The 41,530-nt window shown below is 73.7% G+C and carries 29 protein-coding genes; 19 read left to right on the top strand and 10 right to left on the bottom strand.

Annotated elements, in window-relative coordinates; translation table 11 throughout:
* Positions 1–262: 262 nt before the first annotated feature.
* Together ACZ52R_RS40330 and ACZ52R_RS40325 are read left to right on the top strand one after the other, a co-directional pair.
* The gene (locus ACZ52R_RS40330; RefSeq protein WP_360496693.1) at positions 263–670 is read left to right on the top strand and encodes a YciI family protein; all 408 of its coding nucleotides are present in this window, start codon (positions 263–265) and stop codon (positions 668–670) included.
* A 7-nt stretch (positions 671–677) separates the two neighbouring features.
* Positions 678–1,829 (top strand): RNA polymerase sigma factor, encoded by a 1,152-nt coding sequence (locus ACZ52R_RS40325; RefSeq protein WP_465663543.1) that lies wholly within the window; start codon positions 678–680, stop codon positions 1,827–1,829.
* 29 nt (positions 1,830–1,858) lie between these two features.
* On the opposite strand, the gene ACZ52R_RS40320 is transcribed toward ACZ52R_RS40325, so the two are convergent.
* The 5 genes from ACZ52R_RS40320 to ACZ52R_RS40300 form a co-directional block, all read right to left on the bottom strand.
* Positions 1,859–3,169 carry a DUF58 domain-containing protein gene (locus ACZ52R_RS40320; RefSeq protein WP_465620303.1) on the bottom strand — a complete coding sequence of 437 codons (1,311 nt, stop codon included), beginning with the start codon at positions 3,167–3,169 and terminating at the stop codon, positions 1,859–1,861.
* Positions 3,170–3,283: 114 nt separating this feature from the next.
* Positions 3,284–4,297 (bottom strand): AAA family ATPase, encoded by a 1,014-nt coding sequence (locus ACZ52R_RS40315; protein ID WP_465620305.1) that lies wholly within the window; start codon positions 4,295–4,297, stop codon positions 3,284–3,286.
* Positions 4,294–5,514 carry a DUF4350 domain-containing protein gene (locus ACZ52R_RS40310; protein ID WP_465755274.1) on the bottom strand — a complete coding sequence of 407 codons (1,221 nt, stop codon included), beginning with the start codon at positions 5,512–5,514 and terminating at the stop codon, positions 4,294–4,296. Before ACZ52R_RS40310 ends, ACZ52R_RS40315 begins: the two co-directional genes overlap by 4 nt.
* The gene (locus ACZ52R_RS40305; RefSeq protein WP_465663540.1) at positions 5,511–6,257 is read right to left on the bottom strand and encodes a DUF4129 domain-containing protein; all 747 of its coding nucleotides are present in this window, start codon (positions 6,255–6,257) and stop codon (positions 5,511–5,513) included. The genes ACZ52R_RS40310 and ACZ52R_RS40305 overlap by 4 nt, the downstream gene beginning before the upstream one ends.
* Before the next feature lie 5 nt (positions 6,258–6,262).
* The gene (locus tag ACZ52R_RS40300; RefSeq protein ID WP_465755273.1) at positions 6,263–7,459 is read right to left on the bottom strand and encodes a DUF7847 domain-containing protein; all 1,197 of its coding nucleotides are present in this window, start codon (positions 7,457–7,459) and stop codon (positions 6,263–6,265) included.
* Between the two features lie 288 nt (positions 7,460–7,747).
* Between ACZ52R_RS40300 and mtrA the strand changes: the two genes are divergently transcribed.
* From mtrA to ACZ52R_RS40285, 3 genes are all read left to right on the top strand, one after another.
* Positions 7,748–8,425, top strand: coding sequence for an MtrAB system response regulator MtrA (gene mtrA / locus ACZ52R_RS40295; RefSeq protein WP_030061806.1), 678 nt, complete (start codon positions 7,748–7,750; stop codon positions 8,423–8,425).
* A gap of 112 nt (positions 8,426–8,537) precedes the next feature.
* Positions 8,538–10,538, top strand: coding sequence for an MtrAB system histidine kinase MtrB (mtrB, locus tag ACZ52R_RS40290; RefSeq protein ID WP_360497224.1), 2,001 nt, complete (start codon positions 8,538–8,540; stop codon positions 10,536–10,538).
* The gene (locus ACZ52R_RS40285) at positions 10,513–12,411 is read left to right on the top strand and encodes an LpqB family beta-propeller domain-containing protein (protein WP_465620312.1); all 1,899 of its coding nucleotides are present in this window, start codon (positions 10,513–10,515) and stop codon (positions 12,409–12,411) included. The genes mtrB and ACZ52R_RS40285 overlap by 26 nt, the downstream gene beginning before the upstream one ends.
* Before the next feature lie 83 nt (positions 12,412–12,494).
* Here the strand turns inward: ACZ52R_RS40285 and ACZ52R_RS40280 are convergent, their stop codons facing one another.
* Positions 12,495–13,247 carry a ComF family protein gene (locus tag ACZ52R_RS40280; protein ID WP_465755272.1) on the bottom strand — a complete coding sequence of 251 codons (753 nt, stop codon included), beginning with the start codon at positions 13,245–13,247 and terminating at the stop codon, positions 12,495–12,497.
* A gap of 379 nt (positions 13,248–13,626) precedes the next feature.
* On the opposite strand from ACZ52R_RS40280, the gene hpf reads away from it, so the two are divergent.
* Positions 13,627–14,319: a ribosome hibernation-promoting factor, HPF/YfiA family gene (hpf, locus tag ACZ52R_RS40275; RefSeq protein ID WP_465620316.1), complete on the top strand. Its 693-nt coding sequence runs from the start codon at positions 13,627–13,629 to the stop codon at positions 14,317–14,319.
* Positions 14,320–14,522: 203 nt separating this feature from the next.
* Positions 14,523–15,275 carry a response regulator transcription factor gene (locus tag ACZ52R_RS40270; RefSeq protein ID WP_360496717.1) on the top strand — a complete coding sequence of 251 codons (753 nt, stop codon included), beginning with the start codon at positions 14,523–14,525 and terminating at the stop codon, positions 15,273–15,275.
* 85 nt (positions 15,276–15,360) lie between these two features.
* Here ACZ52R_RS40270 and ACZ52R_RS40265 read toward each other — a convergent pair whose 3' ends face one another.
* The gene (locus tag ACZ52R_RS40265; RefSeq protein ID WP_465620318.1) at positions 15,361–16,572 is read right to left on the bottom strand and encodes a winged helix-turn-helix domain-containing protein; all 1,212 of its coding nucleotides are present in this window, start codon (positions 16,570–16,572) and stop codon (positions 15,361–15,363) included.
* Between the two features lie 110 nt (positions 16,573–16,682).
* Positions 16,683–17,240 carry a GNAT family N-acetyltransferase gene (locus tag ACZ52R_RS40260; protein WP_360496723.1) on the bottom strand — a complete coding sequence of 186 codons (558 nt, stop codon included), beginning with the start codon at positions 17,238–17,240 and terminating at the stop codon, positions 16,683–16,685.
* A 242-nt stretch (positions 17,241–17,482) separates the two neighbouring features.
* Here ACZ52R_RS40260 and secA point away from each other — a divergent pair, with 242 nt between their 5' ends.
* Positions 17,483–20,245, top strand: a complete 2,763-nt coding sequence (gene secA / locus ACZ52R_RS40255) for a preprotein translocase subunit SecA (RefSeq protein ID WP_465620319.1) — start codon at positions 17,483–17,485, stop codon at positions 20,243–20,245.
* A 122-nt stretch (positions 20,246–20,367) separates the two neighbouring features.
* On the opposite strand, the gene ACZ52R_RS40250 is transcribed toward secA, so the two are convergent.
* Positions 20,368–20,832 (bottom strand): Rv3235 family protein, encoded by a 465-nt coding sequence (locus ACZ52R_RS40250; RefSeq protein ID WP_360496729.1) that lies wholly within the window; start codon positions 20,830–20,832, stop codon positions 20,368–20,370.
* A gap of 341 nt (positions 20,833–21,173) precedes the next feature.
* Between ACZ52R_RS40250 and ACZ52R_RS40245 the strand changes: the two genes are divergently transcribed.
* From ACZ52R_RS40245 to ACZ52R_RS40210, 8 genes are all read left to right on the top strand, one after another.
* Positions 21,174–22,412, top strand: a complete 1,239-nt coding sequence (locus ACZ52R_RS40245) for a patatin-like phospholipase family protein (protein WP_465755271.1) — start codon at positions 21,174–21,176, stop codon at positions 22,410–22,412.
* Between the two features lie 117 nt (positions 22,413–22,529).
* Positions 22,530–23,039, top strand: coding sequence for a DUF6912 family protein (locus tag ACZ52R_RS40240; RefSeq protein ID WP_360496735.1), 510 nt, complete (start codon positions 22,530–22,532; stop codon positions 23,037–23,039).
* A gap of 47 nt (positions 23,040–23,086) precedes the next feature.
* On the top strand, positions 23,087–23,743 hold the full coding sequence (locus ACZ52R_RS40235; protein WP_465620324.1) for an HAD family hydrolase: 657 nt from the start codon (positions 23,087–23,089) through the stop codon (positions 23,741–23,743).
* Positions 23,744–23,872: 129 nt separating this feature from the next.
* Positions 23,873–25,504: an L-glutamate gamma-semialdehyde dehydrogenase gene (pruA, locus tag ACZ52R_RS40230; RefSeq protein ID WP_360497230.1), complete on the top strand. Its 1,632-nt coding sequence runs from the start codon at positions 23,873–23,875 to the stop codon at positions 25,502–25,504.
* Positions 25,505–25,785: 281 nt separating this feature from the next.
* Positions 25,786–30,732: an NAD-glutamate dehydrogenase gene (locus ACZ52R_RS40225; protein ID WP_465755270.1), complete on the top strand. Its 4,947-nt coding sequence runs from the start codon at positions 25,786–25,788 to the stop codon at positions 30,730–30,732.
* A gap of 183 nt (positions 30,733–30,915) precedes the next feature.
* On the top strand, positions 30,916–31,761 hold the full coding sequence (locus tag ACZ52R_RS40220; RefSeq protein WP_465663538.1) for a hypothetical protein: 846 nt from the start codon (positions 30,916–30,918) through the stop codon (positions 31,759–31,761).
* 103 nt (positions 31,762–31,864) lie between these two features.
* Positions 31,865–32,494: an RNA polymerase sigma factor gene (locus ACZ52R_RS40215; protein WP_465620330.1), complete on the top strand. Its 630-nt coding sequence runs from the start codon at positions 31,865–31,867 to the stop codon at positions 32,492–32,494.
* Complete coding sequence (locus tag ACZ52R_RS40210) at positions 32,491–33,510, top strand: CU044_5270 family protein (RefSeq protein ID WP_465663537.1); 1,020 nt, start codon at positions 32,491–32,493, stop codon at positions 33,508–33,510. The genes ACZ52R_RS40215 and ACZ52R_RS40210 overlap by 4 nt, the downstream gene beginning before the upstream one ends.
* A gap of 81 nt (positions 33,511–33,591) precedes the next feature.
* On the opposite strand, the gene ACZ52R_RS40205 is transcribed toward ACZ52R_RS40210, so the two are convergent.
* Positions 33,592–36,447, bottom strand: coding sequence for an FtsK/SpoIIIE domain-containing protein (locus ACZ52R_RS40205; protein WP_465620334.1), 2,856 nt, complete (start codon positions 36,445–36,447; stop codon positions 33,592–33,594).
* Between the two features lie 411 nt (positions 36,448–36,858).
* Here ACZ52R_RS40205 and ACZ52R_RS40200 point away from each other — a divergent pair, with 411 nt between their 5' ends.
* The 3 genes from ACZ52R_RS40200 (at position 36,859) to prfB (ending at position 41,388) form a co-directional block, all read left to right on the top strand.
* Positions 36,859–38,727 carry a serine/threonine-protein kinase gene (locus ACZ52R_RS40200; RefSeq protein WP_465755269.1) on the top strand — a complete coding sequence of 623 codons (1,869 nt, stop codon included), beginning with the start codon at positions 36,859–36,861 and terminating at the stop codon, positions 38,725–38,727.
* Positions 38,728–38,963: 236 nt separating this feature from the next.
* Complete coding sequence (locus tag ACZ52R_RS40195) at positions 38,964–40,217, top strand: serine/threonine-protein kinase (protein WP_465755268.1); 1,254 nt, start codon at positions 38,964–38,966, stop codon at positions 40,215–40,217.
* 58 nt (positions 40,218–40,275) lie between these two features.
* The gene (gene prfB, locus ACZ52R_RS40190) at positions 40,276–41,388 is read left to right on the top strand and encodes a peptide chain release factor 2 (RefSeq protein WP_360496762.1); all 1,113 of its coding nucleotides are present in this window, start codon (positions 40,276–40,278) and stop codon (positions 41,386–41,388) included.
* Positions 41,389–41,530 lie beyond the last annotated feature (142 nt).

Genomic DNA, 41,530 nt, shown 5'->3' with positions numbered 1-41,530 from the left:
CGATGGTACTGCAGGGGGGACCCTGTGGGAGAGTAGGACGCCGCCGAACAATCTTTCAGAAGAACCCCCATCCGGATCCCGGATGGGGGTTCTTCTCATTTCCGGGCCCATCCACGAGAGTCACGAGGGGCACAAGAGCCACGAGGGTCCGGAGGGATGGGCCAAAAAATCTTGGCCGGCGGTGTCGAGAACCCGTGGCGGGCTCCGTCCCCGGGGTGAACGCGACCACAATGGGTCGCAACAGCACCGAGGGAGAAGCACGATGGCCAAGTACCTGCTGCTCAAGCACTACCGAGGCGCCCCGGCTGCGGTGAACTGCACGCCGATGGACCAGTGGACGCAGGAGGAGATCTCCGCGCACATCCGGTACATGCAGGACTTCGCGGCCCGGCTGGAGAAGACCGGCGAGTTCGTCGACGGCCAGGCGGTCGCGGCCGAGGGGACGTGGGTCCGGTACGACGGCGAGGGTCGCCCGCCGGTCACCGACGGCCCGTTCGCGGAGACCAAGGACCTCATCGCCGGCTGGATGGTGATCGACGTCGACAGCTACGAGCGCGCCGTCGAGCTGGCCGGGGAGCTGTCGGCCGCGCCCGGGGCGGGCGGGAAGCCGATCCACGAGTGGCTGGAGCTGCGTCCGTTCCTGGCCGCGCCGCCGACCATCACGGAGTGACCTCCCGATGAACGAGGCCCTGCTTCGGAGCCTCACGCCGAGCGTGCTCGGGATCCTCGTCCGCCGCGGAGCAGACTTCGCGGCGGCCGAGGACGCCGTGCAGGAGGCGCTGGTGGAGGCGGTCCGCGTCTGGCCGGTCGACCAGCCGCGGGATCCGAAGGGCTGGCTGGTCACGGTGGCCTGGCGTAAGTTCCTCGACGCGGCCCGGTCGGACACCGCTCGCCGTCGGCGTGAGGACCTGGTCGACCAGGAGCCGGAGCCGGGGCCCGCGGCGGAGGCGGACGACACGCTCCGGCTCTACTTCCTGTGTGCCCACCCGTCGTTGACGCCGTCGTCCGCGGTCGCGCTCACCCTGCGGGCCGTGGGCGGTCTGACCACCCGCCAGATCGCCGAGGCCTATCTGGTGCCGGAGGCGACCATGGCCCAGCGGATCAGCCGGGCCAAGCGCACCGTCTCCGGTGTGCGGCTCGACCGGTCCGGTGACCTCTCCACCGTGCTGCGCGTCCTCTACCTGGTGTTCAACGAGGGCTACGCCGGGGACGTCGACCTCGCCGCCGAGGCCATCCGGCTCACCCGGCAGCTCGCGGCCGCGATCGACCACCCCGAGGTGGCGGGGCTGCTGGCCCTCATGCTGCTGCACCACGCCCGGCGGGCCGGCCGGATCGCGGCCGACGGCGCTCTGGTGCCGCTGGCCGAGCAGGACCGCGGCAGGTGGGACACCGGGTTGATCGCGGAGGGCGTCGAGATCCTGCAGGCGGCCCTCGCCCGCGACCGGCTGGGCGAGTTCCAGGCCCAGGCCGCCGTCGCGGCGCTGCACGCCGACGCGCAGACCGCCGAGGAGACGGACTGGGTGCAGATCGTCGAGTGGTACGACGAGCTCGTGCGGCTGACCGACAGCCCGGTCGTCCGGCTCAACCGCGCGGTGGCGGTCGGTGAGGCGGACGGTCCGCGCGCCGGGCTGGCGGCGCTCGCCGAGCTGGACGACTCGCTGCCCCGCCACGCCGCGGTGGCGGCGTACCTCCACGAGCGTGACGGTGACCCGGGGACGGCGGCGCGGCTGTACGTCGAGGCGGCGCACAAGGCGTCCAACCTCGCCGAGCGCGACCATCTGACGCGTCAGGCGGCCCGGCTCAACGCCGGGTTGGATGCCCGTCAGTGACGCTGAGAGTGCCGGCCGGGGCGAGCGGGTCAGAGGCGGCCGGCCGCCTTCAGCGCCAGGTAGGTGTCGGCCAGGGCCGGGGCGATCCGCGCGGGCGGGGCGTCGAGGACGGTGACGCCGTGGCGGGTGAGGCGCTCGGCGGTGGCGCGGCGGTCGGCGCGGGTCTGCTCGGCGGCCGCGGCGCCGTAGACCGCCTCGACGGTGCCGCGGCCGGCGGCGAGGAAGTCCAGCTGCGGGTCGGCGACGGAGGCGAGGACGACCTCGTGGCGCTTGGTGAGCAGCGGCAGCAGCGGGCGCAGGCCGTCCTCGACCGGGGCCGCGTCGAGGCCGGTGAGCAGGACGATCAGCGAGCGGTGCGGCGCCATCTTGAGGGCGGTGGAGACCAGCGAGCGCATGTCGGTCTCGTGCAGCGCGGGTTCCAGGCCGGCCATCGCGTTGGTGAAGGCGGGCAGCACCTCGTGGGCCGAGCTGCCGGCCACGGCGACGCGCTTGTGGGCGTCGTGGGCGAGCAGGTCGACGCGGTCCCCGGCGCGGGTGGCGAGGGCGGTCAGCAGCAGGGCCGCGTCGAGGGCGGCGTCCAGGCGGGGGGCGTCGCCGACGCGGCCGGCCGAGGTGCGGCCGGTGTCGAGGACGACGAGGATGTGCCGGTCGCGTTCGGGGCGCCAGGTGCGGACGGCGACGGTGTTGCGGCGGGCGCTGGCGCGCCAGTCGATGGAGCGGACGTCGTCGCCGGGCAGGTACTCGCGCAGGGCGTCGAACTCGGTGCCCTGGCCGCGGGTCAACACCGAGGTGCGGCCGTCGAGTTCGCGCAGGCGGGCGAGCCGGGAGGGCAGGTGCTTGCGGCTGGCGAACGGGGGGAGCGCCCGGACCGTCCAGGGGACCAGGTGCGAGCCCTGCCGGGCGGCCAGGCCGAGCGGGCCGAGCGAGCGGACCGTCACCCGGTGGGCGTGGTGGTCGCCGCGGCGGGTCGGGGTGAGCACGGTGACGGTCCGGCGCCGTTCGCCGCCCGGGATGGTCAGGGTGTGCCGGGAGGCGGCCTCGGCGGTGCCGGGGCGCCAGGCGGACGGGGCCCAGGCGTCCCGGACCAGGGCCCGGAGGAGGTGTCCGGACGGGTTGGTGACGGTCAGCTCGACCGAGGCGGGCTCGCCCAGCCGGACGGTGGTGTCGCCGCCCCGCTCGAACCGCAGGCCGCGGACGGGGGCGGCGAGCACCAGGTCGGCCACGACGGCGAGCAGGACCGCGCCGGTGACCAGCCAGATCCCGGCCGCAGACGGCAGCAGCAGGCCCACGACGAGCGCGCCGAGCGCGGCGAGCAGGGCGGTTCGCCCGGTGAGGGCCATGCGGTGCGCTCCTTCGGAGACCCGTCGTCCGCAGACCCGCGACGCCAACGGGCGACGGACAGCGGGCGACGGGAAGCGGGCGGCGGATCGGCTGGATCGGGCGGATCGGGTGGATCAGCGGGGTGCGGGCGTCTGGGCGAGGACGGCCTGGATGACGGAGTCGGCGGTGACGCCCTCCATCTCGGCCTCGGCGCGCAGCGCGACCCGGTGCCGCAGGGTGGGCAGGGCGAGCGCCTTGACGTCGTCCGGGGTGACGTAGTCGCGGCCCGCCAGCCAGGCCCAGGCCCGCGAGGCGGCGAGCAGGGCGGTGGCGCCGCGCGGGGAGACGCCGATGGACAGCGACGGGGACTGCCGGGTGGCCCGGCAGAGGTCGACGATGTAGGCGAGGACGTCGGGGGAGACGGTCAGCTTGGCGATCTGCGCGCGGGCGGCGGCGAGGTGCTCGGGCCCGGCGACCGGGCGGACGCCGGCCGCGGCGAGGTCGCGGGGGTCGAAGCCGGCGGCGTGTCGGGAGAGGACCTGGAACTCCTGGTCGCGGTCGGGCAGCGGCAGGACCAGCTTGAGCAGGAAGCGGTCCAGCTGGGCCTCGGGCAGCGGGTAGGTGCCCTCGTACTCGACCGGGTTCTGGGTCGCGGCGACCATGAACGGCACCGGCAGCGCGCGCGGCTCGCCGTCCACCGTGACCTGGCGCTCCTCCATGGCCTCCAGCAGGGCGGCCTGGGTCTTCGGAGGGGTGCGGTTGATCTCGTCGGCGAGCAGCAGGTTGGTGAAGACCGGGCCGGGCTGGAAGGAGAACTCGGCGGTGCGGGCGTCGTAGACGAGCGAGCCGGTGACGTCGCCGGGCATCAGGTCGGGGGTGAACTGGATGCGCTTGGTCTCCAGGCTGAGCGCGGTGGAGAGGGTGCGGATCAGCAGGGTCTTGGCGACGCCGGGGACGCCCTCCAGCAGCACGTGGCCGCCGCACAGGAGCGCGACCACCAGCCCGGTGACGGCGGCGTCCTGGCCGACCACGGCCTTGCCGATCTCGGCGCGCAGGGCGGTCAGCGCCGCCCGCGGGTCGGTGCTGCCGGGGGTGGCGGTCGCCGTGCCGGGAACGGCGCGGAGCTGGGCGGTTGCCTGGTCGGTCACGGGTTCCGGACCTGCCTTTCGAGGGTGTCGAGGTCGTCGGCGAGCCGCAGCAGCGCGGCGTCGTCGGTCGGGGGCGGGCCGTACAGCAGGGCCCGGACGTCCCCGGCGGGCCGGTCGGGGAGCCGGTCGGCCACGGCCACGCAGAACGCTTCGGGGTCGGGCACGCCGGCCTGGAGCGGGACGCCCAGGGCCGGGGCGAGACGGTGGGAGGCGGCGCGGCGCAGGGCCTCGGCGGCGCGGCCGCGGGCCTTGGCCCGCCGGTAGAGGCGGGCGCGGCCCTCGGTGGTCTCGGACGCGCGGACCACCACGGGCAGGTCCTCGCTGACCACCGGGCCGAGCCGGCGGCCGCGCCAGAGGGCGGCGAGTACGGCGGCGACGACGAGCTGGTAGTAGGCCCAGTGCCAGCGGCTCGGGATGAAGGCGTCGAAGCTCTTGGGGCGGGTGTCCTCGGCGAGTGGGGCGGAGTAGTCCGGCAGGTGCCAGGTGAGGCGGGGCTGCGAGCCGAGCAGGCCGAGCGCGAGGGAGGCGTCGCCGTCCTTGGCGAGCTGCTCGTTCTGCAGGAAGGCGCCGCTGCCGAGCACGATGACCTCGCCGCCGTCGACCGGGGTGGAGACCAGCGGGTAGCCGTGGCCGCGCGGGTAGCAGCCCTCGCCGCGGCTGCCGCTGGTGTAGAGCATGCCGCCCAGGTGGGCGCTGCCGGCCCGGGCGGCCTCGATGAGCGAGCAGTCCGCGGGGGCGCTGCGGACGGTGGCGTACGGCAGACCGCCGTCCTCCTCGGACAGCCGGATGCCGGGGGCGAGCGCCGAGAGGGCGGCCGGGCCCGGGGTGATCAGGACGAGCCGCCGGTGCCGGGCGGCCGCGATGGCGCGCAGCTGGGCGGGGTCGAGCAGATCGGGTTCGGGCAGCACGAGGGTGTCGGGGCCGGCCGGGCCGGCGGTCGGGTCGGTGGTGAACTCGGCCTTGAGGCCCTGGTGTTCGAGCAGCGCGACGACGGCGTGGGCGCCGTTGCGGTCGTACGAGCGGGGGTCGAGCGGCGGGTAGCGGTGGTCCTGGCCGAGGGAGGTCACGGCGACGGCGCCGATCAGCAGGGCGGTGAGGAAGGCCAGGTACCAGCGGGCCCGGCGCCACAGGCCGCGCGGGGTGGGGGCGAGGCTGGTCAGGGCGGCGCCGGAGGGCGCCTCGGCCACGGGCGGCGGCGCGGGGACGGTGGCGGTCATGCCGTTCCTCCCGAGGCCGGGGGCGAAGCCGAGGCCGGAGTAGAGGCCGGAGCCGGAGTCGGAGCCGAGACCGGGGCAGCCGCCGCCGGGTTCGGCGCGAGGACCGGGCGGGAGCGTTCCAGCGTCCGGTCGAGCTCGTGCAGCAGCCGGTACGCGGCCTGGTCGGCGGCGCGTTCGCCGTACGCGATGTCGTCGAAGGTCCGGGCGGCCGCGGACAGCGCGGCGGCGTGCTCGGGCAGCGCCCGGCCGGCCTCGGCGGCGGCCTCGTCGGCGGTGCGGCCGGGGCGGGAGTCGAGCAGGGTGCGCTCCTCCAGGCCCCGTACCAGGGCGCGCATCTGCTCGCGGACGGCCTCGGCCCAGCGCCCGGCGGCGGCGTGCTCGGCGGCGTCCGCCCGGTACTGCGCGGCGCTGCGCGGACCCTCGACGCCGTACACGTCGCCGATGGTGCGGGCGGCGCGTCGGGGCGCGCCGAGGCGCCACCAGAGGGCGGCGGCGATCAGCACGGCGACGATCAGGAAGAGCACCAGGCCGGTGGTGCCGTCGGTGCCGCCGCCGGAGATGCTGTCGAGCGCGCCCGATATGCGGTCCCAGAACCAGTCCGTGGCGCGTTGCAGGATCGACGGGTCGTGCTTGTGGTACTCGGCGTTGAGCAGCTCGTCCCGGGCGGCGTCGCGCGCGGGATCGCGCGGGACGGTGACCGGGGCGCCGCTCGCGGCGAGAAGCCTGTCCCCCCAGCTAGGCATGCGGCTCAGCGCCTCGCCGGCGTCTGGTCGGCCTGCTCGCCCCAGCCGGTGCCGCCGTACTCGGGCAGTCCGGCGGCGCGGGCGAGCTCGATGTCCAGGGCCTCGCGGCGGATCCGCTGGTCGACGTAGACCAGCACGCCGACGGCGGCCATGAAGGGAGTGGTGAGGGTGCCGGCGATGATCCCGGCGACGGCCATGACGGCCACCATCCAGGCGCCCTGCTGGGTCGTGTCGCCCAGACCCTGGCTGTCGAGGCTCTCGAAGCCCAGCAGTACGTCGATGAAGCGGAACGGGACGGCGATGACCACCGCGACGACCAGCGACAGCAGCTTGCTCACCAGGGTGATGCCGAAGACCCGCCACCAGGAACCGCGGACCAGGCGCCGCGAGCGCGACAGCGCGGTGACCACGCCCTGCTTCTCCAGCATCAGCGCGGGGGCGGCCAGGCCGAAGCGGACCCACAGCCAGGCGGCCACCGGCAGGGCCAGCAGGCCGACGAGGAACAGCAGTCCGGTGGTCGCGGGCTCGTTGGCGCCGCCGGCGCTGTAACCGATCAGCGGGGCGAAGCCGAGCAGGGCCACACCGGGGCCCATCAGGACGGTGAGCACGGTGAGTCCGAGCAGCTGCAGCATCCGCGGCCGGGCGTCGCGCCAGGCCTCCCCGGCGGTCGCGGAGCGGCCGAGGACGGCGCGGCTCACGACGATGGTGAGCAGCGCGGCGGCGAGCACGTCGAGCAGCAGTTGCAGCGGCAGGGCGGCCAGCAGTCGCAGGGTCTGGGTGGCGGCGCCGGTCTTGCCCTTGACGAGGAGGTCCACCAGGACGGCCCCGCCCTGGGCGACCACGGCGATGCCGAGCGAGAGGGCGAGGACCGTCCGCCACTGTCGGCGGACAGTACTGACGGCGCCGTCGAGCAACTCGCCGACTCCGAGCGGGCGCAGCGGGATGACGCCCGGCTTGGGGCTCTGCGGCGCGCCCCAGCCGTACGGGCGGTGGCCGCCGGGGGGCTGCTGCCCCCGCTGCGGCCGGCCGTACTGGTCGTACTGAGCCTGCTGGCCCTGCTGGGCCTGGTCGGTCCAGCCGGGGGTGGCCTGCGGTGGTGCCGACGGTCCGGGCACGGCGGCGGACGCGTCGACCGGGGGCCGGACGCCGTCGCGGGGTGGCTCGGACGAGCCGGGCGAGGCCCAGCCCGGAGTGTCGGTCATCACTGCTCCTCGAAGGGGCGTCGTGGGCGCGGCTCCGGACGGATCTTCCGCCCGCGCGCAGCGCCAATCGTGCCATGGGGCCGGAGCAGGCCCCATGGGGATCCGGTTGCTGATCGGCAACGGGGGGCCGCGGCGGGTCGGGCGGCGGGCCGCGGACGGTTCGGAGGTGCTCGGACGGGGGTCATTCGCCCGGTATGGCCGGAATTAGCCGGTCGGTGGAGTTGGCCGTTCTGGCGCATTGGCACTGCTGTGCGGCAGGTCACAATCCGGTAATGAGAGGATGGACGCATGAAGGGACGCGTCCTCGTCGTTGATGACGACTCCGCACTGGCCGAGATGCTCGGCATCGTGCTGCGTGGTGAGGGTTTTGAGCCGTTTTTCGTCGCGGATGGAGACAAGGCACTAGCCGCGTTCCGGGAGACCAAGCCCGACCTGGTCCTGCTCGACCTGATGCTGCCCGGCCGGGACGGCATCGACGTGTGTCGACAGATCCGGGCCGAGTCCGGCATCCCGATCGTCATGCTGACCGCGAAGACCGACACGGTCGACGTCGTGGTGGGCCTGGAGTCGGGTGCCGACGACTACGTCACCAAGCCGTTCAAGCCCAAGGAACTGGTGGCCCGGGTGCGGGCCCGACTGCGCCGTGCCGAGGAGCCGACGCCCGAGCAGCTGACCATCGGCGACCTGGTGATCGACGTGGCCGGCCACTCGGTGAAGCGGGACGGCCGGGGCATCCCGCTGACCCCGCTGGAGTTCGACCTGCTGGTCGCGCTGGCCCGCAAGCCCTGGCAGGTGTTCACCCGCGAGGTGCTGCTGGAGCAGGTCTGGGGCTACCGCCACGCGGCGGACACCCGCCTGGTCAACGTCCATGTGCAGCGCCTCCGGTCCAAGATCGAGAAGGACCCGGAGCGCCCCGAGATCGTGGTGACCGTCCGCGGCGTCGGCTACAAGGCCGGACCCAGCTGACGTGACGGACCGGGCTGACGAGACCCCGTCGGGTACCGCGACCGACGGGGCCGGGGCCGTGCGCGGGGACGTGCTGAGTTCGACCACCCGCCGCCGGCGCGGCCCGGCCGGCATGGTCGGACTGGCGAAGCGTCAGCTGCGCCGTCCCGCCCGCCGGGCGGCCGCGCTGTACCACCGGTCGATCCAGCTGCGCGTGGTCGCCGTGTCACTGCTGGCATCCATCGCGGTGGTCCTGGTGCTGGGCGTGGTCGTCGTGGCGCAGGTGCGCACCGGCCTGCTCGACACCAAGATGGACGCCGCCCGGGCGCAGGCCAGGATCGGCTTCCAGGTCGAGCAGAAGAAGATCGACGAGGCCAGGGACCAGAAACTGCGGGGCACCGCGGACCCGACCGTCGACGAGACCGGCACCTGGCTGCTGCGCCAGGTCAACGACCTGGCCGGGAGCGGGCAGACCGTCTACTCGGTGATCGCGATGGCCCCCGGCACCGGCGCCGTCGTCCCGGACACCGGCGGCTTCGCGCCGCGCTACTCGGGCGACATCCAGCCCAGCAGCATCCCGGACACCCTGCGGGCCAAGCTCGACTCCGAGCCCGGCCAGATGTTCGACCAGCCGACCCGGATCCACCGCTCGCCCGAGAGCGGCGGGAAGTCCGAGCCCGGGCTGGCCCTCGGCATGCAGTTCAGCGGCCCGGCCGGGTACAGCTACCAGATGTTCTACGTGTTCTCCTTCGGCCAGGAGACCGACACCCTCAACCTGGTCACCGGCACCCTGGCGACCGCCGGCGTGTTCGTGGTGATCCTGATGGGCGGCATCGCCTGGGTCGTGGTGCGCCAGGTGGTCACCCCCGTCCGGATGGCCGCCGGGATCTCCGAGCGGCTCGCCGACGGACGCCTGGAAGAGCGGATGAAGGTGACCGGGACGGACGACATCGCCCGCCTCGGGGAATCCTTCAACCGGATGGCCAACGCCCTGCAGGCGCAGATCCGCCAGTTGGAGGAGCTGTCCCGGGTGCAGCGGCGCTTCGTCTCGGACGTCTCGCACGAGCTGCGCACCCCGCTGACCACGGTCCGGATGGCCGCCGACCTCATCTACGACAGCCGCGAGGACCTGGACCCGATGGCGGCCCGCTCGGCGGAGCTGCTGCAGGGCCAGCTGGACCGCTTCGAGTCGCTGCTCGCGGACCTGCTGGAGATCAGCCGCTTCGACGCCGGAGCCGCGATCCTGGACGCCGAGCCGGTCGACCTGCGGGAGATCGTCGGCCGCGTGGTGGAGGCCGCCGATCCGCTGGCGCAGGCCAAGGGCAGCACCATCGTGATCCGCGGCGACGGCGAGCCGGTGCTCGCCGAGGTGGACTCCCGCCGGATCGAGCGCATCCTGCGCAACCTGGTGGTCAACGCGCTGGAGCACGGCGAGGGCCGCGACGTGGTGGTCCGGCTGGGCTCGGCGGACGGCGCGGTCGCGGTCGGCGTGCGCGACTACGGCATCGGCCTCAAGCCCGGCGAGGCGTCCCGGGTGTTCCACCGCTTCTGGCGGGCCGACCCGTCCCGGGTGCGGACCACCGGCGGCACCGGCCTCGGCCTGTCCATCGCCGTCGAGGACGCCCACCTGCACGGCGGCTGGCTCCAGGCCTGGGGCGAGCCCGGCGGGGGCTCGCACTTCCGGCTCACCCTGCCGCGCACCCGCGGCGGCGACATCTCCCGGGCGCCGTTCCGGTTGGAACCGGAGGACTCCCGCAACAACCGGGGCCTGGGCACGTACGGCACGCCGTACCGGCGGGCGATCAGCCCGGTCGGCTCGACGGCGCTGACCGCCACCGAGGAGCCCGCGGAGGCGCCGGACGGCGTCGGCGTCGGCGCCGGTCTCGGCAGCGGGCTCGGCGGGGTGCTGAACATCGGCCCCGGCCTCGGCCGGAGTCGAATGCCCGAGGGCCCGCGTTCGGACCCCTCGGACGTGCGGACGGCGGGAGCCGGTTACGGGGCGACCGGCGCCCAGGTCATGGTGGACCCGACGCCCGGACGGCCGTCGGTGGCACAGCGGACGGCGGAGCCGGACGTGACGGGTGGGACGGACGTGGAGGGGTCGCAGCGTGCGAGGGACGAGCAAGAGGACTGAGCCGCGGCTCCTCGCGGTGACCGGCGCGCTGCTCGCCCTGATGGCGAGCGGCTGCGCGGCCATGCCGGACTCCGGCGGCATCACCAGGGTGGAGCTGGGCCAGGGCTCGGCGGACAAGAACCTGCAGGCCAGGGTCTACCCGGTGGCACCCGGCAAGGGCGCCAAGCCGCACGAGCTGCTGACCGGGTTCCTGGACGCGGTGACCGCCGACGAGGGGTACGAGACCGCGCGCAAGTACCTCACCGAGAGCGCCGCCGCGGCCTGGAAGCCGGACGCCGGGATCCGGGTGCTCTCGTCCACGACCATCCCCAGCGGTCAGGACGTCACCGACGCCGACACCCTGGCCCCGGTGACCGTGACGGTGAGCGGACAGTTGGTCGCCGGCGTCGACGAGAAGCACTCCTACCTGCCGGTGGCCGGGCAGAACAACAACGTCTCCTCCGACTTCACCTTCGTCCGGGAGAAGGACGGCGAGTGGCGGATCGACAAGCTGCCGCCCGGCGTGATCATGAACGAGACCAACTTCCGGAACAGCTTCCGGCAGGTCGAGCGGTTCTTCTACACCGCGCCGGACCCGTCCGCGGTGGCCTCCGGCAACGTCGGCCAGGAGGTGCTGGTCGCCGACCCGATCTACCTGCGGCGCCGAATAGACCCGCTGACCTCGGCCGCCCAAGCGGTGGCCGACGGGCCCTCGACCTGGCTCTCGCCGGTGGTCCGGACGGCCTTCCCGAGCGGCGCCAAGGTCGACCGGGTGACCATCGACGACAGCCGGGTCGCCCACGTGCAGCTCGGCGCGGCGGACCTCGGCGAGCCGATGGCCTGCCGACGGATGGCGACCCAGCTCTTCTACACCCTCGCCGACCAGGGCAAGGGCCAGGTCGAGCGGCTGGAACTGAAGGGGCAGCGCGGCTCCTGCACCGCCAGCCGCACCGACGTGCCGGCCACCGGCCCCGGTGCTCTGGCCGGGCCGACGCCCGCGACCCAGTACTACCAGCGTGCCGACGGCGCCCTGGTGTCGACCGACGAGGGGCGCCCCGGCGACCCGGTCCACGGCGTCCTCGGCCGACCGCAGTCGAACACCAAGCCGCCGCTCGGCGCCATCGCGGTCAGCCGGGGCGGTGTCCAGGCCGCCGCGATCAGCGAGGACGGCCACCAGGTCTACTCGGTGCCGCTGGCGGACGCCGCGGTGACCCTGGGCGATCCGGTGCTCAGCTCGCCGGCGAAGTCCGGCGACAAGGAGGACGGCTTCGCCTCGCCCAGCTGGGACGGCCGCGGCGACCTCTGGGTGGTGGACCGCAACCAGCAGGGGCAGCGGGTGGTGATGGTGCGCGGCAACAAGCCGTACACCGTGCCGGTCGAGGGCCTGACCGGGCAGACCGTGCAGTCGCTGAAGATCTCCTCGGACGGTGTCCGGGTCGCCCTGGTGGTCAAGACCCCGGGTCTGGCCATCCGCTCGCTGATGTTCGGCCTGGTGGTGCACGGCGGCACCCCGCAGGCGCCGACGGTGAAGATCACCGGGCTGCGCCGGGCGGCCCCCACGCTCACCGACGTCGCCTCGGTGTCCTGGGCGGAGACCGACCAGCTGCTGGTGCTGGGCAAGGAGGCCGACCGGACCCAGCAGCTCTACTTCATCAGCACCGACGGGTCGCAGAGCACGGACACCCAGCTGCAGAGTGCCGAGAGCATGATGACCGTCGCGGCCTCCGAGTCCCGGGGGGACAGCCTGACCCAGGCGCCGCCGGTGCTCGCGATGGCCGAGGTCAAGCAGGCGGACGGCAAGCCGAGCGAGGTCAAGGCCTACCGCCTGGTCAACAACCAGTGGCGGGAGGCCCCGCTGATCGACAAGCCGCGGTCCTTCTTCTACGCGGGCTGACGCCGCGTCCGAGTGGGTTGACGCCGCGTCCGGGCGGACTGACGGGGCGGCAGCGGAGTCGGCGGAGTCGGCTGCGCCCGTGGTCAGCCCGTCGGGTGCACCGAGGCGGCCGCGACCGTGGCCGCGACCGTGGCGGCGGCCCGGGCCGGCAGGCCGGCGTCGGCCAGCGCCCGGGCGGCCTCGGCGAGGCTGGCCCCGGTGGTCACCAGGTCGTCCACCAGGACGGGGTGACGGCCCGCCAGGCCCGCCAGGCTCCCCAGGCCCGTTCGGGCGCGGGGCAGCACGGTGAGCGCGCCGTGCAGGTTGCGGCGCCGCTCCACCGCGTTCAGCCCGGTCTGGTCGGCGACCGGACGGGCGTGCCGCAGCAGCGGCGCGGCCCGGGCGTCCAGGCCGGCCCGGCGCAGCGAGCGGGCGGCGGCCCCGGCCAGCCGCAGCGTCGGGTCGTGGCCGCGGGCGCGGACGGCCGCACGGGTCGAGGGCATCGGCACCAGCAGCAGCGGCGCGCCACCGGCCCGCGCCCCCAGGGCGGAGCGCACCGCCCGGCCGAGGGCCTCGCCGAGCGGGCCGACCAGTCGCAGTGCGCCGCGTTCCTTGTGCGCGAGCAGCAACTGCCGGACCGGGTCGGTGTACGGGGCGGCGGCGTGCGCCCAGGGCAGCAGGGTGGGGCCGGGCAGCGCGGTGGCCAGGACGTGTCGGCAGGCCGGGCAGAGCTGCGTGCGCTCGGTGCCGCAGCCGGCGCAGTTCGCGGGGAGCAGGACGTCCAGCAGCCCGGCCAGTGCGTGGCCGAACGGTCCGCGGGCGGACGGCGGACGGGTGGGGGAGGGACGCGGCGGCACGGCTGCTCCTGACGGCGACAGGCAGGCGACAGGCACGGGGAGTGAGCAAAGGATCCGCCGTATGGGGGGTGTTGTCCAGGTATTTACCCTTACTTCACTCGTGGGGGGGTAGACAGGGTGCAGCAGCTTGACAGCCCGCTCGCAGTATCGGGTCATACCCGCCTTCCCGCCCGGGGAGGCGAAAACCCCGCGTGAGGTGTTCGATAAGGCTCCAGGGGGTTTCAACCGTCCCTGGTGGGGAGGAAGTGAGGTGAGGGCCAGTCGTTTCCCGCCGGTGGCGGGGCGCGGGGGGCCGGCAGTGGACGGGCTGGTCCAGCTGGGTCTCAGCCCGATCCGGTAGCACCCGGATCGGCGTCAGCACGAGGGATCGGAGTTCTGCGTGGACATCGTCGTCAAGGGCCGCAAGACCGAGGTGCCCAAGAGGTTCCGCGAGCACGTGGCCGAGAAGCTGGAGAAGGTCCAGAAGTTCGACGCCAAGGCGATCAGCCTCGACGTCGAGGTGTCCAAGGAGCACAACCCGCGGCAGGCCGACCGCTCCGATCGGGTGGAGATCACCCTCCGCAGCCGCGGCCCCGTCATCCGGGCCGAGGCCGCCGCCGGCGACCCGTACGCGGCGCTCGACCTGGCTTCGGCGAAGCTCGACGCGCAGCTGCGCAAGTCCGCAGACCGGCGCCGGGTGCACAAGGGCGGCGCGAACGGCCGCACCCCCATCAGCGTCGCCGAGGCGACCGCGGCCCTGGCCGCGCTGCCGGAGCCGGCGCAGGTGGCCGGGACGAACGGCGCCGTCCGCAAGACCATGATGGGATCCCTGGAAGTGGAGGGCGAAGGCCCGCTGGTGGTCCGGGAGAAGACGCACCCGGCCGCCCCGATGGCGCTCGACCAGGCGCTCTACGAGATGGAGCTGGTCGGCCACGACTTCTACCTCTTCGTGGAGAAGGACAGCGGCCTGCCCAGCGTCGTCTACCGCCGGCACGGCTACAACTACGGTGTCATCCACCTGCAGACGGACCTGCAGGCCGGGCCGGGCAGTGGCGCGGGCGGCGCGATCGGCGGGACCGACGACGAGGACTGACCGTCCGAGCAGTGATGGAGGGGTGACCCCGGTGGCCGCGGCCGCCGGGGTCACCGGTGTTTCGGGGCCGGGTGGTTCGAACCCGGTCGGGTCCCGGGCGGAGGGGTCACCCGATGCGAACTCGTCGGCGCCGGAGGGTGACCATGGCGGCTGCCGGGCGTGGAATGATTGGCGCAGGACGACTTGCGAAGGGGGAGGAGCGGATGGGGGATCACTTCGGGCTGGGGCCCGCGGCTGGGCCCGGGCTGCCGTCGGGGCCGGGGGAGGAGCCTGCGTACGCGCCGCACCGGGGTGAGCCGATCCGTGTGCTGGTGGTGGACGACCACGCGCTGTTCCGGCGGGGGCTGGAGATCGTCCTCGCGGAGGAGCCGGACATCAAGGTCGTCGGCGAGGCGGGGGACGGCGCCGAGGCCGTACTGAAGGCCGCCGACCTGCTGCCCGACATCATCCTGATGGACGTCCGGATGCCGCGCCGCAGCGGGATCGAGGCCTGTACGGCGATCAAGGACGTGGCACCCAGCACCAAGATCATCATGTTGACGATAAGCGACGAGGAAGCCGACCTCTACGAGGCGATCAAGGCGGGGGCCACCGGCTACCTGCTCAAGGAGATCTCCACCGACGAGGTCGCCACCGCGATCCGCGCGGTCGCCGACGGGCAGTCGCAGATCAGCCCGTCGATGGCATCCAAGCTGCTCACCGAGTTCAAGTCGATGATCCAGCGCCGCTCCGACGACCGGGACCTGGTGCCCGCACCCCGGCTCACCGACCGGGAGTTGGAGGTGCTCAAGCTGGTGGCGACCGGGATGAACAACCGGGAGATCGCCAAGGAGCTGTTCATCAGCGAGAACACCGTGAAGAACCACGTGCGCAACATCCTGGAGAAGCTCCAACTGCACTCCAGGATGGAGGCCGTGGTGTACGCGATGCGGGAGAAGATCCTCGAAATAGGGTGAGGGAACAGGGCGGGCCGGGCCGGACTCGCCCGTCCGGACTCGCCCGTCCCGGCCGCTTCCCCGGGTCGGACCGGGAGGGTCGGGCCTAGCCGTCCGCCAGCAGCTTCTCCAGGGGCGGGCGCAGCCGCTCGTCGTGCAGCGCTTCGACCCGTACGGTGTCGCAGCCGACCCAGGCGGCCGCCTCGCGCAGGGCCGTCGCCAGCGGCTCGAGGTGCCGGCCGTCACGTCCTCGATCGCCGTGCAGCGAGACCTGCCGGGCGACCAGGGTGCGGCCCTCGCGGGCCGGGTCGACCCGGCCGACCAGCCGGCCGCCGGCCAGCAGCGGCATCGCGAAGTAGCCGTGCACCCGCTTGTGCTTGGGGGTGTAGGCCTCCAGCCGGTGCGACATGCCGAAGATCCGTTCGGTGCGCGCGCGGTCCCAGACCAGCGAGTCGAACGGCGAGAGCAGCGTGGTGCGGTGGCGTCCGCGCGGGGTGGTGGCCAGGGCGGCCGGGTCGGCCCAGGCCGGGGCCGGGGCGCCGTCCGGGCCCCAGCCGGCCACCTCGACCGGGACGAGCCCGCAGTCGGCGAGCACCGGGTCCAACTCCTCGGCGCGCAGCCGGTGGTAGTCCAGCAGGTCGGCCCGGGTGGCCACGCCGAGCGCGGCGCCGGCCTGGGCGACCAGGGTGCGCACGCAGTCCTCGTCCGACCGCTCCTGCCCGAACAGCGCCTCCGGGATGGCCTGTTCGGCCAGCGCGTAGACGCGCTTCCAGCTCCGGCGCTCGGTGCAGACCACGTCGCCGAAGGCCAGTGCCCGCTCGACCGCGATCTTGGTGTCGGACCAGTCCCACCACTCGGCGGTCTTCTTGGCGCCGCCCAACTCCGTGGAGGTCAACGGGCCCTCGGCGCGCAGCTTGTCGAGCACCAGCCGGTAGGTCTCGGGGGTGACCTGGTGGCCCCAGAGGTGCCCGCGGTCGCGGTAGCGGCGCCGCCGGAAGGCGAACAGCGGCCACTCCTCGACCGGCAGGACACAGGCCGCGTGCGACCAGTACTCGAAGCTCGTGCCGCCGCCCCAGTACGCCGCCTCGACGGCCGGGCGGCCGACCGCACCGAGGCGGGCGTACGGCACCAGCTCGTGCGAGCGGGCGAGCACCGAGATGGTGTCCAGCTGGACGGCGCCCAGGTGCCGCAACACCCCGCGCACCCCGGCCCGGCGGTCGGGCGCGCCCAGCAGCCCCTGGGCTCGCAGGACGATCCGGCGGGCGTCGTCGGCGCTCAGGACGGTGACGGGGTTGCTGTGCGCGGCTGCGGCGGTCATGCCGGCGAGCGTAGTCCGGGGCACTGACACCGGTCCCGGGCGCGGACACCGGCCCCAGGCACGGACGCCGGCCGCGGCCCCGGTGCCCGGGGCCCGGGGCCGGAAGGGGTTCAGTCCAGGTCGGCGGCCAGCAGCGAGGCGACCCAGGCGTCGTGGAAGACGCCGCGCTGCTCGGCGTACGAGCGCAGCGTGCCCTCGAAGCGGTAGCCGACCCGCTCGGCGACCGCGCGGGAGCCGTCGTTGCCGACGTAGGCCTGCCATTCCAGGCGGCGCAGGCCGAGCTCGCGCAGGCCGAAGCGGGAGACCGCGCGGGCGGCCTCGACCGTGTAGCCGCGGCCGCGGAACTCCTTCGCGGCCCACCAGCCGATCTCGGCGCAGCCCGGGTCGTTCTGGCGCAGAACGAGCCCCTGGGAGCCGACCAGGGCGCCGGACTCGCGCTCGAACACGCACCAGATCCGGTTCGCGCCGGTGTGCCAGCCGCTGGGGGCGAGATCGCGTACGAAGAACTCCGCGTCCTCGCGCCGGTACGGCGAGGGGACCACTGTCCAGCGCTGGATCTCGGCGTCCTGGCAGGCGGCGAAGACGGCATCGATGTCCGATTCCCGCGGGGCGCGCAGCACGAGGCGCTCGGTGACGAGGGTGACCGGTTCGGTGCGGGGTTCTTCCATGAACGGATTATTTCTCCGAATAAGGAAGGCGGGCATCCGATTATGCGGCCAACTCCTCGACCCGCCGACCGTTTTGTCCCGGTGAACGGTGCTATCGGGCCATGTGCTCGCGCGGGTGACACGGGAATACCGTGCTGACGCACCTCCCGGGGCATTGGACTCCTCGCATACGATGGCCCGTGCGGTGGGGTGGACCCCCCGTGCAGTCGTCCAGTGCCAATACAGGCAAGGAGCCCGCTCAAGTGTCCGTCTTCGACAAGATCCTGCGCGCAGGCGAGGGCAAGATCCTTCGCAAGCTGCAGCGGATTGCTGCCCAGGTCAACTCCATCGAAGAGGACTTCGTCAACCTCACCGACGCCGAGCTGCGCGCACTGACCGACGAGTACAAGCAGCGGCTCGTGGACGGCGAGAGCCTGGACGACATCCTCCCCGAGGCGTTCGCCACCGTCCGTGAGGCGGCCAAGCGCGTGCTCGGCCAGCGGCACTACGACGTCCAGATCATGGGCGGCGCGGCCCTGCACCACGGGTACGTCGCCGAGATGCGCACCGGTGAGGGCAAGACCCTCGTCGGCACCCTGCCCGCGTACCTGAACGCGCTGACCGGCGAGGGCGTCCACCTGATCACCGTCAACGACTACCTCGCCGAGCGTGACTCGGAGTGGATGGGCCGGGTGCACCGCTTCCTCGGCCTCGAAGTCGGCGTGATCCTGGGCAACATGACGCCCGCGGAGCGCAAGCAGCAGTACGCGATGGACATCACGTACGGCACGAACAACGAGTTCGGCTTCGACTACCTGCGCGACAACATGGCCTGGTCGAAGGACGAACTCGTCCAGCGCGGCCACAACTTCGCGATCGTCGACGAGGTCGACTCGATCCTCATCGACGAGGCCCGCACCCCGCTGATCATCTCCGGCCCGGCCGACCAGGCGACCAAGTGGTACGCCGACTTCGCCAAGCTGGTGCAGCGCCTGAAGATCGACCGCGACTACGAGGTCGACGAGAAGAAGCGCACCGTCGGCATCCTGGAGGAGGGCGTCAGCCGGGTCGAGGACTACCTCGGCATCGACAACCTCTACGAGTCGGTGAACACCCCGCTGGTCGGCTTCCTGAACAACGCCATCAAGGCGAAGGAGCTCTACAAGGCGGACAAGGACTACGTCGTCATGAACGGCGAAGTCATGATCGTCGACGAGCACACCGGCCGCATCCTGGCCGGCCGTCGCTACAACGAGGGCATGCACCAGGCGATCGAGGCCAAGGAGGGGGTGGAGGTCCAGAACGAGAACCAGACGCTGGCCACCATCACCCTGCAGAACTTCTTCCGCCTGTACGACAAGCTCGCGGGCATGACCGGTACCGGCACCACCGAGGCCGCCGAGTTCCACCAGATCTACAAGCTCGGCGTGGTGCCGATCCCGACCAACAAGACGCCGCTGCGCATCGACCAGCCCGACCTGATCTACAAGTCGGAGCCGGCCAAGTTCGCCGCCGTGGTCGAGGACATCGCCGAGAAGCACGAGAAGGGCCAGCCGGTGCTGGTCGGCACCGTGTCGGTCGAGAAGTCCGAGTACCTGTCGCAGGAACTGCGCAAGCGCGGCATCCCGCACGAGGTGCTGAACGCCAAGCACCACGAGCGCGAGGCGCAGATCGTCGCGCAGGCCGGCCGCAAGGGCGCCGTCACCGTCGCCACCAACATGGCCGGTCGTGGCACCGACATCATGCTCGGCGGCAACTCCGACCACCTCGCGGCGGCCGAGCTGGCGCAGCGCGGGCTCACTCCGACCGAGACCCCGGAGGAGTACGAGGCCGCCTTCCCCGCCGCGCTGGAGAAGGCCAAGGCCTCCGTCAAGGCCGAGCAGGACGAGGTCAAGGAGGCCGGCGGCCTCTACGTCCTCGGCACCGAGCGGCACGAGTCCCGCCGGATCGACAACCAGCTGCGCGGCCGCTCCGGCCGTCAGGGCGACCCGGGCGAGTCCCGGTTCTACCTGTCGCTGGGCGACGACCTGATGCGCCTGTTCAAGGCCGGCATGGTCGAGCGCGTGCTCTCGATGGCCAACGTGCCCGAGGACGTGCCGATCGAGTCCAAGATGGTCACCCGCGCGATCGCCTCCGCGCAGACCCAGGTCGAGCAGCAGAACTTCGAGATCCGCAAGAACGTCCTCAAGTACGACGAGGTGCTCAACCGCCAGCGCGAGGTCATCTACGGCGAGCGCCGCCGCGTGCTGGAGGGCGAGGACCTGCAGGAGCAGGTCGGCCACTTCATGGACGACACCGTCGAGGCCTACGTCAAGGCGGCCACCGGCGAGGGCTTCGAGGACGACTGGGACCTGGAGAAGCTCTGGACCGCGCTCAAGCAGCTCTACCCGATGGCCCTGGACCTGGAGGACCTGGAGGAGGAGGCCGGCGGCTCGGCCGGCCTGACCCCCGAGTTCCTGGTCAAGGTCATCCAGGAGGACATCCAGGCGCAGTACGGCGCCCGCGAGGACCAGCTCGGCGAGGAGATCATGCGCGAGCTGGAGCGCCGGGTCGTGCTGTCGGTGCTGGACCGCCGCTGGCGCGAGCACCTCTACGAGATGGACTACCTCCAGGAGGGCATCGGCCTGCGGGCCATGGCGCAGCGTGACCCGCTGATCGAGTACCAGCGCGAGGGCTTCGACATGTTCACCGCGATGATGGAGGGCATCAAGGAGGAGTCCGTCGGCTACCTGTTCAACCTGGAGGTCCAGGTCGAGCAGCAGGTCGAGGAGGTCCCGGTCGAGGACGCCCAGGTGGTGCTCGACAAGCTGGAGAAGGACGCCGCCCGCCCGGAGATCAAGGCCAAGGGCCTGGAGGCCCCGAAGCCGCAGCGGCTGCACTACACGGCCCCCTCGGACGAGGTCGGCGGCGGTGTCATCGAGGGCGACTTCGAGGACCTCGCGCCGGAGGACGAGGGCGACGGGATGACCCGCGCCGAGCGCCGCAAGGCCGCCAAGTCGGCCAAGGGCCGCCGCCGCAAGGGCTGAGCCGCCCGTACGGCCCGCTCGGGCCGTGGACCGACACGCAGGACGCCGCGCAGGGCGCCGCTCCCGGACGGGGGCGGCGCCCTGCGCCGTTCCCCGGACCGCCGCGTGGCAGTGCACCGCCGTCATCGGGCCTCCACGGCGGTGCACTGCCACTGCCCGGCCGGGCCGCGCTGCTCCAGCCGGAAGGCGACCATGTGGTGCCGTCGGCCGAGGTCGACCCGGACACAGGCCTCGACCGCGTCGGGCGAGGGCGAGCGGTCGTGCACCGGGCCGAGCCGGGGCCGGTCGGCGGCCCCGCCGCGGCGCAGCGCGCCCGTCCGGACCAGCGAGGCGAGCTGCCCGTAGCCGTCCAGGCTGGTGTGCCGCATCAGCTGGCCGGAGGGCCGCACGCCGGTGAGCACCTCGACCAGCTGGTGGGCGAACCGGGAGGCCAGTGCGCGGGGGTCGTGGCCGGGGTCGCCGGCGCAGGCGGTGCGGGGGTGCCGGGGCCGGCGCCCGGCCGGGTCGCAGCCGCCGCCGACGGTGTGCGGGCGGCGGTGCGGGCGGGCGGACAGGTGGGCGTGGTGGTGGGTGTGGTGGGCGGTCACGGTGGCTCCTCGACGGGGTGGTGCGGGTACGGACGGGTCCAGGCTGGCGGCGCCACACGCGGGGCGGCAACGCCTTTTCCGGGCGCTCGGAGCCGGGTCTCGAGTTCACCTATCCGGGTGAAGAGGCCAGTGCGGCGAAGGGCCGGCGCAGCGGTCGTACGGCGCCCGGTTGACGTGCGGGGGCGGGCCGTAGGGTCCGAAAGGGGACGCTCCGGCTGGGCGGACCGGGTGGCCGGCGCCCGGCTGCCGCATTGCGCCGTACCGGCCCGGCGCGCACCATCGGAGCCTGACCGGGAACCGCGGGGAGCGGGCAGCCGCCCCCACGACGACGGGCGGCCGGTATGACGACACGGGTAGCAGCAGCGGTGCCGGCCCCGGCGGTCGCGGGCACCACCCCGCGCGCCGGGGGCCCACCCCGGCGCGGCCTGGTGCTGGGCGGCGGCGGGATGCTCGGCGCGGCCTGGACGGTCGGCGCGCTGTGCGCAGTCGAGGAGGCCACCGGGCGGCAGCCGGGCGACGCCGACATCCTGCTCGGCACCTCGGCGGGCGCGATCCTCGCCGCGATGCTGTCCGGAGGTGTCCGCCCCGAGCAGCTGCGCGACCACCAGCGCGGCCTGCCGATCACGGACGGCCCGCTGGCCGGGGTCGCCTTCGACTACGACACCGCGGTCGGCGGCGCGCTGCCGCCCCGCCCCCGGGTCGGCATCGGCTCGCCGGGCCTGCTGCGCGACGCCGTCCGGCACCCGCGCGACTACCCGCTGCTGACCATGGTCTCGGCGATGGCGCCGCACGGCCGCGGCTCGCTGGCGCCGGTCGGCGAGCTGGTGCGCGGGCTGCTCGGCCCCGGTGGCTGGCCGGCCCCGGACGCGGACACCCCGGACGCGGACGCCGGCGCCGGCGCGGGCGCGGGCGCGGGCGCGGGTACCCCGGAACGGGACTCGGGCACCCCGGACGCGGACGCCGACGCGGGTGCCGTGGTGGTGAGCTCGCCGCTGCGGGTGGCCGCCGTGGACTACCGCAGCGGCCGCCGGGTGGTCTTCGGTGATCCGGACGCCCCGGCGGTCGCGGTCGCCGACGCCGTGATGGCCTCCTGCGCGATCCCCGGCTGGTTCGCGCCGGTGCGCCTGGACGGTTCGGCGTACGTGGACGGCGGCTGCTGGTCGGCCACCAACGCCGATCTGATGCTCGGGCGCGGCCTGGACGAGGTGTACGTGGTGGCCCCGATGGCCCTGCGGCTGGACCCGCGCCCCGAGCGCCCCGAGCGGCTCGGGGGATCCGACGGGTCCGGGCCGGTCGGGCGCGGGCGCGACACCCTGGCCGCGCTGCGCGAGTGGCGTGCCCGGGACCGCCCGCGGGGTGTGCTGGCCCAGCTGGTCAGCCGCTACCGCCGTGCCGTGACCCGGCAACTGCTGCGCGAGGCCGCGCTGCTGCGGGCCGAGGGCGTCCGGGTGCGGCTGCTCGCGCCGACCCTGGCGGACCTCGCGGTGATGGGCCCGAACATGATGGACCCGGCCCGCCGCGGTGCGGTCCTGGAGAGCGCCCTGCTCAGCAGCCTGGAGGCGCTGCGGGCCGCGCGGTGATCGGCCGGACCCCGCACCGTCGGTGATCACGGGAGCCCGGCGGAGCTTATTCTTGGGGCGCTGGGGAATCCGTTCCGCTGGACGAAGCCCGCTGGACCGAACCGGAGAGTGCCACCGATGCGCGTGTACGTGCCCACCACCCTGACCGGCCTGGCGGCGGCGCACGAGGGCGGCGCCCTGGAGCAGTCCGCGGCGTACGCCGTGACGCCCGCGCTGCGCGAGTGGTACGTCAGTGACGACATCGAGGAGCTGGAGTACGCGGCGCTGAACCGGGCCGCCCAGTCCTCGCTGCGGCTGCTGGCCGCCGACCCGGAGGCCCCGCGCCGCCGGGTCGTGGTGGCGCTGGACGTGGCGGACGCGTCGGTGTGGCCGTTCCCCGGCGACGAGTACCAGGACCAGGCCTCGCTCGGCCGGGTGGTGCTGGCCGGACCGGTGCGGCTGGCCAAGGCGGCCGCGGTGCACGCGGACGTGCCCGACGACGAGGTGGTCACGGACGTCGCGGCGGCGGTGGCGGCGGTGGCCGCGGCCGATGCGGGCGACCAGGACGCCCAGTTCACCGTGGACGGCGCCGAGGACCACGACCTGCTCTGGTTCGCGACCCAGGAGATCCCCTCGCTGCTCGGGTGAGCTCCGTCCTACCGGTGTGTCGGTGCCCGGCGTTACCGTTGTCCCCCGTGCGCACTCACATCGTTTGGGACTGGAACGGCACCCTCTTCCATGACATGGAGGCGGTGCTCGGGGCGAGCAACGCCGCTTTCGCCACCATCGGCGTCGGGCCGATGAGCCTGCAGGAGTACCGCGAGCAGTACGAGATCCCGATCCCGCGCTTCTACCAGCGGCTGCTCGGCCGGGAGCCCTCCCCGGAGGAGTGGCTGAAGCTCGACGACGCCTTCCACGACCGCTACCGCGAGCTGAGCTCGTCCTGCGGGCTGACCGAGGGCGCCCGCGAGCTGGTGACCGGCTGGCAGGCGGCGGGGCACAGCCAGTCGCTGCTGTCGCTGTACGTGCACGACAAGCTGGTGCCGCTGGTCGACACCTTCGGCCTGACCGGGCACTTCCTGCGGGTGGACGGCCGCAGCGGCCCGGCCGGCGGGCAGAAGGCGGAGCACCTGGTCCGGCACCTGACCGCGCTCGGCGAGCAGGTGGACCCGGCCCGTACGGTCCTCATCGGCGACGCCGCGGACGACGCCCTGGCGGCGCTGAGCGTGGGCGCGCGGGCGGTGCTGTACACCGGTGGCTCGCACACCCGGGAGAAGCTGGAGCCGGTCGGCGTCCCGGTGGTGGACACCCTGGCCGAGGCGGTCGAGCTGGCGGGCCGGATCACCGGCTGAGCACGCCCGGGCGGGCCGCAGTGGCGGGTGCCACGTCCGCCGTCCGCGTGTCTGAGCGGGCGGATCGGGCCGTCGCTGGTCAGGCTGGACTGACAGCCGAGCAGTCAGCAGGACGGAGCCGCCATGCCCATCGACGCAGTCACCGAGGTGCCGACCCCGGTCAACGAGCCGGTGCACGCGTACGCGCCCGGCAGCCCGGAGCGGGACCGGCTGGTCCGGCGGCTGGACGAGCTGGCGGCCGAGCAGGTCCCGCTGCCGATGACCATCGGCGGCGAGCAGCGCTTCGGCGGCGGTGAGCGGATCGAGGTCGTCCAGCCGCACCACCACGCGGCCAAGCTGGGCGTGCTCGGCAACGCCACCCGGGAGGACGCCCGGGCGGCGGTGGACGCGGCGCTGGCGGCCGGGCGGCAGTGGCGCTCGCTCTCCTTCGACGACCGTGCGGCGGTCTTCCTGCGCGCCGCCGACCTGCTCTCCGGGCCCTGGCGGGAGACGCTCAACGCGGCCACCATGCTCGGCCAGTCCAAGACGGCGCAGCAGGCCGAGATCGACTCCGCCTGCGAGCTGATCGACTTCTGGCGGTTCAACGTCCACTTCGCCCGGCGGATCCTGGCCGACCAGCCGGTCTCCTCGCCCGGCGTGTGGAACCGCACCGACCACCGCCCGCTGGAAGGTTTCGTCTACGCGGTCACCCCGTTCAACTTCACCGCGATCGCCGGCAACCTGCCCACCGCGCCCGCGCTGATGGGCAACACCGTGGTCTGGAAGCCCGCGCCGACCCAGACCCTGGCCGCCCACCACCTGATGCGGCTGCTGGAGGCGGCCGGCCTGCCGCCCGGGGTGGTCAACCTGGTGACCGGCGACGGCCTGCAGGTCTCCCCGGTCGCGCTGGCCGACCCGGCGCTGGCCGGGCTGCACTTCACCGGCTCCACCGCCACCTTCCAGTCCCTGTGGCAGACCATCGGCGCCAACATCGGCGGCTACCGCACGTACCCGAGGATCGTCGGCGAGACCGGCGGCAAGGACTTCCTGCTGGCCCACCGCTCGGCCGACCCGGAGATCCTGCGGACAGCGCTGATCCGCGGCGCCTTCGAGTACCAGGGCCAGAAGTGCTCGGCGCTCTCCCGCGCCTACCTGCCGCGCAGCCTCTGGCAGAAGATCAAGGACGACTTCCTGGCCGAGGTGGACGCGCTCCCGGTGGGCGACGTGACCGACCTGTCCAACTTCATGGGCGCCCTGATCGACCGGCGCGCCTTCGAGAAGAACCGGGACGCCATCGAGCGGGCCAAGGCCGACCCGACGATCGAGCTGGCGGCCGGGGGCCAGTACGACGACGCGATCGGCTGGTTCGTCCGGCCCACCGTGCTGGTCTCCTCCGACCACCGTGGCGAGATCTTCCGCACCGAGTACTTCGGCCCGATCCTCGCCGTCCACGTCTACGAGGACTCCCGCTGGGACGACGTGCTCGGTCGGGTCGACCGCGGCGCCCCGTACGGCCTGACCGGCGCGGTGATCGCGCAGGATCGTTACGCCATCGCCCAGGCCGTCGAGGAGCTGCGCTTCACCGCCGGGAACTTCTACATCAACGACAAGCCCACCGGCGCCGTCGTCGGCCAGCAGCCCTTCGGCGGCGGCCGGGCCTCCGGCACGAACGACAAGGCCGGAGCCGCGCAGAACCTCCTGCGCTGGACCTCGGCGCGGTCGATCAAGGAGACCTTCGTCCCGCCGATCCACCACCGTTACCCGCACATGGGCTCAGAGTGAATATGAGCCTCCGGTTTGGACATGCTGTCCAGGACGGACCCGACATCCTGCAGGTTTGCGCCTACCTGTCCCTGTCCACCTTCGATTGATCCGGTTAGGCTGGCTGGCGTCGTCGGGTGGCTTCGCAGGACGAACGAACCGTCCTACCCGCTGCAAGGACGTTTCATGCGTGCCATGAGCCCCTTTCAGTCGGACGGTGCGGCAGGATTGCGAAAGACCCGTCGGTGTACATCCACACACCACCGAGTCACGCAACGGCGCGCGACAGGAGCCAAGAAGTCATGCAGACCAAGCTGGACGCAGCCAAGGCCGAACTGCTCAAGAAGGCAGCCGCAGCCGCTGAGAACAGCCAGGTGGGGGGAGCGGCGCCGGGGGAGGGTCTGAGCAACGGTGCTCTGACCGCGTACCTGCACCACTACTACCTGCACACCGCGCCCGAGGACCTGGTCGACCTCGACCCGGTCGACGTCTACGGCGCGGCCGCCTCCCACTACCGCCTGGGCCTCAAGCGCCCGCAGGGCACCGCCGAGGTGCGGGTCCACACCCCCTCGGTCGAGGAGAACGGCTGGTCCTGCGGCCACACCGTCGTCGAGGTCGTCACCGACGACATGCCCTTCCTGGTCGACTCCGTCACCAACGAGCTCTCCCGCCAGGACCGCGCGATCCACCTGGTGATCCACCCCCAGCTGCTCGTCCGCCGTGACATCACCGGCAAGCTGCTGGAGATCCTGGACGTCGACGCCTGCTCCCGCAGCCAGGCCGCCGGCACCGAGTGGCCCGCCGACGCGACCGTCGAGTCGTGGATGCACATCGAGATCGACCGCGAGACCGACCGCGACGACCTGCGCGCCATCGAGGGCAACCTGCGCCGCGTGCTCGGCGACGTCCGCGAGGTCGTCGAGGACTGGGGCAAGATGCGCGAGAGCGCGCTGCGCCTGGCCGACGAGCTGGCCGAGCAGCCCCCGGCCGGCCTGCCCGACCAGGAGGTCGGCGAGGCCTGGGAGCTGATGCGCTGGCTCGGCGACGACCACTTCACCTTCCTCGGCTACCGCGAGTACGACCTGGTCGAGCACGAGGGCGAGGAGGTCCTCAAGGCCGTCGCCGGGACCGGCCTCGGCATCCTGCGCTCCGACCCGCACAGCCACGACGACCGCCACCACGCGGTCAGCGAGGCCTTCGGCCGGCTCTCCGCACCGGTGCGCGCCAAGGCCCACGAGAAGAAGCTGCTCGTCCTGACCAAGGCCAACAGCCGCGCCACCGTGCACCGCCCGGCCTACCTGGACTACGTCGGCGTGAAGAAGTTCAACGCCGCCGGCGAGCCGATCGGCGAGCGCCGCTTCCTCGGCCTGTTCTCCTCCGCCGCCTACACCGAGTCGGTCACCCGCATCCCGGTCGTGCGCCGCAAGGTCCAGGCGGTGTTGGACGAGTCCGGCTTCTCCAGCGAGAGCCACGACGGCCGCGACCTGCTGCAGATCATGGAGACCTTCCCCCGGGACGAGATCTTCCAGACCCCGGCCTCCGAACTGCTCTCCATCGCCACCAGCGTGCTCTACCTGCAGGAACGCCGTAAGCTGCGGCTCTTCCTGCGCCAGGACGAGTACGGGCGCTACTTCTCCGCGTTCATCTACCTGCCGCGCGACCGCTACACCACGCGGATCCGGCTGCTGCTCACCGACATCCTCAAGGAAGAGCTGAACGGCGCCACCATCGACTACACGGTGTACGCCACCGAGTCGGTGCTGACCCGCCTGCACTTCGTGGTCCGGGTCGCCCCGGGCACCGAGCTGCCGCGGCTCACCGACACCGACATCGAGCGGATCGAGAACCGCCTCGCCGAGGCCGCCCGGTTCTGGATGGACGGCTTCCACGACCAGCTGCACCTCGAGCTGGGCGAGGAGAAGGCCGCCGAGCTCGGCCACAAGTACGCCAACGCCTTCCCCGACGGCTACCGCGCCGACTTCCCGCCGCGCACCGCCGTCGCCGACATCAAGCAGATCGAGGCGCTGCACGGCGAGGGCGGCTTCCGCCTGAACCTGTACCAGCCGGTCGGTGCCGGCGACGACGAGCGCCGCTTCAAGATCTACCGGGTCGGCGGCCCGATCTCGCTCACCGAGGTCCTGCCGGTGCTCCAGCGCCTGGGCGTCGAGGTGCTCGACGAGCACCCGTACGCGCTGCGCCGCTCCGACGGCACCACCGCGTGGGTCTACGACTTCGGCCTGAAGCTGCGCGAGGCCACCGAGCTCACCGACGAGGCCCGCGAGCGCTTCCAGGACACCTTCGCCGCCACCTGGACCGGCAAGGCCGAGAACGACGGCTTCAACGAGCTGGTGCTGACCGCCGGGCTGACCTGGCGCCAGGCGATGATGCTCCGCGCGTACGCCAAGTACCTGCGCCAGGCGAACTCCACGTTCTCCCAGGACTACATGGAGGACGCGCTCCGCAACAACACCCACACCACCCGCCTGCTGGTCAACCTGTTCGAGGCCCGGCTGAGCCCGAGCCACCGCTCGGGCGCCCTGGAGCTGACCGAGGGCATCCTGGAGGAGCTGTCCGGCGCCCTCGACGAGGTCGCCTCGCTGGACGAGGACCGCATCCTGCGCTCCTTCCTGAACCTCATCAAGGCCACCCTGCGGACCAACTTCTTCCAGCGCGCCGGCAACGGCGAGTGGCACTCCTACGTGTCGATGAAGTTCGACCCGAAGGCCGTCCCGGACCTGCCGGCCCCGCGCCCGGCGTTCGAGATCTGGGTCTACTCGCCGCAGGTCGAGGGCGTGCACCTGCGCTTCGGCAAGGTCGCCCGCGGCGGTCTGCGCTGGTCCGACCGGCGTGAGGACTTCCGCACCGAGATCCTCGGCCTGGTCAAGGCGCAGATGGTCAAGAACACCGTCATCGTGCCGGTCGGCGCCAAGGGCGGCTTCGTCGCCAAGCAGCTGCCCGACCCGTCGGTGGACCGCGACGCCTGGCTGGCCGAGGGCATCTCCTCGTACAAGACCTTCATCTCGGCGCTGCTCGACATCACCGACAACCTGGTCGGCGGCGAGGTCGTGCACCCGGCCGACGTGGTCCGCCACGACGAGGACGACACCTACCTGGTCGTCGCCGCCGACAAGGGCACCGCGACCTTCTCCGACATCGCCAACGGCGTCGCGGAGTCGTACGGCTTCTGGCTGGGCGACGCGTTCGCCTCCGGCGGCTCGGCCGGCTACGACCACAAGGGCATGGGCATCACCGCCCGCGGCGCCTGGGAGTCGGTCAAGCGCAACTTCCGCGAGCTGGGCCACGACACCCAGACCGAGGACTTCACCGTCGTCGGCATCGGCGACATGTCCGGCGACGTCTTCGGCAACGGCATGCTGCTCAGCGAGCACATCCGCCTCATCGCCGCCTTCGACCACCGCCACATCTTCCTCGACCCGAACCCGGACGCGGCCATCTCGTACGCCGAGCGCCGCCGCCTCTTCGACCTGCCGCGCAGCTCCTGGGACGACTACGACAAGTCGCTGATCTCGGCCGGCGGCGGGGTGCACCCCCGATCGGCGAAGTCGATCCAGCTGACCCCGCAGATCCGGACCGCCCTCGGCATCCAGGAGAGCCGCCTCACCCCCGCCGAGCTGATGAAGGCGATCCTGCAGGCGCCGGTCGACCTGTTCTGGAACGGCGGCATCGGCACCTACGTCAAGGCCTCCACCGAGACCAACGCCGAGGTCGGCGACAAGTCCAACGACTCCATCCGGGTCAACGGCGAGCAGGTCCGGGCCCGGGTCATCGGCGAGGGCGGCAACCTCGGCTGCACCCAGCTCGGCCGCATCGAGTACGCGGCCACCGGCGGCCCAGAGGGCATCGGCGGCTGGATCAACACCGACGCGATCGACAACTCGGCCGGTGTGGACACCTCGGACCACGAGGTCAACATCAAGATCCTGCTCAACCAGGTCGTCGCCGAGGGCGACATGACGGTCAAGCAGCGCAACGCCCTGCTGGCCGAGATGACCGACGAGGTCGGCCGCCTGGTGCTCCGCAACAACTACGCGCAGAACGTGGTGCTGGCCAACGCCGTCGCCCAGGCGCACAGCATGGTCAACGTCCACGCCCGGATGATCAACCGCTTCGAGGCGGCCGGCCGCCTCGACCGGGGCCTGGAGTTCCTGCCCACCGAGCGCCAGATCCGTGACCGCCAGCAGAACGGCCGCGGGCTCTCCCAGCCCGAGATGTCCGTGCTGCTCGCCTACACCAAGATCATCCTGGCCGACGAGCTGCTCGCCACCGACCTGCCCGACGACCCGTACTTCCGCACCGCGCTGCACGAGTACTTCCCCAGCGCCCTGCGGGCCCGGTTCGCCGACGCGATCGACAACCACGCGCTGCGCCGCGAGATCATCACCACGCTGATCGTCAACGACACGATCAACCGCGGTGGCTGCACCTTCGCCTTCCGCCTGAAGGAGGAGACCGGCGCGACCTACGAGGAGATCGCCCGGACGCACACCGCCGCGCGGGCCGTCTTCGACCTGGAGACGATCTGGGGCGAGATCGAGGGCCTGGACAACCAGGTCCCGGCCCGGGTGCAGACCAAGATGCGCCTGCACTCGCGCCGCCTGGTCGAGCGCGCCACCCGGTGGATGCTCAACAACCGCCGCCAGCCGCTCGACATCGCCGGCACCATCGAGTTCTTCCACGACCGGGTCGCCCAGGTCTGGGGCTCGCTGCCCAAGCCGTTGCGCGGCGAGGACCTGACCTGGTTCGAGAAGGTGTACAACGAGCTCGCCTCGGCCGGGGTGCCGGAGGAGCTGGCCACCCGGATCGCCGGCCTCTCCTCGGTCTTCCCGACCCTGGACATCACCGAGGTCGCGGACCGCTCCGGCAAGGACGTCGCCGACGTCGCCGAGCTCTACTACGACCTGGGCGACCGGCTGCAGATCTCGCACCTGCTCGACCGCATCATCGAGCTGCCCCGCACCGACCGCTGGTCGTCGATGGCCCGCGCCGCGATCCGCGAGGACCTCTTCGCGGCCCACGCGGCGCTGACCGCCGACATCCTGGTCTGCGGCCCCGAGGGCGCCACCCCGGAGGAGCGCTACACCGCCTGGGCGGAGCTCAACGGGACCCTGCTCAACCGCGCCAAGAGCACCCTCGACGACATAAGGGGTTCGGACAACTACGAACTGTCCAGCCTCTCGGTCGCGATGCGCGTCATCCGCACCCTGCTGCGCACCGGCTCGATGCGCTGACGGACAGCCGCACGGAAGGGGCCCGCGTCCACGGACGCGGGCCCCTTCCGCTGTGCGTACCCCGACTGTGCGTACTCCCGCTGCGCGCGCCCCGTTGTGCCCGTTCCGTGCGGAAACCGATTGGGGATCGTGAGCGGACCTTCGCTACGGTGATCCTCGAACGATCAAGTGGGGGGCATGCACATGGGGAAGAACCGAGCCTCGGTCCGCGCGATGGGCGTGGGCATCTCGGTGGCACTGCTGGTCGCCGGAGCGGCGGCCTGCTCGTCCGACGACAAGAAGGACACGGCCAAGGCCGGCACCGCGGCGACGGCCCAGCCGGGCGCGCCCTCGGCGGCGCCCACGACCAAGGGGCCGGAGGCCTTCGCGGCAGCCGGCTACCGCGGCCTGAAGCCGGGGATGGCCAAGGACGCGGGCCTGGCCACCGGCGCACTGGAGGCCGCGCCGGTCTCGCTGCTCGACGGCTGCACGGACTTCGTCTACAAGGGCGGCCCGGCGCCGGACCAGGCCCGGATGACCGCCGAGGCGGCCACCGAGGCCCGCTACAAGGACCTGAACACCAAGGCGGACGCGGCCACCGGCAAGACGCCCGCCCCGGCGGGCACCCTGCCGCCGAACGCCTCCGCGAAGGACGCGGCGGCCGCCGCCGCGGGCTCGGCCGCCGCGGCCAAGGACTCGGCCGCCACCGCCAAGCTGATGGCGGACGCGACGCAGGCCATCGTCGACCTGATGGTCGCCCGGGAGACCAAGGAGAAGGCGTACCTGGCCACCGGTCGGGTCTCCTTCGCCGCGGCCGGCCTGCGCGAGCTGGTCGCCCCGGCGGAGGCGAAGACGGCCGAGGGCATCGGCGCCGGCGCCACCCTGGAGGCCCTGCAGCAGGCCTACGGCGCCAAGGGCCTCCAGTTGGCCAAGAGCGGCAAGTACGTGTTCCCGGTGGAGGGTCAGCAGGGCTGGCAGTACGAGTTCACCATGGACGGCGACAAGGTCGCCGGGATGGCCGTGGTGAACCGCGACGTGAAGTGCGTCTGACCGGCTGACCGGCCGCGGAGGGCCCCGACGAACCGCCCGGTTCGTCGGGGCCCTCCGCCGTACTCCGGTGGGAACCCTGAGCCGCGTGCGGACAGGTGGGGGTGTGGAACTGTCACAGCGGGGCCGATTGAGGGACGGGGACCAGTGGGCGTTCGGGGAGTTGTTCGACGACGCGGCGGGTGATCTCTACCGGTACGCGGTGCGCGCGACCGGGGACTGGGCGGTCGCGGAGGACGTCGTCCAGCTGACGTTCCTGGAGGCCTGGCGGCTGCGGCGCACACTGCGCGAGGGCGGCGGAGCGGTACGGCCCTGGCTGTTCGGCATAGCCGCCAACGTGCTGCGCAACAGGGCCCGGGCGGCCCGGCGACACCGGGCGGCGATGGAGCGGCTGCCCGAACGCGAGGTGGTGCCGGACTTCGCCGACGAGCTGGTCGGGCGGCTCGACGACAGCGCGCAGCTCGCTGCCGCGCAGCGGGCGCTGGCCGGACTGCGGAAGGCCGAGCGCGAGGTGTTCGGGCTGTGCGTCTGGGCGGGCCTGGACTACGCGAGCGCCGCCGAGGCACTCGGGGTGCCGATCGGCACGGTGCGTTCGCGGCTCTCGCGCGCCCGCACGAAGCTGCGCGCGCTGGCCGAGGAGGAGCTCCGAAACGGGCGGGAACTCCGCCCGAAGGCCGGACAGGTACCGGGTGGCCGCGCCGACGCGGCCCGGTCGACACGGGAGACGAACCGATGAACGAGGACGAGCGTGCCGAGCTGGACCGGCTGCTGCCGACACCGGCACGGCCCGGGCTCTCCCCCGACCGCCACCGGCTGCTGAGGGGACATCTGATGAGCGAGATCCGGGAGACGAAGTCCGAACGGGCCCGACGGGGGCGGCTCGGCTGGGTGGCACTGCCCGCCCTGGCGGGCGGACTGGCGCTGGCCCTGGTGCCGGCCGGCGGGGGCGACGGTACGACGGGCGGGCCGGTGCAGGCGGGGCCGTCCGCCGTACGGTCCGCAGCGCCGTCGGCAGGGCCGCAGGATCCGGTCAGCGCGGCCCAGCTGCTGGACCGGATCGCCCAGGTCTCGGCGAGCCGGCCCGCCGCGACCGTACGGGACGACCAGTACGTCTACGTGAAGAGCCAGTGGACCGGCACCACCAGCGATCCGAAGACCGGCAAGCGGGTGCCGGCGCCGCTGCACCCCCGGGCCGTCTGGCTGTCGGTGAACGGCAGCACCGACGGGCTGATCGAGGACCGGGTCGCGTTCGGCCGCGAGGAGAACCCGCAGGGCCGGATCGGCCTCACGCCGGCGCCGGGACCGGCGAGCATCATCCGACCCACCTACCGCTACCTGACGACACTGCCGACCGACCCGCAGGAACTCCTGACGAAGGTCTACGCCGAGGGCAACGGCAAGGGCGTCGATCGGGACCAGGCCGCCTTCCGGGACATCGGAGAGCTGATCTCGGAGCAGCTGATCGCCCCCGAGACCAGCGCCGCCCTGTACCGCGCGGCCGCCCTGATCCCGGGCGTCACGATGCTGGACGACGAGGCCGACGCCCTGGGTCGGCACGGCGTCGCGGTGGCGCGGGACGACGGCCGGGCCCGCCTGGAGTGGATCTTCGACCGGAACACCTACGAGTTCCTCGGCTCCCGGGACACCCGGCTCACGGACAGCCCCCAGGAGGCGAAGGGCACCGTCCTCTACGACAGCGCCGTCCAGCAGCGCGCGGTCGTGGACAAGCCCGGCGACCTGCCGACGGGCTGATCCGTGTTCGGCCCCGCCCCGCCCTGCCGTGATCGGGGCGGGGTGGGGCGGAATGACGGGCCGAGGTGCCCTCGCCGCGGGTCAGCGCCGGGCGGCGGCGCGCTGGAGGGCGCTGGCGAGGAGGGCGAGGTCGGTGGGGCCGTTGCCGAGTTCGCGGACCGGGCGGCGGGCGGGCGGGGCGCCGAGCTGGAGCGGGTCTATCGCGACCACGGTCGGGCGCAGGGTGGCGGTGCGCGGGATGCGGCCGCTGATCCGGGCGGTCTGGAAGGCGGTGACGCCGCCGTCCGGCAGTCGCAGGTAGCCGCGGCCGGGGGTGTCCTCGGGGAGGGCGGCCGCGTCGCCGAGGTGGATCAGCAGGTCGGAGTCGGCGGGGTCGTCGGTGCGCAGGGCGATCCGCAGCAACGCGGCCTCGTCCACCTCGGTGCCGGCGCTCTCCTCCGGGCTGCCGGTGGCGACGGCGAGGTGGATGCCGAGCGGGCCGCCGCGGCGGGCGATGTCGGCGAGCGCCCGGGCGAGCGGCCGACCGGCCGGGGAGGTGGGGGAGAGCAGGGCGTCGTAGTCGTCCACGACGACGACCAGGCGGGCGGGGACGGGCGTCGCGGGGACGGGCGCGGCGGGGGCGGCGCCGGGCCGGGGGCCCTCCGCGCTGCGCGGCGCGATGATCCGGGGCGTCGAGGCGGACGCGGCTCCGACGGTGGCGGGCACCGGCACCTGCGGGTGGTTCACGGCCTGCGACCGGTCGTCCAGGCCGTGGCGGTCGTCCAGGATGCGCGCGGCGTGCCAGGAGGCGAAGTCCAGCCCGTCGAACAGCCGCTCCCGCAGGGCGAGTTCGTCCTCCAGGGCCTCGGCCGCGAGCAGCCCGGCGCGCGGGTCGTCGGCGGCGTTGACCAGGCCGGTGACGTGCGGCAGCTCGGTGCAGCCGTCCAGGCCGTCCTCGGAGGCCCGGCCCTCGATGATGGTGACGGCCAGCCGTTCGGGGCGTTCGGAGACGGCGAGCGAGGCGACCAGGGTGCGCAGCAGCTCGGTCTTGCCGGAGCCGTGGGCGCCGCCGATCAGCAGGTGCGGGCCGCCGGGGTCGGGGGAGGGGAGGGCGAGCTCGGGGTCGGCCAGGTCGAGGGTGCACAGTTCGTCCCGGGTGGTGCCGAGCAGTGCGGTGGCGGCGCCGATGCCGCCGGCGTGCGCGGCCCAGCGGGCGGACAGCTTGGCCGGGGTGACGGTGTCGAGCTGCAGCAGGTCGAGCAGGCGCAGCGCGTCGGGCAGCGGGCCGCGGGCGGCCGGGGCGGCTTCGCGCAGCGGGGCGAGGAGGCGGGCCAGTCGCTCGGCCCAGGCGTCGGAAACGGCGTCCAGCGAGATCTCGTGCAGGGTTTCGCGGCCGCGGGCGACCGGGCGGTCGAGCGAGAGCTGGGTGCCGACCTCGCCGGTGATCAGGGCGGTGGCGCCGAGGCCCCGGGGGAGCAGCTCGGGCTGTTCGGCGAGGCAGATCGGGAAGATGCCGACGGCCGGGCCCTGGCGCAGCAGCAGGTCGAGTGCCTGCCGGGCGGTCTCGGTGGCCGGGCGGCCGTCCACCACGACCACGGTGGCGGGGTGGCCGCCGAGGCCGCTGGGGCCGCTGAGCCGGGTGGTGAGTTCGGTCAGCCGGGCGGTGGCCTGTTCGTCGTCGAGGCCGAGCAGCAGGCGGCAGTCCTGGCCGTCGGCGGGGCGCAGGTGGGGCAGCCACAGGGCCCAGGCCCAGGTGTCGGCGCGTTCTTCGGGGGTGCGGGTGGGGTCGGCGTCGACCACGGCGAGGCTCAGGCCGGTCGGCGGGTGCAGTGCGGCGAGCTGGGCGACGACGGCGCGGGTGAGCGCGTCCAGACGCTCGCGCGGGCCGCAGAGGCCGAGACTGCCGGCGGTCTGCAGGTCGAGGGTGACCGGGACGGCGGACAGGGTGGTGCCGGGCGTGGTGCCGGGGCCGCCGGGGCGGTCGGCGGTGCCCAGGCGCAGGGTGAGCGCGTCGGGGTGGCCGGGGCCGCGCTCCCACAGCCGGGGGCCGGGGCCGACGGCGCTGAGCAGCAGGGCGGCGAGGTCGGGCCAGCGTTCGCGCTGGGCGGCGGTCTGGCGCAGCCGTACGGCGGCGTGGTGGCGTTCGGCGCTTTCCTGGCCGGGCGGTTCGGCGGTTCGGCCGGGCAGCAGGGAGAACAGGCCGCGGCCGCGGCCCGGGGCGGGCTCGGGGGCGGCGGGCGGCTCGACCACCGGCGGCGCGGGCCGGGCCGGGCCGGGCGCGGCGAGCCGGAGGTGGCCGTGGCCGTCGGGCAGGGCGGTGCGGGCGGCCCCGGCGGTGTCGGCCGGGTGGGGGGCGGTCACCTGCAGGGTCGACTCGCCGATCCGCAGGAGGGCGCCGGGCTCCAGCGGGACGGCGGCCTCGGGCGGGCTGGGCGGGACGAGCCGGCCGTCCAGGGTGGTGCCGTTGGTGGAGCCGAGGTCGCGGGCGGAGACCCGGCCGTCCTCGGCGAGGTGCAGGGCGAGGTGCAGCCGGGAGACGTCCGGGTCGTCGAGCGGGACGTCGGCCTCGCCGGAGCGGCCGATCCGGATCTCCCGGCCGTGCAGCCGGTGCACGCCGCCGGCGTCCGGCCCACCGACCACGCGCAGTTCGGCGACGGCGGGGGTGTCGTCGGGGTCGTCGGCGGTCGGGTCGGGCTCGTTGAGGCTGAGGACGGCTCCGTCGAGCAGCGGGGGGTGGCCGAGCAGGGTGTGCTCGTCCACCCGGTGCGCGCCGGCGTACAGGTGCACATGGGTGGCGGCCCGCGGTCCGCGCACGCCCACGGCGCCCGCGAGGGCGCCCGCGATGGCGCCGAGCGCGGTGCCGACGGGCGCGGTGACCAGCACGTCCACGTAGGGGATGGCGGAGCCGGCGGCGGCCGGGCCGCTGCGCGGTCGGAGGACGGTCAGCCGGATCTGCATCTCGCCCGCGGGTCCCTTCTGCTGAGGTGAAGCCTGGTACCCCGGCGCCGTCGTGGACGCACCGGGCGGCCGCGGCGACCCCTTTGGGCCACACGAGTGGCGAGTGTCCATCCTGCCATCCGGCACGGACGGTCCGCGCACGGTACCGGATTTGACGATCTTGCGATCATCGCCATGGTGGAGGCGACGGTGAGTCAGGTCAACCACCGCCCTCAGGGCCCCCTGAGCAGGCCGCCGACCCACTCCGGGTACTCCCCTAGGGGATGTCCCCCAACCCTCCTCGGATGGCCTGCCGGTCACCTCAAAAACCCGAACGGACACCGTTAGAGTGGCCGCAGACACGGGCCCGGCAGGCTCACCGCACCGGCGGAGGAGCGCCCCGCGCGGGCGGCACGGCGAGGAGTGCGACAGGTGCGGCCAGTCGGCAGCAAGTATCTGCTGGATGAGACCCTCGGACGGGGTGCGACCGGCACCGTCTGGCGCGGCGTGGTGCGCGAGGACGTCCAGGTGCCGGGCAGCGAGCCCGGGCAGCGGGTCGCGATCAAGGTGCTGCGCGAGGAGCTGGCCGCCGACCCGGACGTCGTGATGCGCTTCCTGCGCGAGCGCTCGCTGCTGCTGCGGCTGACCCACCCCAACATCGTCCGGGTCCGTGACCTGGTCGTCGAGGGCGAGCTGCTGGCCCTGGTGATGGATCTGGTGGAGGGCCCCGACCTGGCCCGCTACCTGCGCGCCAACGGCCCGTTCAGCCCGATCGCGGGCGCCCTGCTGATGGCCCAGGTGGCGGACGCGCTGGCGGCCAGCCACGCGGACGGGATCGTCCACCGCGACCTCAAGCCGGCCAACGTCCTGCTCGCCTCCACCGTGGTGGACGGCACCGAGCGGATGCACCCGCTGCTCACCGACTTCGGCATCGCCCGCCTCGCCGACTCCCCGGGCGTCACCCGCACCCACGAGTTCGTCGGCACCCCCGCGTACGTCGCGCCGGAGTCCGCCGAGGGCCGCCCGCAGACCTCCGCGGTGGACGTGTACGGCGCCGGGATCATGCTGTACGAGCTGGTCACCGGCCGCCAGCCGTTCCAGGGCGACAGCGCGCTCGCCGTCCTCCAGGCCCATCTGGCGCAGGAGCCGCAGCGGCCCAGCACCATGCCCGAGCCGCTCTGGACGGTGATCGAGCGCTGCCTGCGCAAGGACCCGGCCCAGCGGCCCGGCGCCACCGCGCTGGCCCGCGCCCTGCGGGTGGTCGCGGCCGGCGTCGGCGTGCACGCCTCCCCGGCGGCGGTGGACGAGGCGCTGGCGGTCGCCGCCCTGCTGCAGCCCGACCCGCGGCCCACCGCGGTCCCCGGCGGCGTCTCGGCCACCGGCCCGGGGGCGGCCGGGACCGAGGACCGCACCCAGGTGCTGCCCCCGACGGCCCCGGGCGGGCAGTACGACCCGGCCGCGGCGACCCGGGTGATGGGCACCCAGCCGCCGCCCGCGCCCCCGTACGGCACCCCGGACCGCACCCAGGTGATGCCGCCCACCGCCGTGCCGCCGCCCCCGCCCACCGCGCCCCCCGGGCCGAAGGAGGAGGCGCCGCACCCGTGGCAGACCCAGCTGCGCGCGGCGCGGGACCGCAACCAGCAGACCCAGGTCGGCTACTTCGGCCCGGAGGACTACGAGGAGTACGGCGAGCCGCAGGTCGCTCCGCCGCCCTACCAGGCCGGACAGCCACCCCACGGCGGGCAGGCCGGGCAGGGCGCCCCGGGCGGACGCCCCGGCTACCAGCAGGCCCCGCCGCCGCCCGGGTACGCGCAGCGCCCGCCGGTGGCCCCGCCGCCCTACCAGGCCGGACCGGGAGGGCAGGGCGGTCAGGGCGGCCGCGGTCCCCAGGGCGATCGGCCCGGCGGCCGTCCGCAGCCGCCCGGCGGCTACCGGCAGGCCCCGGCCGGGCACGGCCGGTCGCAGGGCGGCTACCCGCCGCCGCCCGCGCCCACCCCGGTGCCGCGCCGGGCCGAGCCGCCCGCGCCGCAGTACCGGGAGGCCCCGCCGCGCCGCGAGGAGCCGCCGCGCGAGTCCGCCCGCCGCGAGCCCGCGCCGGCCCGCGAGCGGCGCCCGCGCAGCCGCAACCGGATGTACATCCCGGGGCTCGGCTGCCTCAAGGGCTGCCTGATGGTGCTGCTGGTGCTGGCCGTGGCCGCGGTGGCGCTGTGGAACTTCACGCCGCTGCCGCACTACTGGGACAACGTCGTGGGCTGGTACGACTCGGCGCGGGACTGGGTGAACAGCGTCTTCGGCAAGTAGCGCCGTCACGCCCCGGACCGGGCTGGTCCGGACTCCGGTCCGGACTCTGGACCGGCTCCGGACAGCGAGATTGACGCTTTGTCGACAATTGACGAGATTTCTCGGCCGAGACTCCCGCTCCGGACCCCTCAGGCGGCCCCGCGGGGCCGCCGGGCGCGTAGGTTGGTCGCTGTTGTCCCGCCCCACCGAGCGCACCGGACCCCCCGGAGCGCTCCCGCGCCGCCCACGGAGCAGCATTGGCACGCAAGATCGGCAGCCGGTACACCGTCCACCAGGTGATCGGCCGGGGTTCGGCCGGGACTGTCTGGCTCGGTGAGGGGCCCGACGGCCCGGTGGCGGTCAAGCTGCTGCGTGAGGACCTCGCCTCCGACCAGGTGCTGGTCGGCCGCTTCGTCCAGGAGCGCACCGCGCTGACCAGCCTCGACCACCCCCGGGTGGTCGGCGTGCGCGACATGGTCGTGGACGGCAGCGACCTCGCCCTGGTGATGGAGCTGGTCCAGGGCACCGACCTGCGCTCCCGGCTGGAGCGGGACGGCGCGCTGCCGCCGCAGACCGCCGCCTCGATCATCGCGGACGTCGCCGACGGCCTGGCCGCCGCGCACGCGGCCGGGATCGTCCACCGCGACGTCAAGCCGGAGAACGTCCTGCTCGACCTCGCCGCCGCCCCCGGCCCCGGCGGTGCCCCGCGCGCCAAGCTGACCGACTTCGGGGTGGCCCGCCTGGTCGACGCCCCGCGCCGCACCCGGGCCACCCGGATCATCGGCACCCCCGACTACCTCGCCCCCGAGATCATCGAGGGCCTGGAGCCGCGCGCCGCCGTCGACATCTACGCCCTCGCCACCGTCCTGTACGAGCTGCTGGCCGGCTCCACCCCGTTCGGCGGCGGCCACACCGGCGCGGTGCTGCGCCGGCACGTCACCGAGCAGGTGCCGCCGATCCCCGGCCTGCCGGACGGGCTGTGGCGGATCATCTCCGAGTGCCTGGCCAAGGCACCCGCCTCCCGGCTGCGCGCCGCCGAGCTGGCCGCCCGGCTGCGCGAGCAGCTGCCGTCGCTGGCCGGTCTGCCGGTGCTCGCCGTGCCCACCCAGGGTCGCGCCCCGGCCGAGGAGCAGCTGACCCCCGGCGAGGCGGTCTACGCCGAGGTCGACGCCGGCCCCGGCCTCCACAAGCGCCGTCGCGGCCCGGCCGTCCCGCTGGTGCCCGGCGTCGCCCCGGACTCCACCCGGGACACCCACACCAGCCTGCGTCGCCCGTCCGCCGAGGAACTGGCCGCGTACGCCGCCGAGTCCCGCGCCCAGCGCACCGCCCCGGGCCACCGCCGGGACCGCCAGGCCCTGCTGCGCCGCCGCCGGCTGCTGGCCGTCCTGCTGGCCACCATGCTGCTGCTGGCGGGCGCCGCCGCGGCCTGGACGGCCTTCGCGGCCACCGCCCCGGACCGCGGCCACCCGGCCCGTCCGGCCGTGCACGGCACCGCCCCGCGGGCGCCGTAGCCCCGGTGGGAAACGGGGGTGTCGTCATGACCACCCCCGGAACCATTACCCTGGGGGCGTGGCAGCCGTCGATCCTTCCGAAGAGCTCAAGAACCTCGATACGACCATGGGGTCGATCGAGGCCGTCCTCGACCTGGACAAGATCCGGGCCGACATCGCGGTCCTGGAGGAGGAGGCAGCCGCCCCCACCCTGTGGGACGACGTCGCGAATGCGCAGAAGGTGACCAGCCGGCTCTCCTTCCTCCAGGGTGAACTGCGCCGGGTCGAGGGCCTGCGCAGCCGCATCGACGATCTGGGTGTGCTGTTCGAGCTGGCCGAGGCCGAGGACGACGCGGACACCCGTGTCGAGGCCGAGGCCGAGCTGGTCTCCCTCCAGAAGGCCGTCGAGGAGCTGGAGGTCCGCACCCTCCTGTCCGGCGAGTACGACGCCCGCGAGGCGCTGATCAACATCCGTGCCGAGGCCGGTGGCGTGGACGCCGCCGACTTCGCCGAGCAGCTGATGCGCATGTACCTGCGCTGGGCCGAGCGGCACGGGTACCAGACCGAGGTGTACGACACCTCGTACGCCGAAGAGGCCGGCATCAAGTCCGCGACCTTCACCGTGAAGGCGCCCTACGCCTACGGCACCCTCTCGGTCGAGCAGGGCACCCACCGCCTAGTCCGCATCTCGCCGTTCGACAACCAGGGTCGCCGGCAGACCTCCTTCGCCGGTGTCGAGGTCCTCCCGGTCGTCGAGCAGTCCGACCACGTCGACATCGACGAGGGCGAGCTGCGCGTGGACGTCTACCGCGCCTCCGGCCCCGGCGGCCAGGGCGTCAACACCACCGACTCGGCGGTGCGCATCACGCACCTCCCGACCGGCATCGTGGTCTCCTGCCAGAACGAGCGCTCGCAGATCCAGAACAAGGCGTCCGCGATGAACGTCCTCCAGGCCAAGCTGCTGGAGCGGCGCCGCCAGGAGGAGAAGGCGGCGATGGACGCGCTCAAGGACAGCGGCAGCTCCTGGGGCAACCAGATGCGCTCCTACGTCCTGCACCCGTACCAGATGGTCAAGGACGTCCGGACCGCGTACGAGGCCGGCAACCCGCAGGCCGTGCTGGACGGCGACATCGACGGCTTCATCGAGGCCGGGATCCGCTGGCGCAAGCAGCGCGAGACCAGCGCCGAGTAAGACCAGCGCCGAACAGCAGAGCAAGACGTACGAAGGGCCCCGACCGTAGCGGATGCTGTTGGTTAACTCCGCCCCGTTGGATCTCATCCAACGGGGCGGAGTGCTGCGAAGGGTGAGATGCGGGTTTTGGCGAGTGGTCTGC

The sequence above is a fragment of the Kitasatospora sp. NPDC034023 genome (assembly GCF_055575795.1).
Note: the sequence above shows the minus strand (reverse complement) of the source record. Positions and strands in the feature narration are given on the sequence as shown.

Excerpts from the sequence above, each read along its gene's own strand:
- ACZ52R_RS40330 (WP_360496693.1), top strand. The coding sequence starts at position 263 with ATGGCCAAGTACCTGCTGCTCAAGCACTACCGAGGCGCCCCGGCTGCG.
- ACZ52R_RS40325 (WP_465663543.1), top strand. The coding sequence starts at position 678 with ATGAACGAGGCCCTGCTTCGGAGCCTCACGCCGAGCGTGCTCGGGATC.
- ACZ52R_RS40320 (WP_465620303.1), bottom strand. The coding sequence starts at position 3,169 with ATGGCCCTCACCGGGCGAACCGCCCTGCTCGCCGCGCTCGGCGCGCTC.
- ACZ52R_RS40310 (WP_465755274.1), bottom strand. The coding sequence starts at position 5,514 with ATGACCGCCACCGTCCCCGCGCCGCCGCCCGTGGCCGAGGCGCCCTCC.
- ACZ52R_RS40305 (WP_465663540.1), bottom strand. The coding sequence starts at position 6,257 with ATGCCTAGCTGGGGGGACAGGCTTCTCGCCGCGAGCGGCGCCCCGGTC.
- ACZ52R_RS40300 (WP_465755273.1), bottom strand. The coding sequence starts at position 7,459 with ATGACCGACACTCCGGGCTGGGCCTCGCCCGGCTCGTCCGAGCCACCC.
- mtrA (WP_030061806.1), top strand. The coding sequence starts at position 7,748 with ATGAAGGGACGCGTCCTCGTCGTTGATGACGACTCCGCACTGGCCGAG.
- mtrB (WP_360497224.1), top strand. The coding sequence starts at position 8,538 with ATGGTCGGACTGGCGAAGCGTCAGCTGCGCCGTCCCGCCCGCCGGGCG.
- ACZ52R_RS40270 (WP_360496717.1), top strand. The coding sequence starts at position 14,523 with ATGGGGGATCACTTCGGGCTGGGGCCCGCGGCTGGGCCCGGGCTGCCG.
- ACZ52R_RS40265 (WP_465620318.1), bottom strand. The coding sequence starts at position 16,572 with ATGACCGCCGCAGCCGCGCACAGCAACCCCGTCACCGTCCTGAGCGCC.
- ACZ52R_RS40260 (WP_360496723.1), bottom strand. The coding sequence starts at position 17,240 with ATGGAAGAACCCCGCACCGAACCGGTCACCCTCGTCACCGAGCGCCTC.
- ACZ52R_RS40245 (WP_465755271.1), top strand. The coding sequence starts at position 21,174 with ATGACGACACGGGTAGCAGCAGCGGTGCCGGCCCCGGCGGTCGCGGGC.
- ACZ52R_RS40240 (WP_360496735.1), top strand. The coding sequence starts at position 22,530 with ATGCGCGTGTACGTGCCCACCACCCTGACCGGCCTGGCGGCGGCGCAC.
- ACZ52R_RS40225 (WP_465755270.1), top strand. The coding sequence starts at position 25,786 with ATGCAGACCAAGCTGGACGCAGCCAAGGCCGAACTGCTCAAGAAGGCA.
- ACZ52R_RS40220 (WP_465663538.1), top strand. The coding sequence starts at position 30,916 with ATGGGGAAGAACCGAGCCTCGGTCCGCGCGATGGGCGTGGGCATCTCG.
- ACZ52R_RS40210 (WP_465663537.1), top strand. The coding sequence starts at position 32,491 with ATGAACGAGGACGAGCGTGCCGAGCTGGACCGGCTGCTGCCGACACCG.
- ACZ52R_RS40205 (WP_465620334.1), bottom strand. The coding sequence starts at position 36,447 with ATGCAGATCCGGCTGACCGTCCTCCGACCGCGCAGCGGCCCGGCCGCC.